General features: G+C 42.7%; 40 protein-coding genes and 2 pseudogenes (2 of these 42 cut by a window edge). 23 read left to right on the top strand and 19 right to left on the bottom strand.

All coding sequences use genetic code 11. The features are described from left to right. The 12 genes and pseudogenes from N477_RS03630 to N477_RS03575 all read left to right on the top strand — a co-directional run. Positions 1-3,757, top strand: partial view of a type I polyketide synthase gene (locus tag N477_RS03630; protein WP_063364354.1) — the 3' portion only. The gene continues 2,615 nt to the left of window position 1, outside the view; 3,757 of the gene's 6,372 nt are visible here — the last part of the coding sequence; the start codon falls outside the window, past its left edge; its stop codon occupies positions 3,755-3,757. Next, positions 3,754-8,013: a non-ribosomal peptide synthetase gene (locus N477_RS03625; RefSeq protein WP_063364353.1), complete on the top strand. Its 4,260-nt coding sequence runs from the start codon at positions 3,754-3,756 to the stop codon at positions 8,011-8,013. Before N477_RS03630 ends, N477_RS03625 begins: the two co-directional genes overlap by 4 nt. Before the next feature lie 182 nt (positions 8,014-8,195). Continuing rightward, the gene (locus N477_RS03620) at positions 8,196-8,963 is read left to right on the top strand and encodes a thioesterase II family protein (protein ID WP_063364352.1); all 768 of its coding nucleotides are present in this window, start codon (positions 8,196-8,198) and stop codon (positions 8,961-8,963) included. Between the two features lie 182 nt (positions 8,964-9,145). Then, positions 9,146-9,463, top strand: a complete 318-nt coding sequence (locus tag N477_RS03615; RefSeq protein WP_063364351.1) for an isochorismate lyase — start codon at positions 9,146-9,148, stop codon at positions 9,461-9,463. Positions 9,464-9,566: 103 nt separating this feature from the next. Next, on the top strand, positions 9,567-11,156 hold the full coding sequence (locus N477_RS03610; protein ID WP_063364350.1) for a vanadium-dependent haloperoxidase: 1,590 nt from the start codon (positions 9,567-9,569) through the stop codon (positions 11,154-11,156). A 314-nt stretch (positions 11,157-11,470) separates the two neighbouring features. After that, positions 11,471-12,001, top strand: coding sequence for an RNA polymerase sigma factor (locus N477_RS03605; RefSeq protein ID WP_063364349.1), 531 nt, complete (start codon positions 11,471-11,473; stop codon positions 11,999-12,001). 98 nt (positions 12,002-12,099) lie between these two features. Continuing rightward, positions 12,100-13,143 carry a FecR family protein gene (locus tag N477_RS03600; protein ID WP_155731787.1) on the top strand — a complete coding sequence of 348 codons (1,044 nt, stop codon included), beginning with the start codon at positions 12,100-12,102 and terminating at the stop codon, positions 13,141-13,143. A 126-nt stretch (positions 13,144-13,269) separates the two neighbouring features. After that, complete coding sequence (locus N477_RS03595) at positions 13,270-15,657, top strand: TonB-dependent receptor (RefSeq protein WP_063364347.1); 2,388 nt, start codon at positions 13,270-13,272, stop codon at positions 15,655-15,657. Positions 15,658-15,761: 104 nt separating this feature from the next. After that, complete coding sequence (locus N477_RS03590; RefSeq protein ID WP_063364346.1) at positions 15,762-16,652, top strand: ABC transporter ATP-binding protein; 891 nt, start codon at positions 15,762-15,764, stop codon at positions 16,650-16,652. Then, a complete protein-coding gene (locus tag N477_RS03585; RefSeq protein ID WP_063364345.1) occupies positions 16,652-20,095 on the top strand; it encodes an ABC transporter permease in 3,444 nt (1,147 codons plus the stop codon). Before N477_RS03590 ends, N477_RS03585 begins: the two co-directional genes overlap by 1 nt. After that, positions 20,073-21,269 carry an MFS transporter gene (locus N477_RS03580; RefSeq protein ID WP_063364344.1) on the top strand — a complete coding sequence of 399 codons (1,197 nt, stop codon included), beginning with the start codon at positions 20,073-20,075 and terminating at the stop codon, positions 21,267-21,269. Before N477_RS03585 ends, N477_RS03580 begins: the two co-directional genes overlap by 23 nt. Positions 21,270-21,401: 132 nt before the next feature. Further along, a pseudogene (locus N477_RS03575) lies at positions 21,402-22,350 on the top strand (IS30 family transposase). Between the two features lie 162 nt (positions 22,351-22,512). Here N477_RS03575 and N477_RS03570 read toward each other — a convergent pair. Next, entirely contained in the window at positions 22,513-23,187 is a 675-nt protein-coding gene (locus N477_RS03570) for a hypothetical protein (RefSeq protein WP_063364343.1), read from the bottom strand. Positions 23,188-23,572: 385 nt separating this feature from the next. Here N477_RS03570 and N477_RS25560 point away from each other — a divergent pair. Continuing rightward, a pseudogene (locus tag N477_RS25560) lies at positions 23,573-24,669 on the top strand (ISAs1 family transposase). Positions 24,670-24,878: 209 nt separating this feature from the next. Here N477_RS25560 and N477_RS03550 read toward each other — a convergent pair. The 4 genes from N477_RS03550 to N477_RS03535 all read right to left on the bottom strand — a co-directional run bounded on the left by N477_RS03550 (position 24,879) and on the right by N477_RS03535 (position 29,595). After that, entirely contained in the window at positions 24,879-25,385 is a 507-nt protein-coding gene (locus tag N477_RS03550) for a hypothetical protein (protein WP_063364339.1), read from the bottom strand. Between the two features lie 171 nt (positions 25,386-25,556). Next, positions 25,557-26,423 carry a hypothetical protein gene (locus N477_RS03545; RefSeq protein WP_063364338.1) on the bottom strand — a complete coding sequence of 289 codons (867 nt, stop codon included), beginning with the start codon at positions 26,421-26,423 and terminating at the stop codon, positions 25,557-25,559. Next, the gene (locus N477_RS03540; RefSeq protein ID WP_063364456.1) at positions 26,423-28,789 is read right to left on the bottom strand and encodes a fimbria/pilus outer membrane usher protein; all 2,367 of its coding nucleotides are present in this window, start codon (positions 28,787-28,789) and stop codon (positions 26,423-26,425) included. Before N477_RS03540 ends, N477_RS03545 begins: the two co-directional genes overlap by 1 nt. Before the next feature lie 110 nt (positions 28,790-28,899). Further along, positions 28,900-29,595, bottom strand: coding sequence for a molecular chaperone (locus N477_RS03535; protein ID WP_063364337.1), 696 nt, complete (start codon positions 29,593-29,595; stop codon positions 28,900-28,902). Positions 29,596-30,034: 439 nt separating this feature from the next. Here N477_RS03535 and N477_RS03530 point away from each other — a divergent pair, with 439 nt between their 5' ends. Further along, the gene (locus tag N477_RS03530; RefSeq protein ID WP_063364336.1) at positions 30,035-31,819 is read left to right on the top strand and encodes a S41 family peptidase; all 1,785 of its coding nucleotides are present in this window, start codon (positions 30,035-30,037) and stop codon (positions 31,817-31,819) included. Positions 31,820-31,884: 65 nt separating this feature from the next. Here the strand turns inward: N477_RS03530 and N477_RS03525 are convergent, their stop codons facing one another. From N477_RS03525 to N477_RS03480, 11 genes are all read right to left on the bottom strand, one after another. Then, on the bottom strand, positions 31,885-33,402 hold the full coding sequence (locus N477_RS03525) for an NAD(P)-binding domain-containing protein (RefSeq protein WP_063364335.1): 1,518 nt from the start codon (positions 33,400-33,402) through the stop codon (positions 31,885-31,887). A gap of 2 nt (positions 33,403-33,404) precedes the next feature. Then, entirely contained in the window at positions 33,405-35,144 is a 1,740-nt protein-coding gene (locus tag N477_RS03520; RefSeq protein WP_063364334.1) for an ABC transporter ATP-binding protein, read from the bottom strand. A 4-nt stretch (positions 35,145-35,148) separates the two neighbouring features. Next, entirely contained in the window at positions 35,149-36,435 is a 1,287-nt protein-coding gene (gene darE, locus N477_RS03515) for a darobactin maturation radical SAM/SPASM protein DarE (RefSeq protein ID WP_063364333.1), read from the bottom strand. A gap of 12 nt (positions 36,436-36,447) precedes the next feature. Then, positions 36,448-37,113 carry an ABC transporter ATP-binding protein gene (locus tag N477_RS03510; RefSeq protein WP_063364332.1) on the bottom strand — a complete coding sequence of 222 codons (666 nt, stop codon included), beginning with the start codon at positions 37,111-37,113 and terminating at the stop codon, positions 36,448-36,450. A 1-nt stretch (position 37,114) separates the two neighbouring features. Continuing rightward, entirely contained in the window at positions 37,115-38,353 is a 1,239-nt protein-coding gene (locus N477_RS03505) for an efflux RND transporter periplasmic adaptor subunit (RefSeq protein ID WP_063364331.1), read from the bottom strand. 11 nt (positions 38,354-38,364) lie between these two features. Beyond that, a complete protein-coding gene (darB, locus tag N477_RS03500) occupies positions 38,365-40,665 on the bottom strand; it encodes a darobactin export ABC transporter permease subunit (protein WP_063364330.1) in 2,301 nt (766 codons plus the stop codon). Positions 40,666-40,678: 13 nt separating this feature from the next. Next, entirely contained in the window at positions 40,679-41,743 is a 1,065-nt protein-coding gene (locus tag N477_RS03495) for a hypothetical protein (protein ID WP_063364329.1), read from the bottom strand. A 62-nt stretch (positions 41,744-41,805) separates the two neighbouring features. Further along, positions 41,806-41,982 (bottom strand): darobactin family peptide antibiotic, encoded by a 177-nt coding sequence (gene darA, locus N477_RS25885; protein WP_155731785.1) that lies wholly within the window; start codon positions 41,980-41,982, stop codon positions 41,806-41,808. 1,118 nt (positions 41,983-43,100) lie between these two features. Further along, positions 43,101-44,354 carry an extracellular solute-binding protein gene (locus N477_RS03490; protein ID WP_196760571.1) on the bottom strand — a complete coding sequence of 418 codons (1,254 nt, stop codon included), beginning with the start codon at positions 44,352-44,354 and terminating at the stop codon, positions 43,101-43,103. An 8-nt stretch (positions 44,355-44,362) separates the two neighbouring features. Beyond that, on the bottom strand, positions 44,363-46,375 hold the full coding sequence (locus tag N477_RS03485) for a HAMP domain-containing methyl-accepting chemotaxis protein (RefSeq protein WP_081216646.1): 2,013 nt from the start codon (positions 46,373-46,375) through the stop codon (positions 44,363-44,365). 281 nt (positions 46,376-46,656) lie between these two features. Further along, positions 46,657-48,396, bottom strand: coding sequence for an amidohydrolase (locus tag N477_RS03480; protein ID WP_063364326.1), 1,740 nt, complete (start codon positions 48,394-48,396; stop codon positions 46,657-46,659). A 71-nt stretch (positions 48,397-48,467) separates the two neighbouring features. On the opposite strand from N477_RS03480, the gene N477_RS03475 reads away from it, so the two are divergent. Both N477_RS03475 and N477_RS03470 read left to right on the top strand, forming a co-directional pair. After that, on the top strand, positions 48,468-49,151 hold the full coding sequence (locus N477_RS03475) for a response regulator transcription factor (RefSeq protein ID WP_063364325.1): 684 nt from the start codon (positions 48,468-48,470) through the stop codon (positions 49,149-49,151). Continuing rightward, entirely contained in the window at positions 49,141-50,322 is a 1,182-nt protein-coding gene (locus N477_RS03470; protein ID WP_155731784.1) for a sensor histidine kinase, read from the top strand. Before N477_RS03475 ends, N477_RS03470 begins: the two co-directional genes overlap by 11 nt. A 62-nt stretch (positions 50,323-50,384) precedes the next feature. On the opposite strand, the gene N477_RS03465 is transcribed toward N477_RS03470, so the two are convergent. Continuing rightward, positions 50,385-50,843 carry an OsmC family protein gene (locus N477_RS03465; RefSeq protein ID WP_063364323.1) on the bottom strand — a complete coding sequence of 153 codons (459 nt, stop codon included), beginning with the start codon at positions 50,841-50,843 and terminating at the stop codon, positions 50,385-50,387. 132 nt (positions 50,844-50,975) lie between these two features. On the opposite strand from N477_RS03465, the gene N477_RS03460 reads away from it, so the two are divergent. The 4 genes from N477_RS03460 to N477_RS03445 all read left to right on the top strand — a co-directional run bounded on the left by N477_RS03460 (position 50,976) and on the right by N477_RS03445 (position 53,835). Continuing rightward, on the top strand, positions 50,976-51,881 hold the full coding sequence (locus tag N477_RS03460; RefSeq protein WP_063364322.1) for a LysR substrate-binding domain-containing protein: 906 nt from the start codon (positions 50,976-50,978) through the stop codon (positions 51,879-51,881). 316 nt (positions 51,882-52,197) lie between these two features. Beyond that, positions 52,198-53,124, top strand: coding sequence for a hypothetical protein (locus N477_RS03455; RefSeq protein ID WP_063364321.1), 927 nt, complete (start codon positions 52,198-52,200; stop codon positions 53,122-53,124). 94 nt (positions 53,125-53,218) lie between these two features. Continuing rightward, positions 53,219-53,473 carry a hypothetical protein gene (locus N477_RS03450; RefSeq protein ID WP_063364320.1) on the top strand — a complete coding sequence of 85 codons (255 nt, stop codon included), beginning with the start codon at positions 53,219-53,221 and terminating at the stop codon, positions 53,471-53,473. 29 nt (positions 53,474-53,502) lie between these two features. Beyond that, positions 53,503-53,835, top strand: a complete 333-nt coding sequence (locus N477_RS03445) for a hypothetical protein (RefSeq protein ID WP_063364319.1) — start codon at positions 53,503-53,505, stop codon at positions 53,833-53,835. Positions 53,836-53,886: 51 nt separating this feature from the next. On the opposite strand, the gene N477_RS03440 is transcribed toward N477_RS03445, so the two are convergent. Then, positions 53,887-54,171 carry a SelT/SelW/SelH family protein gene (locus N477_RS03440; protein WP_063364318.1) on the bottom strand — a complete coding sequence of 95 codons (285 nt, stop codon included), beginning with the start codon at positions 54,169-54,171 and terminating at the stop codon, positions 53,887-53,889. Between the two features lie 51 nt (positions 54,172-54,222). Further along, complete coding sequence (nhaR, locus tag N477_RS03435) at positions 54,223-55,116, bottom strand: transcriptional activator NhaR (RefSeq protein ID WP_063364317.1); 894 nt, start codon at positions 55,114-55,116, stop codon at positions 54,223-54,225. Between the two features lie 143 nt (positions 55,117-55,259). On the opposite strand from nhaR, the gene N477_RS03430 reads away from it, so the two are divergent. The 3 genes from N477_RS03430 to N477_RS03420 form a co-directional block, all read left to right on the top strand. Next, on the top strand, positions 55,260-55,553 hold the full coding sequence (locus tag N477_RS03430; protein ID WP_063364455.1) for a hypothetical protein: 294 nt from the start codon (positions 55,260-55,262) through the stop codon (positions 55,551-55,553). A gap of 371 nt (positions 55,554-55,924) precedes the next feature. Further along, positions 55,925-57,193, top strand: coding sequence for an efflux RND transporter periplasmic adaptor subunit (locus N477_RS03425; protein WP_063364316.1), 1,269 nt, complete (start codon positions 55,925-55,927; stop codon positions 57,191-57,193). A gap of 8 nt (positions 57,194-57,201) precedes the next feature. Next, a protein-coding gene (locus tag N477_RS03420) for an ABC transporter ATP-binding protein (protein ID WP_063364315.1) crosses the window boundary here: on the top strand, positions 57,202-57,671 show its 5' portion. It continues 220 nt past the right edge of the window; only the first 470 of its 690 coding nucleotides appear in the window; its start codon is at positions 57,202-57,204; its stop codon lies off the right edge, out of view.

The raw sequence follows: 57,671 nt of genomic DNA, 5'->3' as shown, positions 1-57,671 counted from the left end.
GGTTGAAAAAAAGACCTCAAAGCCACGCACTTACCAAGATCCTAAACTGCACCCTTTACTGGGCAAAAAGCTGCGTTTGGCTGACTCAGATAAGATTTACTTTGAGTCTGAAGTGGATGTGTCGGTAACGACTTGGCTGAGTGAGCATCGCTTTTTTGATGCCATGGTATTTCCTGCGACGGGTTACCTTGAGATGGCCATGGCTGCGGGTAAAGCGGTGACTGCTGCACAGGACACACTGCATATACAAGACATTAGGTTTGAGCAAGCTCTGATCTTGGAGCAGACAGGTTCTCAGATCATGCAAGTGGTTTTAAGCCCGAGTGAGCATGGCTATGAGTTTAAAATATTGAGCCAACAAGATGGATCAGTATGGCAGGTACATGCATCAGGGAAACTCGCCGCGAGCGTGCCAACCTCTTCGCCACGTGTAGTGACGTCAGCGGAATTACAAGCTCAATGCCCTGTTGAGTTAAGTGTTGATGAACATTACAGTATGGCCGGTGAGCGCGGTGTTTATTATGGACCAAGTTTTCGTGGCATCACGCAGTTGCAAAAAGGCAACTCAATGTCCTTGGCACACGTTCAATTGCCCGAATGTATCACCACCAATGAACTCTCTCACTATCATCTTCATCCAGCCCTGTTTGATGCTTGTATTCAAATCTTAGGTGCTGCCGTTGCCAAGCCTTCTGAAGGGACTTTTATGCCGATCGGCTTGGATGCATTGACGGTTCATCAGCAAGGCGTGCAACAGCTATGGAGCTTTGTGCGTTTGATTGAGCAAAGTGATGATCAAGTGATCACGGATATCGCCTTATTTGATAGCCAAGGTAAATTGGTTGCTGAAGTCACCGGATTTAAAATTGGCCGTGTGGCTGACGCGACAGTGATGCACCACTTTAAAAACCAGTCGAACGACTTTTATCAGATAGAGTGGCAACAACAACAGCTCATTTCTAAAGTTCACCTTAATAATATTGGCCAAGGTACTTGGTTGATATTGGCGGATAAACAGGGCACAGGGAAAAAACTAGCAGACAAACTAGAACAAGAGGGTAAATCTTGTGTGTTGGTTTATGCCAGCACGGGTAGCCGAGCTGATAGTGCCCAAAGTGAGAGTATTCAAAGTGATGCTAAATTATCAGTGAACCCATCCGATCCAACTGAATTTAAACAGCTTTTAAATCACTATTACACCGAGCAATCTAGCGCGCCTGTGGCGGTGATTAACTTGTGGAGCTTAGGCGCCCCTGATTCTGACGAGTTATGCCAACAATCATTGCTGCAAGCACAAGATCTTGTCTGTGCAGGTACCTTACACTTGGTACAGGCAATGGCTGAACTGGGCTGGTCGAGCAAGCTGTGGCTGGTGACTCACAATGCGGTCAGTACTGGTGCCAATATCTCAGAGATAGCCGTAGCGCAAGCGCCTCTGTGGGGCTTAGGCAAGGTGATCGCGATGGAGCATCCAGAGTTGGCCTGTACATGTGTTGACCTGAGCCAAATTGATGACATTGGGCCTTTATATGCTGAACTTGGCGCGGATAATAGTGAAGATCAAATTGCTTTACATGGTCATGATCGCTTTGTCGCGAGGTTGGTACAGCATGATCCAAAGGGAGTAAAAGATGAGCTAGATTTGCCTCAAGGCGCATTTAATATGCAGATGGCTGAAAAAGGTGCGCTCGATGCGCTGGCGCTTGTGAATGTCTCTCGCCCAGCACCAAAACAAGGCCAAGTTGAGATCCAAGTGCGTGCTGCGGGCCTAAATTTTAGAGATGTGCTCAATGCATTAGGCATGTATCCGGGCAGTCCCCCGTTTGGTGGAGAGTGCGCGGGCGAAATCGTGGCTGTTGGCGAAGGTGTCACAGAGTTTAATGTCGGGGATGCCGTCATTGCAGCAGCACCGGATAGCTTCAGCAGGTACGTGCTGGTTGACGCAAGTGAAGTGGTGGCCAAACCTGAGCAGCTTAGCTTTGAAGCCGCAGCGACTATCCCTGTGGTGTTCTTAACTGCTTGGTATGCACTGAACGAACTTGCCAAATTGTCTAAAGGGGAGCGAGTGCTGATCCATGCGGGTTCCGGTGGCGTTGGTATGGCGGCGATACAAATTGCGCAGCTTGTAGGTGCAGAGGTATTTGCCACCGCAAGTCCCAGTAAATGGCCGCAACTTGAAGCGATGGGCGTTCAATACATCATGCATTCTCGTACCACAGAATTTGCCGAGCAGATCATGGCAGTGACCCATGGGGAAGGGGTAGATGTAGTTTTAAATTCATTGACTTCAGATGACTTTATTCCAAAAAGCTTATCAGTATTGCGAACGGGTGGACGCTTTTTAGAGATCTCAGTGGTCAATACATGGCTGCCTGAGCAGGTTCAGGCATTTAACCCTGAATTGGCATACCATCGGATAAACCTAGCGCAATTGGGTCAAGACCAGCCAGATTTAGTTCAAGGCATGATGAAAAAGCTCATGTGGCTATTTAAGCAAGGTGAGCTTAAGCCTCTGCCATTCAGAGCTTTTCCAATTAGCCATGCAATTAATGCGTTCCGCTACATGCAGCAGGCAAGACACAGTGGAAAAGTCATTTTGACTGTGCCTTCAAGTGAGGAAAATCAGACACCTGTGTGCCAAGATGCGACTTATCTTATCACTGGTGGACTGGGTGATTTAGGATTAGAAGTCGCCACACTGCTAGCGAAGCAAGGCGCTCGCCATCTTGTTTTAACTGCAAGACGCGCACCGACGGAACAAGCCGCAAATGTGATTGCGCAGTTGCAAGCGACTGGCGTGCAGGTTCGTGTTATCAGGGCAGACGTTGCCAATGAAGCCCAAGTAACCGATATATTTAACCAGATAGACGCAGACATGCCGGCATTAAAAGGCGTTATTCATGCGGCTGGGCTGTTGGATGATGGCGTGCTAGTGCAACAAGATAAGGCGCGTTTTGAGCGCGTGATGGCACCTAAAGTTTTAGGCAGCTGGCACCTTCATACATTGACAAAAAATAGCGCGTTGGACTTTTTTGTGTGCTTTTCTTCAACGGTTTCTCTGTTGGGATCAGCTGGACAGGCAAACTATGCAAGTGCCAATGCCTTTATGGATAGCTTGGCTCACTACCGCAGACAAATGGGCTTACCTGCATTGTCAATAAACTGGGGCCCTTGGGCCAGTATCGGGATGGCAGCCAGAATGCCCGGTCACGAACGAGAGCAAAGTCGCTTGCATGCCATGGGGGTGACCCCAATTGCACCTGAGCAAGGCATGGCTCAGTTAACAAGCTTGTTGCACCAAGCCCATCATGCACAAGTTGGCGTTTTGCCAGTAAATTGGACCCGTTTCTTCAGTCAGTTACCTAAAGTACCTCATTTTCTATCTGTATTGGCTTCGGATGACGTGCCTGTGGCTAATACGCTTGGGATTAAACAGCAATTAGCGCAAGCCAGTGATGACGAGTACGCCCCCATATTGACTGAGTTTATTCGTAATAAATTGAGTGCAGTGCTTGGCATGACCGCAAGGCAAATTGATGTTCAACAGCCGCTAAATAGTATGGCGCTTGATTCTTTGATGACGATTGAGCTGCGAAATCGGATCCGCTCAGAACTGGGAGCTGAGCTATCCATGGCGCAAATCATGAAAGCAGGCACCACTGTATTAGACTTGGCATCAGAGCTAGATCCTCGGCAAGGGGTTAATGTTAAACCCACAGAGGCGTTGCAAGTGGGTGAAGAGGAGTTTGAGCTATGAGTGCGGCGGAAACGGTTCGTTCACTACTTGCTGATCTCAAGGAAATTGGCTGTCGGATTTGGGTTGAAGATGGCAAGTTAAAAGTGCGTACCTCAACGGCGGGGATCTCACCCGCTTTGAAGGCGCAGTTAAAGGCCAATAAGGGGGATATTCTCACTTATTTGATGCGGCCACCAAGTGCAGCGATTAGCCAACCAGAGCCAGATCACGCAGGCGGCTATTTGCAATTGCCTGCATTGCAACGGTGTGATCGGACGTCGATTTTTGAGCTGTCTTATGGGCAACAGGCATTTTGGTTTTTATACCAAAATGCGCCAAAAAGCCCGGCATATAATGTGGCCATGCCGTGGCGCATTTTGTCTAAATTGGACACTGGAGTACTTCAGTCAGCACTGCAAGCATTGTCAGATAGGCATCCATCGCTGCGAACCACATTTTTTGAGCAAGATGGGCAAGCAATGCAAAAGGTTCATGCTCATCAAGGGGTCGAATTAACGTTACAAGTTGCTGACAAAGACAGTGAAGAGGGCGTGTTTAAAAAAGTCAGGGAGGCTTATTTGCGTCCGTTTGACTTAGAAGAAGGTCCATTATTTCGAGCGCATTTAATCACTCAAGCAGAGGACAAGCATGTCTTATTAATGACCATCCACCATATTGTGTTTGATGGTTGGTCGTTATGGAATTTAATGTCTGAGTTTTTATCTTTATATGAGTCTATAAAGGGACATCGTCCTTCAGACCTATCGCCTTTACCTTGGTGTTATCAAGATTATGTCAGTTGGCAAAATGCGCTGTTCTCCAGTAATGCAGGAGAACGTCTTTGGTCTTATTGGCAAAAGCAGTTGTCCGATCCGCCAGCGCCCCTTGATTTACCGGCGGACAGAGCTCGTTCAGCGCAGCAGCTAAATATAGGTGCTTCCGTTAATTTTACTCTGTCAAAAGCCTTGACGGAACAGCTGAAAACGTATGTGAATGGTACTGGCAGCACCTTATACGTGGTGCTGTTGGCTTGTTTTCAAGTACTCTTGCATCGCTATACTGGGCAACAAGATATTTGGGTTGGATCAGCGGCGGCGGGTCGCAGCCTTGATGAATTTAAAGATATTTGCGGCTGCTTTTTTAATTTTATTGTACTGCGTGGAAAACTAGAACCACAGCAAAGTTTTGCCTCATTTTTGACACACATGCAGCATACGACGTTAGAGGCGTTGGCGCATCAAGATTACCCGTCGCTGTTATTAATTGAGCGTTTAGCGCTGCAAAGAGAGAGCGATAGGTTTCCACTTTTTCAGGTGGAATTTAACCTTCAACAACCGCAGCAAGGCCATGTGTTATCGCCCGCTTATTCGGCGACGAGTAGCAGTAAAAGTCAAACTATTCACAGTGCTGGGCTGACACTTGAGCCCTTTAAAATGCCTCAGCAAGAAGGCCAGTTTGACTTGAGCCTTGATGTATTGGATGTGGCTGGGCAGTCTTTATCAGGCATGTTTAGATATAATGTGGCACTGTTTGATGAGGACAGGATCCAGCGCATGCTGGGTCATTTTGAAGTGATTTTACAGGCGGTGGTACATGAGCCACACACATCGATTGCACAGCTCCCTTTGCTGACGGAGTCTGAGCAACAAATGTGGGTGAAAAAGCCATCTGTCAGCAGTGAGCATGTGCCAAGGACAACATGTGCCCACACCTTGTTTGAACAACATGCAGCAAGCAACCCAGATGCAACGGCGGTGATCTTTGAAACGCAGCAGCTGAGTTATGGTGAACTCAATGTGCGGGCTAATCGCTTGGCACATCATTTACGCCGCAAGGGCGTCGGCCCAGATGTGTTGGTTGGCTTGTTTGTTGAGCGCTCAATCGACATTGTGGTTGGTATTTTGGCAATCCTCAAAGCGGGTGGTGCTTATGTTCCCCTTGATCCTGAATATCCGGCAGACCGCCTGAGTTTTATGGTCGAGGATGCCGATCTTCAAGTATTACTGTGCCATGAGGCGACACAAGCGCGTTTGCCAAAGTGTGAGGTGCAGACGTTAGATATGTCCTCAGCAGCGATAGCAAAAGAGTGCACCGAAAATCCAGAGCCGCTCTGTGGTTCAAATAACCTTGCTTATATCATTTATACCTCGGGGAGTACGGGTAAGCCAAAAGGCGTGTGTGTTGAGCATCGCAACATTGTTCGGCTTTTTGACTCTACCCAATCAACCTATCAATTTGGTCGTGATGACGTTTGGACATTGTTTCACTCACATGCTTTTGACTTCTCAGTGTGGGAGATCTGGGGGGCGCTTATCTATGGTGGTTCGCTGGTTATTGTGCCCTATACGGCGACTCGAACACCGGCATTGTTTTATCAGCTATTGAAAGAAAAGCGAGTAAGAGTTTTAAACCAAACGCCGTCTGCTTTTTATCAGTTGATAGAGTATGAGCAAACGTTAAGTGCACCGCAACGAGCATCGCTGGCACTGCGTTGGGTCATTTTTGGCGGTGAGGCGCTCGCGCCAGCACGCTTAAAACCTTGGTATACACATCGCGGTGAGCGGGGACCAACGCTGGTAAACATGTATGGGATTACGGAAACGACGGTGCATGTGACTTTGCATGTGTTACAGCCACAAGATGCAGAGAATACCTCAAGCAACATTGGCATGCCTATCTCAGATTTACACGTCTATATCTTAGATCAATGGGGACAGCCTGTGCCTGTTGGTATCCCTGGAGAGCTGTATGTTGGTGGAGCTGGGGTTACTCGAGGTTATCTGAATAGGCCTGAACTTAACGCGCAACGATTTATTACCGATCCGCTGAACAGCGAGAGTGAAACACCTTGTTATCGCACTGGCGATCTTTGTCGACAGTTATCCGATGGCACACTCGAATATCTGGGCCGAGTAGATACACAGGTTAAAGTACGCGGTTTTCGAATTGAGTGTGGCGAAGTTGAAAGTGCATTGCTATCACATGCTTTGGTTAAAGCTGTGGTGGTTGATGCCTGGGGAGAAGGTGAGAGTAAGCAGCTAGTTGCTTGGGTTAGGTTAGATGATATGGCCGGTGATCCGCCGCAACTATATGATTTTAAATCACATTTACGCGCGTTGTTACCTGGTTGGATGATCCCAACGCGCTTTGTCTTTGTGGATACTTTACCACTGACGCCCAGTGGCAAAATTGACCGACGCGCATTAACCGTACCCGACGCGCAGCTGTGCGACACAAGCCCATCGTACAGTGCGCCGCGCAACAGTTTGGAAGCGGATTTATGTGAGACATTTGCTGAGTTACTTGGTACATCACGGGTTGGTATTCACGATAACTTTTTTGACCTAGGCGGCCACTCAATCTTATCAATGCGACTGCTATCTATACTACGAACAAGGCTTGGTATTGACGTGCCGCTCAGTGTGCTATTTCAACACCCGACTCCAAGTACCTTGGCGCTGGCAATCCAAGAGAATAAGCATTGGCAAGAGAGCCTGCTGGTGCCGCTGCAAAGTGGTGGCTCAGAGGCGCCACTGTTTTGTATTCATCCGGTGGGCGGCAGTGTATTTTGCTACCAAGCTTTGGCTGAATCACTTGGGACATCGCGCAGTATTTATGGTGTACAGGCTTTAGGCTTGGAGGGCGAAGCTGAGCCGCTCGATGATATTAAAATGATGGCTGCACAGTATGTGAAGGAGATTATTACACGTTACCCAGCAGGTCCTTATCACTTGTATGGTTGGTCGATGGGCGGCGTTATTGCATTTGAAATAGCGCACCAGCTACTTGCTGATGGGCGCGAAGTCGGCATGATTGCGATAGCTGATTCAACTTTGCCAAGCCTGAGTACAAACCATCAAGCCCCTAAAGATGATGAGGTCTTATTGCACCTGCTGGCTGAAACTGGTGAGCTCAGAGAGGCTGTATTTGCCGAGCTTCAAGATATTGAACCTGAGCGCCGCTGCGCTGTGTTGCGAGCACGTCTTGCACAGGCCAAAAATCCACTCGGTCCTGATGAAATAGCGCAATTGTTGCCTATCTATCGTGCCAACCTCAGTGCGCTATCAGCGTATCAAGCAAATGCCTTGAATAAGGAAATCCTTTACTTCAGCGCTGCAGAGCGTCTTGCAGGACAGGGCGACAGCTTGCGATCCGGTTGGCAAGAGGTTTCAACAAAAGTAGTGTCTTTTGAGATAGTGGGTAGTCACTTCACAATGCATGATACTGCGGGCACTGAGCAAATTTCAGAGCATATCACTGCGTATCTAACTAACTAAACAAAGCCATGATTGGCACCTAAGGCCCCGCACTCGGGGCCGAATTTAGTTTAAAAGCACATTGAGGTGATGTGAGAAGTGATGCCTAAGCTAAGTTCATTTTCACTGTTTGCTAGTTCACCATTGGGTGAAGTTGGCAATTTATAAATGTTTTAAAAATTAACGCTTACAAGGAGCGCAACATGAGCCACGAAGCATCATTATGGGTTGGTGGAACAGAGAACCCGCAAGCAAAAATGAGGTTATTCTGCTTTCCCGCCGCAGGTGGCGGCACATTGGCCTTTCGAGGTTGGGCGCAGCAATTACCTTCGGATATTGAGGTACGCCCGATAAGGTTACCGGGAAGAGAAATGCGAATTGGTGAAGCATGTTTTGATGATGCCTATCAAGCTGCCGACGCGCTGGCTGATGGTCTGAGTGACTATTTGGATAAACCATTTGCTTTTTTTGGCCACAGTATGGGGTCGTTATTGGCATTTGAATTGACGCGGGCCTTACGTCGACGCGGTGGACCAATGCCACAAATACTGATGGTGTCCGGGCGCCGCGCACCGAGTTTGCCGCTATCTCGGCCTTTTTATCATACCTTGCCAGATACGCAATTTGTTGATGTGTTACGCACACATTATGCAGGTGGCACCTCTGAAACCGTGTTGCAAGAAGCCCAATTGATGGCACTGTTTATGCCAGTCATTCGTGCCGACTTTGCCATCACAGATGTTTACAGCTATGTATCCGAAGCGCCTCTTGATTGCCCTATTCATGCTTTTGGTGGTGAGGATGAGCCCGAGTTTGGTGTGGCTGAGCTTGACGTTTGGCGCAATGAAACGAGTGGCTATTTTAATCGAACATTATTTGCAGGCGATCACTTTTATCTAAATGAGACTAGTCGCGCTGCGCTACTTAGTTACATTTCTGAAGTGCTTCAAGCACAGCTTAGGGCGCAGTGATGAGATTTTTAGGAAAATTTTTGGGCAAATTTTACGGGTCGCGTCGTTGCAGGTGTTTTCATTAATGAAACTGGTGAATTTGGTCAAAAGAGGCAAGCAAAAAATGGGCATACGGATCTGCGTATGCATGGGGCACCGAGAAACAACAATGATTAGAAAAGAAGGATAATTTTGTGAAATCTATGAAGCGTCCATCAGACTGTGAAAACCTGACGGACATCCGTCACGGCATTGATTCCATTGATCAAGAGATCATCAAACTGTTGGGAGAACGCATGGAATATGTGTTGTCCGCTGCGCGTTTTAAACCAAACCAAGCCAGTATTCCTGCACCAGAGCGGGTTGCCGCCATGTTGTTGGAAAGGCGTCAATGGGCTGAGCAACACCAGTTGCCAGCTGATTATATTGAGTCGTTGTACCACGGAATTATTCAGTGGTTTATCAGCCAGCAAACTCAGCATTGGCGAGCTAAGCATGGGTTACCTGTTGATGAGGATTAACCGCTCAATTTTTTGCATATGCCAGTGATAGCAGTACTGAGCTTAATGTGTAGCTCAGTGCTGTATTTTTCTGGTTCCTACTTGTACAAGGAAATTTAAGAAAATGAAAATGTATCTTTCGATTAGACACATGATTTATCAAATACGAAAAAACATCTGCCAAGTCGGATTATTAGTGTCTGTTCTATTTTGCTCAATGCACAGTGTGGCGCAAGTAAAGCAAGACTTTGATTTTGATGTCGACAATGCGGCATTGGATGTTGTTGGTTTTGGTAGTCTGCCAGCTCTGCGCGAGCACGTATCGGCAAATTATGGTGATGCATCACTGGTATTTCGTTATGCAATTTTGCTAACAAACGCGTGGTACGATGCCACCGCTGCTTATCACCCAACTGCGGTTGGTGTCTATTCGCACTTAGGCCGCAGACCGCAAAGTGAGGCAACAAACAGAAATATCAATATTGCCGTGTTTTATGCGTCATATCATGTACTCAATAGCTACATGCCAACGTACAAGCCAACTTGGCGTAAGCTATTGCTTGATGTTGGCCTTGACCCAGACAACAACAGTACAGATATCACCACACCGATTGGTTTAGGTAATGTGGCTGGTAAAGCGGTTGTCGCAGGCCGCCTTAACGATGGTATGAATCAATATGGTGATGTCGGCAGAACATTTAACCCAACGCCTTATGCGGATTATACAAACTACAAGCCAGTCAATACGGCGTATAAATTGAAAAACCCGTCACGTTGGCAGCCAGATATGCAGCGCAAAGGGTTGGGCTTGTACAAGATCCAACAGTTTGTAACTCCACAATTTGCATTGGCAGAACCTTACTCATATGAAGATCCGCGTGATTTTGAAATGCCGCCTCCGCACAATAGTAACCACCGTAATCGCAAAGCATATCGTCAGCAAGCGAAAGAAGTACTAGAAGTATCGGCAAACTTAACTGATGAGCTTAAGCTTAAAGCTGAGTTATTCGACGATAAATTCAGTTCATTATCTTACTCTGTTGCATCAAATACGACCGCGAGAAACTTACCGCTTCTCGACTTCATGCAATTTGAATTTGTGGTCAATATGGCAACATTTGATGCGGGTATTTTTGTTTGGCAAGAGAAATACAGATATGACGCTGTAAGACCTTTCAGTGCAATTCAAAAGCTATTTAAAGATAATGTTGTAGAGGCATGGGGCGGTCCAGGTAAGGGCACGGTTACCATGAAAGGCAGAGACTGGAAGAGCTACCTTGAAGAGGCCGACCATCCAGAATATCCGTCTGCATCGACTTGCTTTTGTTATGCGCATGCACAAGCAGCAAGGCTGTATTTTGGCGATGATAACATGACGTTTAACTTGACTTACCCTGCAGGTAAATCACGTATTGAGCCGGGTGTGACACCAGCGAAAGACACACTAATCACCTACAATACATGGTCTAAATTTGCAGAAGAATGCGGGCAAAGCCGTGTATGGGGTGGCGTACACTTCCAAGCAGCTGTTGATGAAAGTGCTGAGTTTTGTCCTATGTTTGGAAACCTAGCACACGACTATATGACAAAGTTAGTAAACGGTACTGCTGAGCTGAGAGCGCCGAGTAAAGGTCGAGACCTAGACACCTTGCCAGAGCGCTTTAAGTTTACAAAGCCGTCAGATAAAGATGATGATGACGAAGATGAAAGCTAATTTAATCGCTGGTGGTTAAACTCCACGGCGATTAATGATAGAAAATCAATGAGCGCTGATCTAACGTTGTGAGCACCTCACATGTTTGATTGGCGCTTATTTAATTGTGTTTACTACTTTTAATTCGTAACTTATGTGGTTTGTAAGTGGTTGCAAACTAAAGGGGGTGATTTTAGTTCCTGATATTGGTCTGGTTTTTATTGAGAATGATTTTTATTCGTGATAGTGTCATGGGTACTGAATAACATAGTTTGTTCAGTTGTCGTTTTCAGTCAGTAGTATTTTGTTCAACAACCTTTTATCAAGAACTTATAATGTATTTGTCTGTAAAGAGTAAAAAATCCTTGAAGTCCCATGTTGAGTCGCTCACAGGGTCAATCGAACGATATCGACTGGAAGTTAATCGCTTCCTGACCAGACGTGTGGGCTGTGCCGATACGGCTGCTGACATTTTCCAATCCGTCGCAGAAAACCTGCTAAAGCGTGATCCAAATCCTCCCATTGAAGATGTTCGAGCGTTTTTATATCGAGCCGCTAAAAATGCAGCGTTTAACCTGCAGCGCTCTGAGCGCACGAGAGCTGAATTAAATGTTTTGATCGCACCAATGATGGATGAGCGGGATGAGCGCACCCCAGAGACCATCGCAGAATCTGGGGAGAATGTTATAAAAGTTAATCAAGCTATTCAGGACTTACCGATACTAACGCGTCAAATCTTTACCATGTATAGACTTCATGGGATCAGCCAAAAAGACATCGCCCAGCAGCTAGGAGTCAGCCTTTCCACTGTGGAGAAACACGTAAAAAAAGCACTTTCTCATTGTTTCACATGCCTTTATGACTAAATATTACGGTTTTTTACGCGTGACGTGTATTCTATAATAGGAAGACATTGAAGCCTTTGGGCTTCATAGGACACGATACGTTAATTGAGGAACAAGCTGTGAATAACCAACAGCCTGACAAGCGCCTATTAAGAGAAGCGTTTGACTTAGTGGTCGCAGTTTACGATGACCCAAAAAGTAGATCACAGTTGGATGCTTGGCGAAAGCAGTCACCCATGCATGAACAAGCAGCAGCAAAGGCGGAGGCTGATTGGGCGATCTTGGGTCTGGTAGAGCATGTGTCTTTATCTCTTTTTGATAAAATTAAGCTCGCCATTCAATTGAGATTGGAGCGTTTTGCAGAAGCACCTCTTAAACTTATTCCTCCTCTAGGTATCGCTATGGCTTTATCGACGCTCTTGTATGTCAGTGTCGATGAGCAAGCCCCTACTCCCATTCAGCCTTCAGTCGTTAAGGTGGTTACTCCGACTAGTAAGCCCAAAGTGTCGACTAAACACTATCAAACTGCATGGGGACAACAGCAAACTGTTGAGCTAGAAGATGGCACTGAGGTTTGGTTAGATTGGAGTACTGATCTTAAAGTCTCAATGACGGACTCAAGTCGACATGTCTCTTTGCTCAGTGGTAAAGCGCTGTTTAGTGTGCAGCCCGATCCGAACCGGCCTTTTACAGTGACCAGTGACAGTGCAGTTGCAACGGTACTCGGTACGCAGTTTGTGGTGAGCAAACTGGACCATCAAGCGGTAGAAATTGAAGTATTAAGTGGTGCGGTTGGTGTGAGTGACACAAATCACAATGTGACCAAACAACTAGGTGAGTCTGATGTTGTAAGGGTCACAGATGGCAAGCTCAGTGAGGTCAAAACCAGACCTTTGGCCGAGATAGGCGCATGGCGAGACGGCATCATTGTGTTTGAGCAGAGGCCGTTGATTGAAGCACTTGAAGTCCTGCAACCTTATACTTCTTATCTATTGGACACCCGCTATATTTATGATGGGGAACGCCCAGTTTCAGGTACATTCATTCTGAATAAAGGGGATGATGCCCTGCGAGCTATTATGCAAAGTTACCGCTTAAGTGGTGATGTAGAAGGTCGCAATACATTGGTACTGCGTTCTGAAACGCCTCAAAGACCTCTCTAGAAAGTTTATTTTATTTTTTTGATTAATTTTTTACGGGTACAGCCAGCTTAATTGTCTACCTAGCTAAGAACCGGTGAGTTTGTCACCGGAGTCTAACACTGAATGGAGACATCAAGCATGGTATGCATGGAATACCGAAAGAAAAATAATCGCATTAATTTATTGTGTTCATTGGCGTTTGTGCCTGCTTTAATCACCGCGCCAGTTGCAATGGGCCAAGGCGCAGTTGATGGCAGCGCGACTTATCGATTTGAGATTCAGGCTCAGCCATTGATGAAGGCGCTGCGAGATTTTACGGTAATAACCGGGCAACAGGTTGTAGTGCAAGTTGACGACATTAGCCAATATAAAAGCGCAATTGTTTCAGGGAATTTCACAGCACAACAAGCGTTAGTACAATTAGCTGCGAGTAATGATTTACGCATTGCTCAAACCGCTTCGGGTGATTTTATACTAGAGGCGGACGTGCCGAGCAGCAAGCCTGAGGCGAGTAAGATTGAGCAAATCGTCGTCGTGGGCAGTAAAACAGGTGAAACACGACAGGAGATCGCATCTAGCGTTGGGTATTTTGGTGAAGACCAAATTAAAGACCAAGTCATTTATAATGTTGAAGATGCCTTTGATCGTACCGCAAATGTTTCAATAGGCAGCTCGATTTCTGGTGCATATAGCATTCGAGGTGTAAATACGGATGGCATTGCAGGCTCCTTGAATAGATCAAATGCGCTGGCATCCATTCTGATAAACCAAGTTGCCATGGGCGTGTCTGCTGGTAACTATGTCAAACCATCGCTGTTTGATGCAACTTCTGCTGAGGTGCTACGTGGGCCGCAGTCTTCATTACAAGGGCCAAATGCACTGATTGGCTCTGTTTATATTAATTACAATCGTCCTGATTTTTATGGCTATGAAGGTGCGGTGCGAGCAGAAGCCGGGCAGTTTGATACCATGCGCCTAGCACTGATGCAAAATTTTGTATTATCCGAAGACACACTAGCTGCAAGAGTCGTGGTCGAAACACGTCAATCTGATGGTGATGTGATCAATACAACCACTGGCCGTGAGGATATTCAGAACGAAGATGAGGAAACAATTCGTTTGGCAGTTCGTTGGCAGCCTCGTGGTGATGAGGATTTGGTGTTTGATTTCACGTATATGCATAATAAATCAGACACCAATGCAACGCCTTTTGTGGCGGCTTTACCTGACGGCGATATTTTTCATGGTGAACAAGTCTACAATATTGAAGGTGACTTCCCTTCTGACTTTGATTTATTTTCTTTAGAGGCCAGTTGGCAAATAAGCGATAAGCTTCGTTTTACCTCGGTTACAGGATTCAATGATTTTGGTGTTGAGCAGCGTTTTGAGGGAGATCACACTGCTTTTGACCTGTTAGGTGTTGACGGCTTTATGAATGAAGAGCTGTTCAGCCAAGAGTTTCGCTTTAATTATGAAGGAGAGCAGTTTTCTGCCTTAGTCGGTTTATTTTACTCTGATGGAGATTATAACAATGGCTTCACCGGAGCTGGTGTTTTTCCTGACGGGCAAGGCGGAGTTGTGCCATTTAACAACACTGTTGAAAGTACAGAAATCATTGAACAGCAAGCCTTGTTCGGCCAACTAAATTGGCAACCTATCGAAGATTGGGAATTTAAATTTGGCGCGCGTTTTAACAAAGAAGAGCGCACAACAAAAGATTTTAAGGACAATGGCTTTGTCAGTGATCAGACCGCTTCTGAGTCTTTCAGCCAATTTATCCCATCTTTTACAGTCGCTCACGATGTCAGTGACATTACTCGAGTCGGTGCCAGTTACAGTCGAGGGTTTCAAGCCGGTGGTATTTCTTTTGCGATGTTCCTTGGAGAAGCGACGCCATACGGAGAAGAGTACATTGATAACTATGAACTCTTTATGCGCAACCAGCTCCTTGACGGCAAATTGTTATTGAATGCTAATTTGTTCTATTTTGATTGGTCAGATCAACAAGTCACTATTACCTTACCAGGTGGCTTACCGGGTTTTGATGACGCGGTGGTTAATGCTGGTAAATCAAAAGTCAGTGGTGCCGAATTTGAAATTGAGTATCAGGCAACCGCTGATTTAAATCTATTCGCAAACTTTGGTTTTATTGATACTGAATTCAAAGAGTTCGTTACGAAAGGTATTGATCTGGCGGGGATGTCCTTTTCTCAAGCCCCTGAGTTTACCGCAAATTTAGGTGGTTTATATCAAAACGATAATGGCTTTTTTGTCTCTATGACTTACAGCTATACCGATAAAACATATTCTCGCATTGATGCCCCTGAAATCACCAAAATCCGCGATCGTAGCCTTTTGAGTGGCCGGATCGGCTACCAGCAAGATGATTGGAGAGCCTATGTTTGGGGTAATAACCTGCTTGATGATGATTATGAAATCTTTGTCCAAGACGGTAGAGACTTTGGCCTGCCCGGCGCTTATGGCAGCATCGGTGAGCCGCGCACGATAGGTGTTGGCTTCCAATTAGATTGGTAAAGCAGCCGACGTGATGGTGTAAAAATCGATGCAGTAAGGAACGCGTTGCTCATTGGGTCATGCGTTCTTTTTAGACAATATTAGAAAGGAATGAGTGACAAGACATGACTGAACAACAAGTGAGCAAACGTGGTCTGGTAGTGAAAGGGCTAAGGAAGACTTATAAAGGCGGTGTCAGTGCGCTAAATGGCGTTAACCTTGAAGTGATGCCTGGATTGTATGGGTTACTCGGGCCTAATGGCGCTGGGAAAAGTACCTTGATGCGTACACTGGCTTCTTTGCAGCAGCCAGACTCAGGTTCAATTACTCTTGACGGTATCGATGCATTAGCAGATCCAGATAGTTTGCGTTTTAAACTCGGCTATTTGCCTCAGCAAATTGGTGCATATCCAAATGTATCTGGACGCGATTTACTTGAGCGTTTTGCTTGGTTAAAGGGTCGCACGGATAAAAAGGTGCGTAAGCAAGAAGTCGAATACTTGCTTGAGCGTGTTAATTTGGAGCGTGATGCACACAGGGCTGTTGCTACCTATTCAGGTGGTATGTTGCGTCGTTTTGGCATTGCCGTTGCGCTTATCGGTGAACCTCGTTTACTCATTGTTGATGAACCAACTGCGGGTTTAGATCCGGCAGAAAGAAGTCGTTTTCATCGTATTCTTGCTGATATTGGCTCTGATGCAGTCGTACTTTTATCGACGCATATCGTTGAAGACATTGAAAACTTATGTACACGACTGTCTATCATGGCCAAAGGCCGCATCGTTGCCGCTGGGACGCCTGATAGCTTAAAGGCGAGCCTCAAAGGACTGATTTGGGAGAAGGAAATTTCACGCGAGCAAGCTGTGCCAGATGATGCACTCCATGCGACAGCGACACCTTATGGTACGCGAGTTGTTATGGCTGGTGAAGCTTTGGCTGGGTATAGCGAGCGTACGGTGCGCCTTGAAGATGTTTATTATCATGCCTTGCGCAATGCGCAAGTCGAGGAGGTCTGATGGGACATTCTCGCACCAGCTTCTTTTTCCAAGAAGCCGCCAATGAGGCCAAGCTGGGCTTGAAGAGCTTGATCACGCCCATTGTCTTTTTCGGCCTGACAGCTTACATGCTTATTTTTTTACTCAACGCAGATTATATGCGCAGTATGGGCGCTGTGGACATTTATCGAAACAGTCCGCACGTGATTTATTTGATGGTATCAGGGCAAAGCTTGTGGCTATTTTTTGCATGGGCATGGATTTTTGCGCAAATTGTTGTTCGAGATCGTTCAGCCGAGCTCCATGAGGTTGTTCTAGCAAGTCCCATCTCGCTGCGATTACTACTTGCTGCGCGGTTTAGTGGTGCACTCGTCGTGGCTGTGATCCTAGGTTCTTCAATTTGTGTCGGCTTACTGATGGCGCCAATCCTCGTGACATTTGGTGCACTTCCGCCTGATGCTGTCGGCCCTGTACCTTGGGCGGCAGCTGCGGCTTCCTTGCTGGTATTTACCATTCCCAGTGCATTTGCCACTGGTGTGCTGTTTTTAGCTGGTGCATCATTAACCCGTTCAAATACTGGTGCGTTTGCCACTGCAGCAATACTAAGCCTGATTTGGATGATTGGTTTAGTTGTATTGCACGAGGGCGGAGTGAGCCCGATGCTTGCCTCCATTATCGATCCCTCTGCTTATGTGGAAGCTGAGCGACAAGCTTTGATATGGACACCTGCTGAGAAAAAAGTCGCGATGATTGGTCTGACAGATATGTTATTGATAAACCGTGGATTGTGGTTGTCTGTTGGGTTAATCGTGGGGGGCATACTTTTAGTTCGATTACGCCGTGAGCATCTTGCAATGGAACGCGCTCCTCGTGCACAGGCTCGCAAAGGCGCGTCAGTCTCAAAGTATTTAGCAGCGCCCGCAGGATTAATTGTCAACCCTAATTGGTGGCGTACTTTGGTGGTGGAGTGTACCTGGCATTTAAAGATCTCATTGCAGAGTTTTGGGTTACGACTCGCGCTACTACTACTCACTGCAATTGGTGTTGCCGCAGCATGGGTAAATTCGATTGGTCACATTGACGGTCCTTTGGTGCCCACACCTCAGGCATTAATTTACTTTATGGTCGGGTTCTTCTTTGTTTTTATTGTTTTTGTTGTGGTGGGCTTTGTCGGGGCATTAATGCGCCGAGATGATTGCGATGGCTTCATTGAATGGTTAGATACGTCACCGGTGCCACTTGGCACGAGATTGTTCGCACGTTTTATTGCCGCACTGGGACTCACAGCGTTACTATGCTTGGTACCCGCTGTCGCATCGGTATTAATGACGGCAATCGCTGCGCCTCACGCTCTTGATATCATTTATCCTTTTGCCTATGTATTGCTCACAGTGTTTCCAGCATTGGCTGAGTTATGTGCTATTGCAGTGCTGGCCCATGCTATTTTCCAACGCGCTGGGACGGCCTATGTTGTATCGATACTCGCTGCGTTTATCGCGATTGTGAATCATGAAGTGGAGCTGGTGCAATATACACCCGCTGCGATTGGTACGCCTATTCATGCTTACCCATCTGAACTGGCTGGTTGGTCTCCGTGGATAGCGATGATTGTTGCCCTTGCCAGCTTAAAGTTGTCCCTTGCCTTCTTGTTATTTTCTGGTAGTTGGCTTGCTTGGCGACGGGGGACCGCATTGACTCTGCGCGATCGTATTAATGAGGCAAAAAGGCGTGTGCTCGGCACTGCAGGCATAACTGCCACGGCCGCTCTGTCCTTGGTATTTGTGTGTATTGCTGTGCTGAATACTCGGTTTGTTGATGAGGGTGGATATGCTTCTTCAATGGATGCATTGGCACATGATGGAAATTGGGAGAAAAAGTGGTGGAAGCAAGCATCCCCTTATTCAATCAGTGGCGGAGAAGTGCTAATACGCCTCAACCCATCAAATGGGACTGGTGATGTCAGCTGGCGTTTAGAAGGTGTGCGCGCACAAAGATTGCATGGCACGTTACCTCATGGCGTTGAACTTGTTGGCGCGACACGAAAAGACGTGTCACTTGATTTTGCAGTGGATAGTGAGCATTTTGTTGTTGAGGCTGGCTGCTTGGTAAATTGTGAACTGGCACTTGAGCTGAACATTGGCGCTCAAGGTTGGCAGACAGAGGCGGCACCTTGGCTAGATAAAGCCAGTGTTTGGCTGCGTGCACACGATGTATTACCGGTATTAGGTCATGACCCACAGCGTTTGGTTCGCTCTATTGGCGATCGGCCCCTGCTCGGTTTATCGACACAATTGCCAGCAATCCCGCAAGCTGCTGCACTAGCCTCATTAGAGGGTGTTGCGCCTATGGGTGATTGGACTTGGTCGGTTGCTATCGATAGTGGCTCTGGTGAGTATCAGGTATTTGATAAAGGTGATATAGACGGGGTACTGGCTTTTGCATCGGTATGGCAGCGTGACGGATCATCAACGCATCAGCAATCTGGTGTTGAGTTTTTAGTGGGGGATGCTCGCCAACCGCTAGTCGATGGGTTTACGCAAGAATTGGTGTCATTGCAACAGTGTGTAGAGTCTGAATTAGGGGGGGCTTCCCCTATCAATACGGTGGTTCAAGCGCCACGTAAATCTGGTGAAATTGCGCTTTATAACGGTGTATTGTGGGCACCAGAAGACATTGCGTGGCAAAGTGACGGGACCGGCAGAGGTGCTTGGCAAAGGCAATATAACTTGGCGGCTGCATTGGCGCGTGACGCGATCAGCAGGCGAGGCGAGTTGCGAGACGAAGCTGGTGCACGTTGGTTTGTCGAGGGAGTCGCGGGTTGGACGGCACTGCGCTGTGTCGAAATTCAAAGTGGGTTTGATGCTGCAATTGCGGTGCGCAAGCGTGCCTCAGAACAACTTGCTGAAGAGTTTGCGACAACGGATAAACCCATTACCAAGGCAATGGATGGAGATATCAGTTGGCTTGGGCTTTATGCCGCTTTATCTTTGGATAGTTGGGGCGCATCTGAGTATCGTACACCCAGCTCTATGATGACGGTGTTTGAGGGCATTGACTCAGGTGATTTATTGTCTCGTTTGTCTAAAACTGTCGGGAATGACTCCCTTGAGTTGCTCATTGGTGCACCAAGAAGCAGTGATGTGGCGATAAAAAACAGCGATACAGGTGTTGAAGTGTCTGTGTTAAGTTGGGTTTGGAAAGAAGGTGGCTGGCATGCACAACCAGCGCTGCAAAGGCTTTTACTCCGTGGCTCTGACATGCATATGCAGGAATATATGCCACAATCATTGGCTCAGCGCGGTGTTGAACTTGACGGTAGCTACTTGTTTTATGCAGGGATAGGGTATGAACGCTCAATCGATGACAATCGCTTTCAAAATAAATGCGCTGACACAAAAGAAAACAGCAAATGTGGCTCAGTTTCAATAACAAGGAATGCAAATGACCAATTTAGCAAGCAGTGAATTAGCGTCGAAAGAAAACGCACCATTTAGTATAAAACCACTGATGTTTGAAACCTTTGTATGCACGATGGCCGTGATGGCATTTGCTGCATTGGCAGGGCCGATAGCCCGAGTGATTGGGTTAGAAGCATGGCAAGTTGGTACTGCCATGACCGCTGCGGGTTTAGCTTGGGTATTGATGGCTCGTTTTTGGGGGCGCTTGAGTGATAAACGCGGGCGACGTCCAGTTATATTATTTGGCCTTAGCGGGTTTGTGATCAGTTATGCATGCCTTGCATTATTTATTGATTTCTCTATGAAAACAGCTGTTGCCCCGATATTGGCATTCATTGGACTGGTGATTGGACGAGGAGTTGCTGGAGTTTTTTATGCGGCGGTACCAGCCACCAGTGCAGCATTGGTAGCAGATCATGTAACGCCTAAACAGCGTACTGCGGCCATGGCTGGTATAGGTGCGGCAAGTGCGGCAGGCATGGTGATTGGCCCAGGCTTTGTGGGCCTGATTGGTGCGTATAGCTTAAGCATTCCTTTATACGTTACGGCCATTTTACCGGCCATTGCGCTGTTGGTACTTTGGCGCGTACTGCCTAAGGTGGAGCAACATGCAAAGCCTGATGGACACTCAGTAAGTTTGACAGATGCGCGAATTCGCAGGCCTGTGGCTGTGGCTTTTGTTGCTGCGTTTAGTGTTGCGATTGCACAAATTACCGTGGGCTTTTTTATTCTTGATCGCCTTCAACTCGATACGTCAGCAGCTGCGCGCGCTGCTGGTATTGCGCTTGCGATAGTGGGTGTGGCTTTAATTGTTGCGCAAGTCGCAGTGCAAAAACTGACGTGGCAACCACAGAGATTCATTATGTTCGGCGCGCTCATTGCTGCGGCGGGCTTTATAGTTGCCTACCTTTCTTTATCTTCGGTCATGTTATGGATAGGGTATGGCTTGGCAGGTTTTGGGATGGGATGGGTATATCCATCACTCTCTGCATTGGCTGCTAATTCGGTTGAAGCACATGAGCAAGGTGCTGCTGCAGGTACGGTTTCAGCTGCACAAGGGCTAGGAATTGTGACCGGCCCAATTGTGGGCACTGCCATTTACGGGTTAGATTATGGATTGCCTTTTGCGCTGATCGCAGTGATGTTAATACTGGCAGCGATATGGCGCTCACCTAAATAGCTTGCTAGCGTTTTATTAACCAAGGTGCGCTTTAGGTTTGAACTAAGTGCACCACTTATGGTTAAAAGGTGAGAAGAGATCAACTGCGTGTTGGTGGTACTTTGTAATTGCCAAAAAACAAGAGTAGATACCATGAGTTACAAGCAGTTAATCGAAGGTCAAAGATACCAGATAGAAGCCTATTTACGCGGGGGATTTAGTTATCGAAAAATGGCCTAGCGCTTAAAAGTAAGCCACACTACCATCAGTCGGGAGATAAACCGTAACCAAATTAGAGGTTCGCACTATTTGCCAGAAGTGGCTCAAGCTCAAGCACTCAAATGGAGGCATCAAGCGTCTAAGAAAAAGTTGAGTGATTTGACAGTTATTTTTGTTGAGTATGCTTTATCACTTAAATGGAGCCCTGAGCAAATAGCTGGGGTCAGTAAAATAATAGAGCTACCTGTAAGTCATGAGTGGATTTATTTTCACATCCAAAAAGATAAGCTTAATGGTGGCCAATTATACAAACAGTTACGTCATGGGCACCGGAAATATAGGAAAGGATTAAAGCTAAACGAGCAATTATTCCCAATCGAGTAGGTATTGAGCACAGGCCAGCTATAGTGGACTTGAGAACACGCCTTGGTGATTGGGAAGTAGATACGGTGCTAGGAAAGCAAGGTACAGGTGTAATCGTTAGCTTGGTTGAGCGTAAAAGTAGGTTGTACTTAATAAGAAAAGCGCCAAGTAAGTGAGCTGAAGATGTTAGCAAAGCACTTATAAGCATGCTATGGCGTTACCGTAAACACGTCAAAATAATCACAGCAGTCACGGTAGCGAATTCTACGAACATGAGTTAGTAGCGGAAAAATTAAAGACAGAGATTTACTTTGCCAACCCATATTCCTCTTGGGAGCGAGTGCTAAACGAAAACTTCAATGGACTATTACGCCAGTACATTCGCAAAGGAACAGACTTAAGGACTGTAACGGATAAAGATATTAAAGAAATAGCAAGGGCTTTAATTTTAAGACCGAGGAAGTGCCATGAGTTTAAGCAGCCGCAAGTCGTGTTTGATGAGCTATGTCATGTGGCTTAATTTATAGAGTGGTACACTTCGGACTTGAATTTAAGTGTAATTGATTTTTAATAATTGTAAAAGAATCTAATAAAGTGGCTTTATTAGATTCTGGTGTATATAAATAGCAGTCAATTTTTTAGTTAATTAAACTTTAAGTTGACTGGTTTATTATTTTTTATTTTATTTAGTATTAACGCTAACGTCTACAACCTTGCCGTTGTATAAGTTTATGCTTTCAATCTTTTCAAATGAAGGGACTGAATCTTGTGCGTAAGATAAATTAAGTACCCCGTCCTCATCGGCCATATAAATATATATTTTCTTACTATACTTATCTACGATGGTGATGTCGTTAAATGAATTTGAATCTAAATCTGCGACTTCAACATCAAAATAGCCATGTTCCAAGTTGAGCTCATTGAAATCAACATTATACTCGTTGATTAAATCATTAATAGAAACTGGTGCGATATTTTCTAATGCTTCAATACCGTTTGACGCTTGGGCACGTCCCATGTGGTTGGTCCAGTTTATACGTCTTGCCTGATCTCCATAAGCTCCATAGCATGTTAGTGTCCACATCTGTCTGCCAAAAGCCACATTAAAACGCTGTGTACCTGACTTAGGTAGCCTCGTGTTATAGCTCCCTCCTTGAATGGTACAGTATGAGCCATTAGAGCCCCAACGATGGTAAGTGGTATGTTGAAATGGATGAACAGGGCTAGTTAAAAAATAATATATTTTAGTTTGCCCATTTTGTAGTTCAATATTAGAACTTTCTGTTACACCAACATCAGCTTGTGAGAAAAAAGAAAGGCATGAAAGTGCAGCAAATAAAGTTTTTTTGTTAAACATAATTAATTTCCTTATAGTTATATAAATGCTCGCTAAAGTTATAGCGGCATTTTTATGCTATATGTATATTCTTTTAGTGTCAATTATAATTTTTATGTTTTTGGTGTTAATGTGTTGGTGAGGTTATTTGATTAATTAATTAATTTGATTATTTATTTTAATGTTTATTTTAATGTTTTTATGGCTCTTTGTTTACATAATAAAAAACAATTAAGTTAATTCTCCGATCTTACGTTTTTATTAACTTTCCATCCGAAAAATATATCTGACATAAATAGAGTGTCTATATATGTGTTCTCGGTGTCAGCACTGGGCGGGATCACACTTTGTAAAGAAGGTGAATCTATGATCTAATAGCACTAACTTTTTCACTTTTCTTATCGCAATGTCCTTATTTTCACATCTCGAATTAGTCAAAGAAAGCCGCTCTACAATTAACCAGCACCAAAATTTGGTAGATATTATGTTTCTGATAATAAGCGCCATAACCTCAGGCTGTGAAGGTTGGCAAGATATTGAAATATATGGCAATAAAAACTGCCATGGTTAGGGTGTTTTCGCCCTTTTGTACATGGTATTCCCACACGGCACAGCATCGCTCGTATTTTTCGAGGCCTTAATCGCGATTCATTATTGCTAGCACTGTACAGTTGGGTGAACCATCAACGAGACAAACCAGGAATACCCGTTATCGCTTTTGATGGTAAGACTATTCGGGGAGCGAGCAAGCGAGCTACCGATACACTTCATTTAGTTTCAGCTTACGACTGTGATTCAGGCCTCACTTTGCTTCACAATTGTGTCGATAGCAAAAGTAATGAAATTCCAGCGGTGCGTGAGCTACTTCAAATGCTTGATATTACAGGCGCGATGGTTAAAGTGGATGCAATGCATTACCAAAAGGATACACTAAATCAACTTATTAGCCGACAAGCCGATTATGTAGTGCAGGCTAAAGGCAATCAAAAGAACCTGTACTGTGCTATTGCAAATGCATTCCAACAAAAATTTGATGCTGGCGAAGGGGGGGATGGAGGTGAAAGTGGCTTCAGATAAGTGGCATTTCCGGGAGGAAATCCGTACTGTTTACACGCTCGACGCTACGTTGCTAGATAAAGGTGTTAGGCAAGATTGGGCTGCTATTAAAGCCATTATTGCCGTTGAGCGCGTACGGACTAAAGGAAAAAAACCAGTATTGATATACATTATGACTTATGCTCATCAACAGATAACTCTCTTATATCAAGCGCAATTCGACAGCATTGGCTGATAGAAAATCAACAGCACTGGATTCTGGATGTCGTGTTCAAAGAAGGCAACGGTGCAACCCATGACCCATTAAGTGCTCAGCATATGGCGCTATTTAGGCGGGTTGTTCGTAATATGGTTAAGCAGCACACAAAAAGTAAAGGCTCAATTCGCAGCAAACTCGTTGCAGCAAGTTTCGACGATGATTTTAGAGCTGAGCTATTGTTTGGTTAATAGGAGTTAACAAAGTGTGCTCGTACCCTGATATTTGAAAAATATTTTACAGGAAAGTATGAGGTCGGTTTTGCGAATACAATATTTAATTGGAATAATGAGTGGTTTAGTGTTTTTTATAGCTTGATGGGCTAATTAAAAAATTAACCCATCATCTTATATTAGGCAGTGAAGATTAAGCCATAAAAACTTTGCCGCCTAATATTGAATTAGTTCGGGCTTACAGTAACGGTAATAGTATCAGAGTAAGTACCTGCGTCATTTAAACCGTTTGACTGAGGTGTGATTTTAAGTGAAGTTGCTTGTGTTTCACCAGAAACACCTGTACCAGCTGCTGTTGCTTTTGAATGCTTGTAAGTACCTGTTTGTAAATCAATGCCAGATGTATCACCGATGTTCAGTGTATAAGCAATTTTACTGCCCTGTGCATTGTTTGCTACTAAGAAACCACCATTTGCAGAGGTATATTCTGTTGTTGCGTTTTCACCAGTGTTACACCAAACATCAAGAGTACCGATTTCTTGAGTTTGCTGAGTAGAATCAAGTTTCAGACCTGTGATGCTGTTGTTACTACCACTGCTAGTTTTACACATTGGTTCAATCGTACCTTCAAAAGTAAACTTCGCCTCAGTGCCAGTTGTACTTGATACAGCCGCCGCAGCTGTAATTGATGTGAATGCAGTTGCAACGAATAGTGATTTTAATAGTGTTTTCATGGCTTTTCCCCTTTAAAAAACAGAAGTAGTTTTTATATCTAATTTTAATTTCTAGGTGTGTTCACCTAGTTGGCTAATTAAAAGCAAAGGGTGTGCCAATAATAAAAATTTATTCCAAAAAAATTGTGTGTTTCGTCATAAAAGTTTGTTAATTCTTTTTAAATCATAAGGTTATCTTGGGTAAACGGTTAATGATAAATTATCTCTATAGTAACCGGCTGGCATTAATTCGACATTGCCCAAAATGAACTCAAAGCCATACCACTTATTTTTGACGCCTGGATTGAAGTTGTAACTACGATAAATCTGATCAGCTGACGACATTTTGACGTTATCAAAGCTGACTGAGTAATTAATAAGCGCATTGGTGTTGGTTTCATGACGCAAACCATTGAATTCTGAGTCCAAAACGATATCGTATGAGCTATTACTGAGGATTTTTATACCCCAATAAAAGCGCATATTACTTTTTAGCTCTCCGAGGTTAATTTGATATTGGCCGTGACTGCCGGCGATTTTGCCTTGGCTGTTGTTGTCTAGAGAAATCGAAACTTGCGGTTCAGAGTAATAAGTCATGTCAAAATATTGTTCTTCAACGATTTGATTGTTTTTGACAATAGAGACTCTAATCGCACCGTTGTAAGCACCTGCAGGGAATAAGCTGTAATGACGCAGTCGAACCCACATTTGTGTGGTGCGTTCATTCAATGGTGATTTCCAAATGCCATTTCTGACTTTAATTTTTTTAAATTGGGCATCAAACAATTTGGCATACTTGTCTTGGGTTGGCCCTTCAAATACCATGGAGTAGTAATAGACGTCTTCGACCCAAATTTCATCAGCGCAGTTCAGTAGCTGCTCAGAAACTTGAACTTTTAGTGGTAAAAAAACGGTAACTCTATTTGTATGTTCAGTGATGATGTCGGTTGAATTAGAAGTGACCCATAAGTTGCCGTAACAGCTATACCAATCTGCGCGTGCCTTGGCACTGAGCATTAAAAAACTCAAAATCATTAAGGTCAAGACTTTGATTTTCATTATTGTGTGCCTCCTTTAGGCTGCGCAATGTGTGTGGAGATAGTACCTAGCCTAACAAACCTTTGTGCTGTATCTGCAATACTGAACTGCCCGCTCAGTTCATCCAGTTCAATACGATAGTGGCCAGTGCTAATACCTTCGACCACAAAGCGTCCTGTTCTATTGGTAAAGAATGCCCAGCTTTGCGCCTGTGTATCGGTCGTATTTTTATTATCCGAGTCGCCAGCGTACTGTTTGATGATACGTCCTCGTTTCATTGCAATTGGTGTGCCTGAGTGATCAACCAATGTGCCTATCACGGTATAAGATAAGTCAGAACCAATTTGAATATGATGTCCTGTCGCTGCGCCCCCGACCTTAACATACATACCAGGCCCCCAGTCATAGCCAAGTGGCGCATTGGGTACATCAATATTGAGTTGCGCTTTACTGTAACCACTGCCTAAGTCTATAAGTGAACCAATTTGATTGCTTGGCTTTGATTGAGCTCGTCCCGCTCTGTCGATATTGACCAGTACATCTGCGTCTTGCAACGTTTTATGTTTGGTAATAACCGCAAAGGGTGCTGTTGTGGTTGCACTCATACCGACGTGTCCGTCAGCAATACCGAGGCTGGTCGACAGATTTACACTGCTGGTACTATCGGAACCAATACCATAGCGAGAATAGTTGCTGGTACTGACATCCGCTCTCATCAATGAGCCGGTATAGCTGGCCTCTAATTGTTCTTGTCTAAAGCCTTCGCCTTGCTCTGCCAAGACTTGATAGCCGTAGTCATTGACAAAGTTGTAATTGGTTTTGCCATAACTGGCGCTGGTGACCTTTGTCCGGCTATTATATTGCGCTCGGGCTCTGTGGTTTGAACGACGGCTATCATAGTTCCAGGTAAAGGTGAGGAAAAGTCTGTTATCTGAGACAAACCGTTCATCTTCACTGTCGCTAAAGTTGTAACCTAGCCTAAAGCGGATATCCTCATAGCGTACATTGAATTCAGCAGTGATGATATCTGTTGTTTCATTGTCGTCATTGTCTGCACGAGCAGCATTGAGGTTAATATCCATATGTTGATTGATAAAATAACTGTAATCAACAAATGCACGATTTCGATTATTAATAGTATCAAACTCAAGCCAAGGAGTGTTGGTAAAGTTATGGCTGATCTCGTAGCCAAGGCGTAAGTTGGGTGAGCCAAAGTTACCATGACCCCAAACGCTATGTTCGGTTTCTACTGAATAAATATTACCGGTAGTGCCATCTTTCTCGCTCTGCGAGTAGCGCAATGAAAGATTACCGAGAGGTGTGTTTATGGTTGCCAAAGAGCCAATTACATGGCCAATGGGATGCACTGCACCGTTAAATCCAAAGGTAAAATTGTCACTTAAACCGTATTCGTAAGTACCAGATATGAGTAGATCGTCATCGTATTCGAAACGTCTTTCTTCAAATGTAGACAAATACCCAATGGCAAAAGAGTAGTCGCTTAAACCTTTGGCAAGTAACCTTGCATTATAATGTGTAGTAAAATTAAACTCTTCTGTTTCGCCATTAGGGTAGGTGGCAATAACGCGAATGTCGTTTTCGCCTGAAGTAAGGGGAAGGTCACTAAGGTCATAACGACCGGCATTTAGACGCAATCGAGAGATTAAAAAGTCGTTAATGTAGACTTCTAATATGGCCATGCGTGGGAGAACAAATTGTTGGCTATTACCGGGGGTTATCCTACGTTGTGGCTGCAGCTTAGAATAGGCTTTGCTGAAACTGAATCCAGCTAGCTGTGCGCCAGATAAATGTCCTGTGCTCGTTATACTGGTATCACCCAAGGTCAAGCGCAGTGGCTTGTTAGGTTGGTCGTAGTAAAGTGCAGTTTCTCCTCGGTAGACTTTGCTGTCTCTGCGACTGCCATCTTCCCAAAATAATGAACTGCGCATGTTGATACCATCCCCGCCACCAATATTTGAATTCATCAGCCACTCAAACTGTGATCTATGGTCATTATGATTGTTGAAACGTTCATGATTTAAATTGAGGTTGTTCAGCATGGCCCAATAAGCTTCCCCTTTGGGTTGCTCAAAATGGGTTTGTCGACCATATGATAAGTTGTCAGTTGCCATAGCTGTTTCTGACAGTGTCATATCAATGATGAGATCTTGAGGCTGTAATTTCAATTCAATACCTTGCGCCGCAAACTCTTCGGGTGTGATGGCTTTTTCACCTTGAGTGGTAAGCCACATAATGACATCTTGGCTTAGTTGGGGGCTTAGTTGCTGTTTAAACTCAGCAGCAGAGACAGATTTTAGTTCAAAGCCGTCTGTGGTGGCAGAAATTTGCCCCACCTCGGCAAGATATAGCCGTACTGGAAAGTCCATCTCGAATGAGGCTGAAAAAACACGAGTAGCCGAAAACAACAGAAGTGTGATTAACACACTTCGCAAATGAGTAGGCCAGAAATAAGCGCCTATTTTAAACATGGGCTAAATTACTTTTGATTAAATAGGCTGATAAGTTTTGCGCTCTTACTAGGCTTTTCATTCAGGATCGATTGCAAGTCAACTTCCATTTTATGTCCCGGCATGATAAACCGGCCAGAGGTGATAGATTGAAGCTGTGCCCACTCTATATTGGTTTCGCCATTATGGAACTGATAGTCAAAGGTCGACAAATCTAAAACGCGTTTCCCAGAATTGGCAATGGTAAAAGTGCAATCTTCAATTTTTTCACACTGGATAGAGGTTTGTGCTTGCGCATTGATCCCCTCTGGACTGACAAATACCAGAGTGGCGAAATTAAAGACCATTTTTACCCCAGATTTGTCATCTTCTTCAGGTAAAGGAAGCTGCTTAAAAACGATGCGGTATGAGTGCGTTTCTTTGAGCTCTGGTGAGCCCAAGTATTTGGCGCGAAATACTTGATAGCTGTTTGCGGCAACTTCGACCTGTGGAGGAAGTACGATGAAGTCATCTTCTGCAGGCACCAGTACTTCTTGCTGGTTTTCATCAAATGTACGTTTATATACTTCTATTTCGATTGGTAATGTGTTCTCACTGGGGTTTTGTAGTCGGTAAGTAACCAACGACTTTTTACCATGCGCTGCAAGGTCAACAATCATAGGTTGAACTTGGTAGGCCAAGGTTGGGAGTGATAACCAAAAAAGTAACAACATAAATAAACGCATTTGACTTCCAACAAACAAGCTTGAATATAAAATTTGCTATACGATACCTTTCCTATTTTCTAACACAAGCATAATTTGTGTACTTATGAGAAATAAGTCTTAGTTATTTCATCGATTTTGAGTATGAGACCGGTGTTTAATCAGCTTGTTTACTGATCAGAAAGCCGTGTTGCTAAATTCCTCTTTGTTTCATTGAGCAAGTTTAGGTACTGGTCAGGCCCTTAACCCCCAATTAATATACTTTTTTGAGTTTAATTATTTGATCGCGAGTACGAATTCTGGCTACCGAAATTTGATTGAGCTTGATGCTGAGCACGTATTTAGTTGGTTAAGCCAGATATTTACTTTATTAAATATTTCATCATGTTTGTTAATAAGTTGACATTAAAGTTGGTTTTTATTGACTATATGGTGTGCAAAATAATAACAAGGAAATGACATGGCAATAAAATGTATTAATAGCCGGGTGTGTGTACTCGCGTTATTTACTATCAGTAGTACGTCATATGCAAGCAGTCAATTCGCCCAAGTATCATTAGATCTAACTCACGATAAAGCTCAGTATCAAGCAGCATTGTCAGATATTCTTGAGTTCAGTGAACTGGTACATAGGGTGCGTTACTACTATCCAAGCCATGCAGTATCAAATACACAATGGGAGAATTTTTTAGAACATAGTATTAGTAAAATGGTGGAAGCACCTACTACAGAAAGATTAGACACGGGCTTGTCTTTGTTAAAGCAGGTCGCACCGCATATTTATCGCAGTGTAGATCAGCTACCTATATTTAGTGATACCGACGTTGTAAATACGTGGATAAATATCGGCGCAAGGACAATGAATGGTAATTTTCGCGCCTTACAAACCTTTGAGTATGGTAATATTTCTAATTGGGAAGTGACATCGAAACGTCAAGTATACGACGATGTGTATGCAGGGCAGCCCATCTTTTGGCCACTTTACTTAGAATATCAACAAGGCCTAAAAGGACAAGCTTATACAGCTTCCAATTTAAGTACTTCTTTGGCTTCCCCCCCAAAGTGTATGGCTGCACTGAGCATGATATGGGGAGAAACCAATCACTTTTGGCCGTATTTTGAACAAGTGCCGCTTAACTGGAAAAATAGCCATGAAAACTTACTTGCAGCTTGTACTGGGGACGCAAAAAATATAGAGCGAGAAGTACAAAGAGAGTTTACCAAGCTCCAAGATAATCATTTGTTTATTTTGTTGCCTGCGCAGTTTTCAAAATTTGGTGATTATCGACTTCCGCTTGATTTAGAGTACATTGAAGGCAAAGCCATCTTAAGTAAGAAAACGCATTATTTGACTTTGCAAGCTGATATTGGAGATGAATTGATTGCGATTGATGATGTATCAGTCGAAGATCTTATCAATGCTGAGCTAGGCAAAACATTTAGAAGCCCGCATGTTGAAAAAAGAACTGCCGTTTCTAGGTTTCATCGCAGTTATAAAACGCCGGAGCTTGTGAAGCTGACCTTTAAAAAGTTATCCGGAGAAATCTTCACCACTACAACGGGGACAGTGCATAAAGATGTCATGGGGCCACTGCATGATCATCGACCAGATCAGCCTTTACTAGAAGAACTCGGTGATGGCGTCGTTTTATTTAGACTGTTTAAAATGACTGATGAAGCAGCGTTAGAGCAAGCGGTAGAGGTGTTAAAAAGCGCCAAAGGGATAGTGCTGGACATGCGCAATTATCCTAGTAACTTCTCTTTGACGTTAAGGTTTTTAAGTTACTTTACAGATAAACTCACAACGGTTGGGCCTTTTATTGTTGCAGCTCAGAGATTACCAGAACAAGCGGACTCCTTTGTATTATCAGAACCACCAAGATTACCTAATACCGAAAAGCTGTTTAACGTGCCTACGGTTGTTATGAGTGAGCGGAAAAATCAAAGCGCCGGTGAGCACATGTTGATGTTTGTCCAAAGTATGGGTTTCCCAATTATCGGAGAAGTGACAACTGGTATTAATGGAGACATCATGGTTGGTGAAGTGTTTAAAGGTGATAACGACAGTGCGATTACATACGTGTATACCAGTAAACGCTCCGATCAAGTGGATGGCAGCAAGCTGATTGGCGTAGGTATTCAGCCGGATCACTTGGTACCAGTTACGCAAGTATCATTTGCTACAAACAGTGATATTCAATTAGAAAAAGCCCGGCAAGTACTTGATGATATGATGGGAAATTAGATATTAGCAGGGTATATGGCGCCAAATGGCGCCATATTGCTTTCAATGTAGATAAGGGAATAAGGTTAGATTTCAAATTGACTTGTTAAAATAAACTCTTTAATACCATTATCAAGCTTATCTAAATCTTCCCATTCGCTATAAATGTCTTCCAGCATGTGTATTTCGTCAATGCATTCGCCACCTTGATATTTCATGATAATTGGATGCAAAAAGCCATGTGTTGAAAACTTGGGTTTTTCGTTCTCATCTTTTGGCAGTTTGTAACTGAATTCAAGCGTATAGCCACTGAAATTTTTAAATAACTCTTCTTGTTCAAAGACTAATTTAGGGATACTTTCGTAGAACTGAAAATTATTTTGCGCATCAAGTGCGTAAACATCATATACGTTACCAAATAAAAACCAAATGGTGGTTGCACGTCGAATTTGCTCGCTGATGGCATCATATAAATCTGTTTCTGCTGTGATTGTTTGCTTAGCTTGCCATGTGCGATTTTGGAGCTTGTTCACTAGTATCTCGGCCAGCGTTTGTGCATTGTGTCGAATGCCATGTACAAAGGGGGTAGAGGAGTCTTTGTAATCATTGCACTGCATATTCGCGCCACAGAAAAACAGATTATCAATATTGGTACTTTGCCATTGATGGTTGAGCTTGGGGAATTTGTCCATCAAGCATAAGTCAGGCTTTAAATCAGCACTATAGTGATCAAAATTGCATTTAAAGCCACTGCAATTGACGATATGATCGTATGTGTTGGACTCTCGTTCTCCATCCTCTGAGAAAATCATATCCACTAAGTATTGGCCTTGCTCGGTCGGTTTAATTGACGCTATGGTGCCGTTTAGGATGGCATTTTGTTGCTTGAGGAAAAAGGTATCTAAAAAACCTTGATTGACTGAGCGCAAGTGCCCTGGGTAGTGGCTAACCCATGCAAAATTAAAGTCTTTAGGGCTTATTACATGCGTATTCGCTGATACTTCCATCAGGCTGTCAGCCGTTTCAAAAGCAGAGTTTCCTTTACCAAGGATCAAGATGCGTTTATTTTTAAATTGAGAGACATCATTGCTCATTTCTGTGTAGGGGATCACATGCTCGACACCATCAATATTTGGTACATTTAATTCCCCAATACCAGTTGCATCGACCAAGATATTAGCGTTGTAAGTTTTGTTGTTTCGACAGCTAATTACAAATTGCGAGTTGGTTTTTGTTATTGAATCGACATGGGTATTAAATTGGATCGGTAATTCATAGCGTGTGGCAAATTGAGCCATATACTCGACCAGCTTATCACTACTCGGGTAGTAACTTTGGTCAAAGTCCTTAAATGAAAAGTCATCATCATCATTGAGCAATGAATTCCAATCCCAACGCAGGTTTTTGGTTTTATCGTCGAATCCGGTATGCACTTTATTTATTGAAATAAGTTTGCGATGTACAGGGTATGTAGCGAAGAAGCTACCTGGAATATCGGCGCGTTCAAGCACAACATGAGACACGCTTGCTTTGTTTAAAAAGTAGCTGAGCTGCATGCCGGCAGGGCCTGCGCCAATGATAACAACTTGGTGGTTTGACTCCATTATTAACACTCCTTTTGTAATGACTTAGTCTGTTCACTGATTTTTATAAAGTGTTCGTTGGTAATGATTTGGTTGGGTGGCTGAGCAGCTGCAATTTTACCTTTTTCGATAACTAGCACCTGATCAGACAAATTGATACTGTTTAAGTTGTGTGTGATGACAAGGACGATTTTATTCCTCGCGATTTCTCTCAGGTGCTGATGCAGTATTGATTCTGTGGCCTTGTCCAAAGAGTTAGTGGCTTCGTCGAGTATGAGTATGCCGCAGTCACTGTATAGTGCTCTTGCAATGGCAAGGCGTTGTTTTTCGCCACCGGACAAATTGTTGGCATTAGTACTGATATTACTGTCGATTGTGATCTGATTGTTTTTTATAACGCGGTCAAACTGTGAGAGTGCAAGTGCGCGGTTAAGCCTCAGCTCATCAATCTTTTTATCGTTATCGACAAGCGTAATATTTTGCCAAATTGTGCCATTGAAAAAAAATGGGTCTTGCTCAATCAGCGCCACATGTTTGTGTGGACTGCCTTGTTGTGATTTTGCTTCAGCATCAGACAATAAGATTTTGCCTTGGTAGTTATAATACAGCCCGGAAATGAGTTTGATCAGGGTACTTTTTCCAGAGCCAGAGCGACCGACAATGGAATAAATATGATTGCGCTGAAAAGTGTAGTTGATCCCATTGAGAGCTTTTTCTTTATTATTCTGATAGCTAAACGACAAATCACACAGTGATATATGCTTGATATCTTCGGCAGATTTTGTGTTGATGGCGTGCAATTCGTAGTCACATTGCAATAACGTTTCTAAGTTGTTGATTGCACTTTTGGCTTTGGCAGTAACTGTATTAATATCGCTGATCGAGGCAAATGAATATGACATTAACAGCAATACCATCACAAAAGCGACCAGTTCACCTGATGCCATTGTCCCCGATATGACGTTATGCCCGCCAATCCAAAGCACCAAGATAACACTTGAAAATCCACCAAATATAATCAAGCCTGAGACAATAGACTCTAGCGAGTGTAGCCTTTTTGTCGCGCGGTAGACGTCACTTGCTTTTGACTCTATTTGCGTGGAGAGTAACCCTTCCATTTTGTGCACTTTGATAGATTGGATACCACTGAGAGATTCAATTATGGCGGCGTTGAGCATAGAGACCATATCCCGTTTATGGCTATTGGCTTGTGAGACTTTTTGGCTGATACGAAAGATCATTAAGATCACCACAGGCACGGCAACGATGGAAACTAAGGTCATATAGACATTGGTAACAAGCAAATAGATAAATCCACACAGCAAGGTGGCAGATGCTTGTATTAAAATACTCAAAACAAAGTGGACATAAACATTAATGGCTTTGATGTCGTAATCGACATTAGAATACAATTTAGACGGCGCTGTTTGGTCAAAGAGTTGCTGTTGCTTATACATTAAACGGCCAATGGCAAAGCTCATCAACTTGGTGCTCATCATTTCTTTGACATCAAATACGAGTTTTTGTCTCAGGGCATTGCTTGCTACAAAGGTCAGTAACAGAAGCAAAATGATGGCAACAAATTGGTTTAGTGTGGTTGCAGTGACCTCTTGCTTAAACAGCAGCTCAACGGTATAAGCAATCCCAAATGAGCTGCAAACGACAAGGACGTTTAGCATAACAATACACGTTATTGCCCAGTAGCGTTTGGCACATAACGACTTCAGTGTTTGATAAACGACCCCTTCTACATTGAATAGCATATGTTTAAATCGACTCTTCAATGACTTTTAATAATTTACCTGTGCCACAACATTTATCGTCGTAGTCTTCTACATGTCGGGCATTGATTACACGATCATGAGGGCAACCGCCATTACAAATTGAAAACCACTTACATTCATGCATGCGAGAGTGTGACTCAACCTCTTCCAGTACTGAGGTTTGGTTATGTTTCGAGTCGGCTAGCAGCGTGGCTAAATCTGAATCCAGCAATGATCCATAAATACTGCCAATGTCACCAACATATTTATCACAAGGCGACACGTCCCCGTTTGGCTCGATAGTAATGATCTCTTGTGAGCAGTTGCCAGCCCAATAACAGGCAGAGAGTTGTTTGCTCCTGTCTGCTAATACGTCCATAAAGTTTTCGAACATGCGGATCTGAATAATGCCGCGATATTGAGCATGCCAAACGGTATAAACTCGACTTAGAAACTCGATATACTCTTTGTAGCTAATATAAGCATCGCCAATATCATCACCGGGCTGTGCGCGGTTATCAGGAACAATGTTTAAAAACTCAATGTCATTGAGCTCAATCGATGCGAGGTAACTGAGCAACCGCTCCGGGCTTACATTGTACACATCTCTATCAACGACTATCAGCGCGCCATAGGGGATCCCATATTCTTGCAAACGCTTGATCCCTTCGGCAACTTTTAGGCTTGTCGGGCGTCCACGGACATCAAGCCGACGAGTATCATTAATCTCAGGCACCCCATCAAAGCTAATCCCAACGGCCATGCCAATACCTTGTAAAAAGGTGAGCCATTCTTTTGAGATATTCACCGCATTTGATTGCATGGTGTTGGTGATAAAGTGATCTTTGCGTTTGAACTGCTCTTGAAGCCAGATTAATTTTTTGAAAAACGCAGGACGCAACAGGGTGACTTCGCCGCCATGCCATACGAATTCGACTCGTGAGACATTGGGAATAGCCAAGATGCGCTTTACAATGGAAATGAGGTTTTCAAATTTGACCGTTTGGTTAGGTCCCTCAGCCCATGAGTGGCAATAAGTACACCTGAGATTGCAAAGTCGTGTGGCTTTTAGTACCACCACCACCTTGCTTGCGTTGAGTGGCTTGGCTTCGAAATAGGCGTCTTTCTCACGTCTAAATAGCGCAAGCTCTTCCTCGTCAAGCATATCACTATCTGGGATTTCACCTATCAATTGTGACGCTAAACGAGAGTATTGGTAATCCGTTAATTCTAGCTGATTGACGGGATTAACGGGTTCTTCTATTACTTTGACGGAAATATCTCCGAGCATGATGCATTCTCCCTAACTAATCAGTTCACCTTGAACCATTTTTACTTGCCGATTGGCCATGCTAGCCGCTTTATCGCTGTGCGTTACCATGACGATGGTGGCATCGCAGGCGGTATTTGCATGGTGTAGAATATCGAGTACTGTTTGTCCTGTTTTTTCATCCAAGTTACCTGTTGGCTCATCGGCCAAAATGATACTGGGCTGACATGCCATGGTTCTGGCGATGGCAACGCGTTGTTGCTGTCCGCCTGAGAGTTGGCTTGGATAGTGGTCGCGCCGTGATGACAGAGACAGCTTGTCTAATTCTTGCTCCGCTACAGCTGTGCGCTCTTTTAGTCCCACCCCTCTAAATTTAAGGGGCAGCATCACGTTTTCGATCACGCTTAAATCAGGGATCAAATTGAATGACTGGAATACATACCCTAAGTGCTCACGACGGTATTTGAGCTTCTTTTTTTGGGATATGCCGGTAACGCTTGTGCCGTTTAGCTCTATGAGACCCTGATCAATATTTGAAAAAAGACCTATCGCATTGAGTAGCGTTGATTTACCAGAGCCCGACTTGCCTGTAATAGCCAAAAATTCGCCTTTTTTGACCTGTAATGACACGTTGTTCAGTGCAGTCGTTTTTAACTTTTTGGTGTAAAAATGCTTATATACATTTTCTAGTTTGATCATGTTACTCAATGTACAGCTCCTCTTTATAATTCTTATTCCAATCCAAAATAATGAGCTCTTGGCCAAGGATGTTGGGGTTATCCACGAGCACTTTATCGCCAATCTGCTCCTTGATTTTCAACAGTGTTTTAACTGCTTTGGATTGGTTGCTTTTCAATAAATAAATAAACATGTCGTTATTTTCTTTAAATGTGGCATTCAAAGGTACGCTTGGTAGCTTTGTGTCTGCTGTGCCTGTGAGGGATACTTCGATAGATTGGCCAACTTTGACTTGCGTATTCATGCTCTGCTGGAAAGGCACTTCAAGGTGCATACGAAATTTACCTTGTTTTACCAGAGGGAAAATTTTGATAATGTTCAACGCAACATCGCGATTCTTGATGCTTCCCTCGGCTTGCATGGCGTCATGAACACGGCTCAAATAATACTCACTGAGCTCTACTTCAATTAAAAAGTCATCAATAAGATCTAAAGAACCAAACTCTTGCTTAGGTAATATCTGCTGACCAAACTCAATATCAAAGCCGGATAAATTGCCTGAAATAGGTGCTCTTATCACCAGCTGTTGTTCGCTTTCTTGCAGTTTGAGCAGGAGGGTATTGAGTATATCAACCGTATCGTTGATTTCGCTAAGTTGATGCTTAATATGGTCTTTCTGTGATTGGTAATAACTTGCCAATACTTGTTGTTTTGCTTGCCAACGGGTGAGGTTACTTTGTACGTCCTGTACTTCCGACTCTTGCGTTAAGTTGTTTCGTAACAGCTGCTGTTTTTGAGCGAGCTCCCTTTCCAATACACTGACTTGAAAAATGGCATCCTCTAATGATAGCTTTGAGGTTTTTAATTCCCGACGCAGATTTAAGCGCATATTTTTAAGGTTACTTATTTGTTCTGATATTTGCGCAATCTTTTCTGTGAGCTTGAGAATGTAATCGTAATTCTCTAACTCAAGGAGCACCTCGCCTTTTTCTACGAATGAATTTTTCTTGTTGAGATAATACTTAACGCGACCGCCAATATCTGAAGATAGCTTAATTGACTTTCTGGGTTTGATGGTACCCACAGCAGTGATGTTTGGATTTACGCTGGCAATTTTAACGCGACTAATGTCTTTAATCGGTATGCTGGAGATTGATTGATTGCTGTATAAAAGCCCTAGTGCAATTGACAGTATAATAACGACAATGGCAAAGATGATTTTAGCTTTGTTATATTTTGGCTGCTCTATGACTGTATCCATCTCATGGCTCCTTATTCTGACAAGTACTTTTTACTTATCACGCCAAAATTCAATGAAATGATAAAGGCGATAAGTGTCGCGACAACAAAGAGCGATAATGCATAGTGGTAGAAGCTAAACTGCATATGATCTAGAGGGATTAATTGCTGGTAAAGGATGATATAACCCAGCAGCACCCCAATGAGTGATGAAGCCAAGTATAAATAGACATTCTTTTTAAATATAAAGCTAAAGATGGCGGTTAAGTCTGCGCCAAGTTGTTTCATAATATGCAGCGAGTCGCTATGTCTTTCAGCATCTACCAGTGAGTTAGCAATGGTGTTCATCGCAATCAAGACGATGTTTAAAATAACGACAAAAAGCAGGTAGAACACGATTTTACTTAAGTCTGAAAATTCTGCGTCTAGGGCTTGTTCACTAGAGTTTAGGGATAATTGAGACACTAAGTTTGCTGGACTGTCATGCTTAACCAGTAAGGTATTTGCCTTCGTGTCATCAAGCACTATCATGATGGGATCAAAGTCAGCTTTCACTTTACCTAGATAGAAGTTACTCACGACTTGTACAATTTCAATGTTAGTCAAACCTTCGCCAAAATCGGCATAAAATTGATGGTTGATGAGCTGATCTACCTGAATATTGTCGAACAGTTTGGAAAAGGCTTGGGTGACAATGACGCGAGTTTTGCCATCGTCATTATTTACCTTGTCTAGCGCTAAGGTTGTTTGGTTGCTGCTTATTACTTCAAGCGCCAGCACTTGTGAAATAGTAGGGCCTGCAAAAAAGTAGTGGACAGGTGTGAGCTGCTCATCCAACTTTTGCTGAGCTGTTGATACCGAAATGTAATTCGCTGATTTATCGAAAGGGCGCCAACTACTCACTTCTGACACCCTACCGTGGTTGGTATTTATGTTATCTCGAATATGCGTGGGAAAACGGTCATTGTGTCCGTCTAATTTTGCGTAATGTGTACGGCTAATATCATATCCATAGTCCGCTTGTTTAGCGGAGAACAATTCGTAGGTCACACTGACAGCGACAAACATAACCAGAGCAGTGATGAGCGTTTGCATGACAATGGTCAATTGCGTCATCCAGATGGTGCTCACGCCTGCTGATCTTGAAATTGTTTGATCTTCTTGTGACGCCACAATTTTACGTATGACAAGGCAGATTATTGAAATATACATAGAGGCAAGCAACAACAACATACAGATTGAAATTATCCACATATGTGCGGTGCTTAGTATGGTTAAAAGCGGAAATTCAGCGCTGAGAAATTGCATGCCGAAATAAAAAACAGATAACGACAATACACTGGCAATAAGCAGAGATAACTTGTTGTCGAGTAATGCGCTCAGTGTAATTTGGCCATAGCTGCCGCCGATACTTAATAAGGTTTTTATGCGCTCTAAGTGTGAGATTTGGACAGAAGACACTGCACTAAAAAATCCGATGCAGCCGAGCAAAAATGAAAAACCACACACACCGTAAATCAGATATAAGCTTGACTTAGCAAATGTAGTCCCCAGTTCATCAGGTAGCGCTAAATCATAATGCAATTGGGAAATAGGGCGTTTAGATAAGTGGATAAATGAAGAGGGTGTGAAAGGGGCACCGGGTATTTGAGGGGCATTTTCTAACACAACCTGATCTAGATTTAGCGATGTATTATTGTTTAATTCAACGAACAGATGAACATGTGTGTCATACCAATTACCGTAGTGTGATTGAATCACAGGCTCAAAGGTGGAGGCAAAAGCAATCATGAGGTCTGGTTTAATTGATAAGCTCTCATCTAACTCGATTACTTGTGTAATTTGAAACCTGCCCAATTTACCTAGCTTTAGAGTTTGTCCGATGAGACTAGCTGGGTTATTAGTGAGTTGTCTGGCGAATGTGCTTGATAAATAAACCTGATTATTTTCAACAGCAGCGATACCATTTGAACTGAATGACAGCATATTAAATGCTGCTTCATCAAGTGCATAGACCTGCGCTTCTTTTATTTCAGTGGTATTGTGTAATACGTTTATTATTTCTCTATGTGTTATACCGACGCGCTTGATTTCATTAAGTGAAGATAGAGCAGGTATTAGTGCAGCTGGAGCTTGGGAGCTATTTACTTGCTCTCCATTGGGTAAATTAAATTGGGTTTCAATTTTATAAATATTACCAGTAATGCCATTATTTATTCTATTATCTGCAAATACGAATGCAATGATAACTCCGAGTAAAATAGTGCCTAATGATAGTGAAAAAATTCCTGTTATAGAGGAAAGTCCCTTTGGGCTGCTTAAAAACGTCAACATCTTCAATTCCTATTTATTTTAAGCGCTCTAATGTTGTTATTAGTTTTGTGTTTATGATTTCGTCTGAGTTTTTCGCGATACGCACGAACTCAGCCTGCTCAAAGCCTTTTGATGCTTGTTGCAGGTATTTGTGTGCATTTTCGGTGTTAAAATGTTTATAGGCTTTTTGCCAAAAGTTTCTTAATCCATACCAGGTGTAACACGCTTGAATATAGGTGTTAGGGTCAAGCATTCTGCCTGTCCAAGGTGATTTGATCGTCTGAGGGTGAAACTTGGTGGGCAAACAAGGTTCATAAAGCTCTGCAATATCAAATAGGTTATGTGTCATTTCATGCACAATGGCATCTGCAAGTGTTTCAACACTTACCTCATTGAGGTGTGGATTTATTAGCACCACAAGTCCGTTGCATATATTGGTAGATGCGCAGTTGAATATATTTTTAGTGGTGTCAAATCGAACAACGATGGAATAGATACTGGCTTTTAAAACATTAAAGCACGCTGGTGATACGGACTGGATATAATCTATTGCAGAGGTAACTTTTGGCGCTGTGTTGTCAATGAGGCATTGCGATATTCCGGTGTCACCCCAAGGAATATCTCTTTGCTCGCCGCGAGCAAGGTCGCTAAAGTAATCAATGATAATGCCTGTTTCTTTGTGCTGGTAGTTATTTTTATATGCTTTTTGTGTCAATGGGTTATAGGCTATATCAGAGCGTAAGTTCCAGATTAGTTGTGGTTGCTCGATTAAAGCACTATTTGATATTGCATGATTATCTAGTTCAGCTACTTTTAATTCGTTGAGAAAGAGTGCCTTTATATTGTCAATATAGTTATCTTTACCACGGCTAGTAAAAATGACTTTCCATAGTTTTGGGAGCTTGAAAAAATGGTATAACTCTTCAGAAGAGAAAGTATTAGAAAGCTTATCAAACAATTCTGAGAGTTCTTTGTGTGATAAAATTTCTCGTTTAAAAATATCTACCAAAAGGTCAATTTTACATTGACTGAATATATCAGCGAAATTATCGCTGTTAAATTCTAAACACTTGGGTAATTCGTTGGTGAGCGTATTCATGCATTTGTCCTTAAAAAGCTGCTAAATACAAGTATTTAACAGCATCGTTATCACGTCTTAGGTTACTTTTCGAATGACTTCGACCAGTTCCAAGCTGTGATAGGAGGCGCTACAGAAATGCTATCAACACGTGCTTGATCAACATTAGCAATGTTTAGCGTTTGATTTGAAAAGCTGCTTTTTAGCGCATCAAGTTTTTCAGAGATAGATACTTTCTCTTTTGGTGCTTCAACGATCATTTTTAATTCCTTCTTAAATTTAATTTATTTCATTGAGGAAAGTCCTCCATTTCCTTGTACATGATGTTACTTATTTGTGTCAAATCTGTATCTAATTAACAGTTTTAGTGTTTATTGTGCATGGCTTAATGAGTTTTTATGCTTATTGTTGTGGTTTTTAGCTTTTTAAATTATGGGCTACCGGTAGCATGTATACGTTTGTTTTTGTTTCAATTTCAATTTATTTAGCATGTTATAGATGTCTAGATGTGCATATTTAAAAATAACTTAAAAATTTTAGGATGTTTTTTATATTTAATTTTATGAATATTATAGTTTTAATTTTTTATTTTTTCGTATTGATTGTGATTATCATTACGGAGTTGCTGATGCGATTTAATTTATATTATTGTATTTGGTTGTGAATTTTATTTTGTTACTAGCAATAAATTTTTTAATGATACACGAGCGAAACTATAAAAATAGGAAATAAAAAATGAGTAAAATAATTTGTTATATTTGCTTTTTCTTGATCTAAATCAATGTTTCTTGTCGGTAACTTATACTTTATTCTGTGAGGGGAAATTAAAAGTAGTTATTTGATTTGTCTGTAGCTCAGTTTAGCGGATTAAATTTAACGTCAAGTTTGATAGGGTTAGCGGCTTTAAATTTGGCTATAAATCAGTTTTCATTTATATCTAGCTTGTTTTTCAAGCGCATATGTGTGAAAGGTTTTAACGCTACTTGATTCAGTTGAAAGTAAAGCAGCCAGCTTGGTTGCGGACAATAACAACTTTGCCTAATCAACTAAGGATGTTGAGTTTTTAAGGATAAAGTAATCGCTCGTTTTCTTTTGTGACTGTTTTTTCATGATTTTTTTTAATTTTCCAAGACTTTTAGCTGCCTTTGACTATGCTTGTCATAGCTGACTTTAGCTGTACTTATATTGTTTAGCTAATCTATCGAGGTGTGTTTAGGTTATGTGTTTATGAGAGTAGAATCTTCATTTTATCTTTGCACGCCTATCTCTTTTCTAATTCATGCTGCGGTATAACCGCTCAAGTTCAAATGATATGTTCACCGATTTTTTTCGGGTCATGCAGGCGCCACTATGGTGACTGCCTGCATTAATGACGTAGTTAGTTTTGTAGCGTCAAATCAACACAGTTCTGAGTGCCAATATACTGCCAGCTATTTAGGCCTTGCTGAATATGTTGTGCAGCTTGCTGCGCTGATACACCAGAAAACACTTGCTTTATGGCCTCTGCAACAAGTTGCTGGTAACTTGGAGATCCTTGGTTTAATGATGAAGCAGTAAATAGGCTCGCATCATAGCTTTGCTCATTTAATAGCTGAGCTTGTGCTTTAAGGTTTGCACTGCTGATTTGAACTTGCCCATCATAAGCTGGGATTTCATTCAGGGTATTCGCAAATAAGTTAGCGAAAGTTTTGGTTGTTGTAAAATCAAGCACTTTTTGTGCAAGAGCTGCATGCTCACTGGTGGTATTGATTTGGTATGTACCGTCAGCAAATCCATAGAACTTGCCACTTTGTCCGGGGATAGCCCAAAAGCCCACTTGGTAGCTTTTATCTATCTGATAAAACACTGAGTTTGGCCCTGCACGCCAGCCGCCATCCAATGCTAAAGCTGAGTTACCAAGCGCTTTACTGGTGCCCATGCCATGATAGTCTTGCGTTAATACGTCTTGATTAATAAAACCTTGCGCATGCCAGCTTTTCAAGGTGCTTAAAATATTTACATAGTCAGGATCTGTAAAACAAGCTTGGCCCGCAATCAGCGCTTGTGCACGTGATGCTTTCAGTAATCCCGCAGCCATGACTTCTGCAACTACTTGCGATAGATACCATTGGTCACTGGCCATTTGTAGTGGTGTAATATTTTGACGCTTCAATTGCGCAAACACACTTTCCAATTGAGCAACAGAGCGTGGTTGTGAATTTAAACCATGCTTTTCCAGTAATTTTTTATTGACTAATACCCCTTCTAGCTGCATAGCAAATGGGACACCATATATATTGCCATCGGCACCTGTCGCCGCCGGAAGTGCGTTGGAGTTAATAGAAGTTAACTCATTGCTTTGCGCAGAGATCAGGTTGTGCTCAATCAGTGGTGCCAGTGCCGCAGGACCCGGCATCCATTGAAAAAGATCAACACGCTGATTTTGCATTGCCAGCTGCACATGGGACTGATATGTATCAAAGTCAATGACTTTTACATTTACTTGGATATCGCTAAGTAAGTTTTGATTATTGATCTTTTCCCATAACAACTGCTCTTGTTGACGCCAAGTGTAAAGATCGAGTTTTTGCTTGGCACTGGCAAAGGTTGGCCAAAGCAATAGTATGATTACTAGGTATAAAAGTTTCGTCATGTTCATCTCTATTGCACCTTAAACTGCTCGTTCATTGTCACTAACGCATCAGATGCTTTATCTAGCTCATTCGCAGCTGCATTGTTATGCTGAATTTGGTCGAGCGTTTGTAGCGAAAGCTCGTCAATGTTTTCAATGCTCGTGCTTATCTCCTGAGCGGCGATATGTTGCTGTTTTGCGGCTTCCGCAATTACTTCATTGAGTTGGTGGGCGTCGCTCACGCCTTGGGCAAACTCTTTAATTTGTACGTCAATCTCCTTAGCCATCTGGGTACAGGACTGCGTATTTTGCACTGAGCTTCTAAGTGCTTGCACGGCAAGATCTGACGATTTAAGTAACTGATCAATCTTAGTTTGAATTTGCTCTGTTGAAGCTTGCGTTCGCATAGCCAGCGTACGCACTTCGTCTGCAACAACTGCAAAGCCTCGACCATGCTCTGCGGCTCGCGCTGCTTCGATAGCGGCATTCAGTGCCAGTAGGTTGGTTTGATCTGCAATGGTATCAATAACATTAACCACTTCTTCGATCTGGCGGCATTCTTTATCCAAAGAGGCCACCACATCAGCAGCAGATGTCATATCACAGCGTAGCTGCTCACTTAGGGTTTGGTTTTGCTGCACTAAGCCTTGCGACTGAGTGGCAAGGGTATCAGCTTGTGCCATAAGCTGTGTTGCCTGTACTGCAGTATCAGAAATTTCGCTCGATGTGGCGGTCATTTCAAGGACTGCACTGGCCACTTGTGTGGTCTGATCTTTTTGCTGATTTGCAATCGTGGTTGTGTGCTGTGCGCTGCTTGATAGGGTATCTACAGAATGATTGATCTGTTCTGATTGTGTCTTTATATCGGTAATGATATTAGCAAAGGCAACTCTTAAACTTTGCAGTGATTGACGTAATTGCGCAAATTCATCTTTACCCGTTACATCGATTTGCTCACCTAGGTTACCGGTTGCCAGTTTCTCAATATCTGCAACGGTTTGCTTAAGTGGGCGGCTGATACTGCGTGTAATATACAGCGCTGTCATAATACCGAAAATGAGAGTTGCGAGTGTTGCTACAGAGATCCAAGTAAAGCTTGATTCAACTGATGCGGTTGTTTGCGACTCTACCGCAGCACTAAAGTCTTGGCTTAGTTGGCTGATGCGAGCCATATCTGATTTCAGCTGTTGTAAGCCTGACTCTACTTGAGCAAGGTTACTGATCAGGACATTTTTACTAGAAAGATAACTACTTTGCAGAGATTTAATACCATCTTGTTTACCAATGATCCAAGCAAGATCTGTTGCTACAGCGCCAAGGGGAGTAAGAATATTTCGCTCGAGTGCTGCGCTCGATGAAATAGACTGAAGCTGATAGCCACTTTTAACATAATCAGATAGCCATAATTTGTACTCTTGCGATAAGGCTTGAAGTTCTTGAAGGTTATTGATCAATAAAAACTGCTTCGCGATAGAAATACCATATCTGAGCTGACTTAAAGAAGCGGTCACTAGTTGGTTTTGTCTATATTTTTTGTAGCGTTCAGTAATATTCGCAAGCTGCTCATCAAGCTGACTGATCTGTGCTTGATACTGTTTGAGTGTGGCTTTGTTTTTTAACGCCGTGCTTGCGACGCTCATTGATTTTTGTTGAGCGTTAAATACCTGTGCTTTACTGGCTTCAAATTGCTCAACAACTTGTATTTTCTCACCGTTGTTAGGTAAATTCGTGAACAGCTCTACCATTGCATCGAGCTGTTGTTGGATCTTTTTCTGATAAGCATTGATGGAACCTTCCAATCTTAACTGTTCAGAAATATCATCTGTATAGTAGTGTTGATAGACAGACAAATTAAGCTGATCAAGCTTACTTTCTACAGAGTTTACTTTTATATCAATAGGCTGAGCGACTTGGGTCACTTTTTTCAAGTTGCTATCAATCTCAGACATTCTAAAGAGAGAGAAAACGCTGATGGCAACCATTGCCAGGAGAACTACCGTGTATCCGACTGATATTCTTGATATTACGGATGCTTTGAACATGGTATGGGTAACTTACTAAATTAAATAGGTTTAAAATTTGCGCAATGGTAGCATTGTCCTTTTTAAAATAATCTAGTATTTATTCAGTATATTTAAACAAATAAATGTAATGGAACGTGCTGGTTATGTTGAGTAAGTGTTTAGTGTGTATTTGATGCGTAAAAAAGTAACGATACTAACAATACGCTGATAATAGAAAATCATTAAAAGCTAAAGATAGTCTTAAGTTGTTGCAATTCAGTGATGCTCGGTGGGGCCGTAAGGCCCCTTTCTTGCTCAATTTAGCGCTGGTAGACGATTTCTCCATCCAACAATGTCATCGTGACCTGCGTATTGGCAATTTCTTTGACTGTGCTTTCGAATAGGTTGTTATCTAGCACGACTAAATCAGCCAGCTTGCCTACTTCTATACTGCCAACCAAGTGTTCTTGTCGCATCGCATAGGCACTGTTTAGTGTATAGGCTTCGAGTGCTTGTGCGAGCGTGATAGCTTGCGGTGCTCTAGATATCGCATTACTGATCCCGATAAATGGGTTGAATGGGCTGACATTCCAGTCACTGGACAGTGTTAAGGTTGCATTGCTTTCAACTAAACTTTTAATTGGAACCAAGTCTTGGCTGCGCTCTACACCCAAAAGAGGAATGTTTTCAGACCAGTGACCAGGGTCTGTAAAGTCGCCTGCGACTTGGGCATCTGCTATCACGCCGAGTTTAGCAAAGCGGGCATAGTCAGCTGGGTCAACCACTTCTAAGTGCGTCAATCTGTGACGAGACTTACCCGATGAGGCATTTTCAATGGCATTAAGCGCTTCGTGGATCCCTCTATCACCAATAGCATGAATATTAAAATCAAACCCTGTTGGTTCCAGCGCTTTTATGTATTTTTCAAGACGTGCTTGAGTAAAGTAGTTCAGACCATTGTTACCATCGAGTTCAAGCCAGTTTTGGTGGTACGGTTCATGCATCGCAGCGGTCGTGTTGACTAATATGCCATCTACATAAAACTTGACTTGATTTACTTTCAACAAGCTATTTGGATCTGCTTGGTAAAGAGATTTTAGTTTACTTAGCTGGGCGGCATCGTTCATTTGCGGGTAAGCCCACAGACCTAAATGCGCTCTAAGTGTTAGCTTATCTTCGTTGGCAATTTTCAGCCATGTTTCCAAGTGTCCACGCTGCCAGTAGGTCCTCGCATCACTGATTGAAGTGATCCCAGCTTTGTTTAGCGCAGGCATGGTATATTCTATCAACCCAAGGTAATCGCTTTGTTGCGTATTAGTCAGCGAACGCATAGCCAATTCCATAACTTGGTTGCCGGCATTGTCGTATAGGATCCCATCTAGATTACCTTGCTCGTCTTTGCCAATAACTCCGCCAATGGGGTCTAAGCTATTTCTATGGATCCCTGCTAATTCCATTGCTTTGCTATTGAGCCACATTGAATGAGACGTTTGCTCCATAATGATAACTGGGCGGTCGGGCACGGCCTCATCTAGTACGTCAATAGGACTGTCTTGCATTTCGAGCAAAGTGCCAATTGAGTGCCCATAACCAATCAACCACTGGGCATTTGGGTTTTGAAATGCGGCGTCTGCAACAAGGTCTATATAGGTATCGGTAGACTCTGCTTCAGGAATGGTAAATTGAGTCGCATCAGATCCAGACTCCAATGGATGCATGTGTATATCATGAAAGCCTGGCATCATCATCTTGCCCTTGAGGTCAATAACTTGGGTATTTTCTCCAATATGTTGTTGTACTTGCTCTGTGGTACCGACAAAAATAATTTTATTGTCTTTGATTGCAACGGCTTGCGCCCAAGGCTTGTCTTCATTCACTGTATATATGTCACCATTTACAAACACCATGGTTGATTTATCTTGTTGCGTTTGGCTAGGTGTTGTCTCTGGCGTATTGCTTTTTATGGAATTATTGGGCGTTGGGGTTGAATCTGAGTTACAGCCAGACATACAAAGGGCAGCTACAATTAAAGGAATTAAAGACATATTTGTGACTCTCATGGTTGACTCCTGTTAGTTGGCGCTACAATATCAATGGCATGGTAACCATAAGGTAACAGTGTAGAGGTTTTATGCTTGTTTTGCTGGTTGAAGATGATAGGTCTTTAGCTGCACAATTAATCGACTTTTTGCAATGCGAAGGCATTGAAGTGGACTATGCCGCTTCGGTCTCAAGTGCAAAAGAAATTGCGGCACAAACACAAAAATATACTCGCTATGATGCGGTGATATTAGATATGGATCTGCCAGATGGGAGCGGGCTGAATTTATTGTCTGAGCATATTCTTGGTCAAGGTGTACCTGTGTTGTTTTGCACTGCGGCGACATCACTTGAAGACAAGCTGGCAGCTTTTTCAGCTGGTGCACTTGATTACATTACCAAACCATTTGCACTACCAGAGTTGGCAATTAGGCTTAAAATATTAGCTCAAAAGCAGGCCACGCTAACAACCTCGATATTTGAACTAGATAGTTTGTTTATTGATTTTTCATTGAAAATAGCAAAGCGAGGAGAGCGAGCTTTGGTGCTTTCTCCTCAGCAATGGCAACTGGTATCTTTGCTGGCTCAGCAAAGTCCAAAACCTGTGAGCAAAGATCAGATCTTAGCTCATATATGGCCAGATCAAGACGTCAACAATAATATGTATAAATCATTGGTTACCCGGTTGCGCCGTAATATATCTAAAGCAACTGAATTAGAGCTTGTTCATACTATTAAAAGTCAAGGTGTAGTCTTGAGGTGCAATGATGAATAAGCCCCAAAGCCTAGGACGTTATTTTATCCTTAGGGTAGGTGTATTCTTTCTGGTTTTTATAACTATTTGGATCCAAGTGGCGACCTGGGTCTATCATTTTGCTTGGGATGACACAACAGAGCATTACCTCTATCAAGATTTAGCATTGGTACATAGTGGACAGCTTACACTGCCTTTGATGACACAAGAGAAGTTCATCGGCTTTTTAGATGATATGCCCCTTAATTACCAAGCTGTTTTGAATATAGACGATATTGAATTTGAACATACGTTTTTATTGTCATCTGCTAATGGTGATATGTATGTCCTCAAAAGTGAAGATGATGAGGGTCGCTCATTATTTGTTATTCACTTTTTTTCTCACCAAGACTCGCCAAGTCTAGTGCCGATCTTTATCGTCTTGAGTAGTTTTATGTTAATTCCTTTAGGGTTATTAGTCTGGCGGGTTTGGCGAGCTATGAGTCGTGATCTAAACAGAGTTACGCGCAGCTTAGAGACAGATGAAGTGCCGAATGCGCGTTTTATTGAAATGTCCGAACTACAGTCGACGGTAAAAATGGCACGTTTTGCACAGCAACATGCGCAAAAACAAGAGCGTTTGTTTTCTGCATTTTTGAGCCATGAAGTGAGAACACCATTGACTCATATTCATCACAGTATGAGCCGGTTACAGCAAATTGACGAAATCCCTTTGGCAGCGTTAGACGTGCTTGATGAGCTTGAAAGAGGACAGCAGGCACTGACTGACATTGCTGATGCAGTCTTACTATTGAGTCACCCTAATAAAGCAAGGCTTGGACGCCACGCTTTGCTGCCTTTGTTAATGAGGTGGCAAACAAAATGGCGTGAACATGGCCTGAGTATAGAGCTTGTGAATGAGCACAAAGTGGGAAAGCAGGCTATTGAACCTAAACTGTTTGAGCTGCTGTTAATACAAGTGGCGAAAAACGCATTGCAACATGGTGATGGCGCGCTGCGATTAAGATGTGATGAAGATGGACTGGTGTTTGATAACACCATAAAAGCAAAGCCGATGCTCTCAGGGCACGGCCTTGGTAGTCAAATGATGTCGCAGGTCTGTGATTGTTTTGGATGGAAACTCAACGTGCACATTGATAATAATTACACGCTCAGCATTAACTGGAAACTAACTAACACCGAGCTTGGTTGATACCCTCAGATCGCCTCTACGAGTAAGCGCGTTTCAATGGTAAGTGCATTGTCATCGGTTGTTTATTCCACCCTAATACGTGTATTGACTGAGTTTGCAATGAAACACGAATTATGGGCTTGATGATGAAGCTCAGAGATAATTTGTTCATCAATTTGGCTTGCGTGATGCCAAGTGATCTGTGGCTTGAGTATCACGTCTGTGATTGCTGTTTTACCATGTGTATTTTTACCCATTACCCCTGAGGCATTATCAATATAGGATTCAATGATTAACCCTGATTGTGCTGCGAAATGAAGGAAAAATAGCATATGGCAACTGGATAGTGATGCAACATATGCTTCTTCTGGGTCCACATTATTTGGTTCTGAGTACGGCAAAGGCACAACTGAGGGGGAAGATGATGCAGCGACTTCAAGGCCACCATCGAAACGCCAAGTATGTGCTCGATTATACTTCGCGTCGGTAAAGGCTTCATTTGGTTGACGATGCCAAGAAATAATCGCTGTATGAATAGACATAGATATCCTCTGAATTTAAATTACACGCAGGCTTTGCAGTGCGATTACAAAATACTTGCTGATTATTATGAAATTGACAGTTGACATATAGAAGCGATAATAACTCAAAGTGACTTGAGGTATTTTCACATCATGAGTAATTTAAACCTCTCATTGACCGCACTGTATACTTTTTCAGTGGTTGCTAAAGAGCTTAATTTTACGGTAGCAGCAGGTATTTTACATATTTCTCCCAGTGCAGTTAGCCATCAAATGAAGTTGCTCGAATCTCAATTAGGTATGAGCTTATTTCATCGCAAGTCAAAAGGTGTGATCTTAACGCCTGAAGCTGTGCGCCTTTATGAGCATGTAAGTAAAGGGTTCAATGTCCTAGAGCATGGGGTCGTTGCAGCTCGTCGTTCGACTCAAGTTAAGAGAATCGTACTGGCAGTGATCCCGTCGTTACTTGAGCATTGGTTAATTCCAAAGTTGGGAGAATTCTACCAATGCTACCCCCATATCGAACTAAACCTAATTGCACAAGATCAGCTCATTGACTTTAATTGTCACCATGTAGATGCGCATTTGCACTTTGGTCATGGGCAATATCAAGGGCTTAATTGTACTCGCCTTGCATCTGAATGGGCTTACCCTGTTTGTTCGCCAAATTATTTAAAAGCGCTGGACGAAGATGCTCCTTTGCTAAGTTATCAAGGTGGAATGGAAGACGCACCTGGTTGTATTAATTGGCAAACTTGGCTTGAACAGCATTATGTTGACGGTATACCTAATCAAAACATTAGAACATTTAGCCATCTTGGTCATACATTAACTGCGGCTAAATATAGTCAAGGTATTGCACTGGGCTGGCACCACATTGCCATTGAAATGTTGGCTCAAGGTGCGCTCGTCAAATTACCTTATGAACCTATGTTAATGCCATTTTCATACTTTTTTGTCACGGACCAAAACACCTGCAATAGTGAGGCACTAACGTGTTTACTTACCTGGCTTAAGCTTAAATTCATTGAATCATCACTGAAAATTGAGCCAAATTGATCGAAAATTAGCAAATCGCATTAAGATTAATCGTGTGCTTTTTAAGCCACCATAAAGGGGGGAGAATTATTTATATTTAATAATATCAATAGCTTGTGGTTTTAAAATTTGCTAAAAATTCAATTAAATTATTATTAAATAATTCATTGTTGCTTTTATATCGTCCAAAGATTGCAATTTGCCCTCAATGTATGGCTAAATTTAGTGTACAACTTTTAACAGTTTATGGTGTCTAATTAATTTAGATTACAGCGTTAACTGTTGGATCAAGGAAGCGCAATTTATTTAAGGCCTGAATTAGAGGTGTAGGTATAAGATGTCTCAAACAAAAAACAATATAGCATTAGGCGTTGCATCAGCGGCACTAGCGCTGGCGTTGTATTCTCATTTCTCAAGTGACCCTAGTAACCAACCCTTGCTTGCTGAACAGCCACAATCTCAACAGCAATTTGTCCGCACTCAAGTTGACAGTGCTCAACTTGAGGTGAATGACAATCAAAGCTACGAAGATATGGATAACAGTGCTTTAATCGCTCGTATCGAATATCTAGAAGAGCGTCTACTAGACATTGAAAATCAAGCTTTCGGCACTGGTGCATCGAATGGTGCGATGGAAGAAACTATTCTTGCAGTGCTTGAAGAGAAAGAACGTAAAGATAGGCAAAAAAGAAGCGAAGATAATCCTGTTTATGGGTTTTACGAAGATTTGCCGAAAGACTATGACTTGAAATTAAAGACTGATCCAGAGTATGCGTCTCAGGTAAGCCAAGATTTAAGAGGCAAGGTACTTGACCAAACTTTAACACCGCAAGAGCGTCTCTCTGCGATGGGACAATTACAAATGAATATGTACATTCTTAATCGAACACAAGGCGAAATGTTTGATTATGAGACTGTGGATGCCGTCCTTGAAATTAGTAGAAATAGTGCTGATGATAAACTTAAGGTACAAGCTTTGGAAGTGGTTGCGCACTCACCTGTTGTGGATAGCCGTATCGCGAAATCTTTACAAGATATTATTGAAAAAGAGCCTAATAAATATATGAAAACCATGGCTGCGGAAGGTCTGATGGGTCAGTATTATCAAGCCGGTGAAAGCGATCCAGAAGTGAAGCAGCAGTTGGCGAACGATATTTTAACAATGTACGACAACGCAAGTAGCTCTGAAGTTCAGGCGGTCATGCAGCGATTGATCAGAGACGACGAGTTACTACAACAAATACGCAGAGATGCTGGCAGGTAATTGGTCATTGTTACTTGTTTAAATATGAATAAGATAGGGCGCTACTTCACGGCATGTGTCGATGTTGTGAAGTAGTCACGATAAGGAAATAAACATGAGCTATGTTTTGCTGTTTTTATGCGTGATTGTATGCTTATTTTTTCTCTCGCCTTTTTATAAAAAAATGCTCTCAGTTGTAAAAGACATGGATGCAGAGTTCTCGGCCGGCGTTAAAAAAGAAAGCGGCTTTAAAAATGGTGCAGAGGGTAACTTCTTTATTGCGAAGTTTTACGTTATGTTGTTGCCACTAGCATGCCATGGCATCGCGTCATTTTTACTTTATCTTGTCGCATCTAAGTTATTTTTATAGTCTGAAATATGTTCAATTTGAAGGTGAAATTGAACAACTTTAAATCTTGTTTGCTCAAGCAGGGTCTAAATAAAAAGCAGCAAAGGTTTTTAATCGTTTTATTGGTGATCAGTGCGTTAATACCGATTTATACCCTCTTTGTTGCATTCGAAAATCGTTTTTTAGAGTTTGCATGGCAGTTACGGCATTGGCTTGTTATTGGGCTTTTGCAATTAGCTTGTTACATGGTACTTGCATTACATGTGATAAAGGGCAGACAGGCGTATTATGTGACTGTCTGCTTTAGCATCATTTTATGCTTGTCTCAGTTTATATTTGCTAGCTTGATGATAATACTTAGTGTTTCTGAATTAAGTATATAAACAATGGCTGGTTACTGTGACTTGAACTTTTGGGTAGTGTAACTGTTTGAATTAATCTTGGTGTTTATCGATATGGCCGAGATCGCGACTGGGATCTAACTTGTCTCTCACACGCCTTTTAAGTTCTTTGGCTTCTGGAAAGCCGTTATCTTCTGTTCTGCACCAAATCAGTTCATCATTATAATAAACCTTGAATACGCCTTTACTTGCAGGTGAAAGTGACACTTCTTTAAGATCATCGCTAAAAGTTGATAATAGCTCTTGGGCTAGCCAACCACTTCGGAGCAACCATTGGCATAATACACAATAGTGTATGGTAATTTTGGGTTTGTGCATGTGAGTATCACCGCTTATTTAGTGTAAAATTATGTAAGAGCATATGAGGCTTTACTCTCCTTCGCGCTGAGCATTTTGTACGAATTCAGAATAAATTGTGTCTTTGATGAGTCTATCTGGAGTGAAGGCATAATAGTGCTGATAGACGTTTTCAATGCTACCAATAAATGTTACGTCATAGTGGCGTTCTATCTCTTCTCTGATTGATAAAGGGGCTGGGAATATACCAAACCCTTGCTGACCAAGTGATTTCATTAGTGCACTATCGTCAACATGGCCTGCAACAGACATATTGATCCCGAGATCTTCAAGCCAGTATTGAATCGCATTTGTTACTGGGCTAGCTTTAGCGGGCAGGATGATCGGCATATCTTTTAAGGTACTTGGGAAGTTTTTACTTAATTTTGCGTAGTAGGCCGAATTTCCGTACAGTCCAAGTTGGCTTTTACCTATTTCATGACAAAATGCTTTAAAAGGTGTCGAGCTATCTAACGGTTTATCTGCGAGGACTAAATCAATCTTATGTGTCGCCATTTGGGCTAATAATTCTGATTGCTGTCCATCAATGCAGTGTAAATTTGTAATACGTTCATGTTTGATCAGTGGAGACAACCACTTTGAAACGAGAGATTTAGGTAAAGCATCAGAGATCCCCACCTTTAACGTGCGATTTATGTTATCAAGGTCGCCGCGTGTCGTCTCTAGCCACTCTTCCGCAACATTGAACATATCATTGGCATATTGCTGGGTAAGTTGGCCATATTCAGTTAGCCTTAGTCCTCTGCCTTCTCGAAAAAATAGCGGTTTTCCTAACCTTTGCTCTAAACTCGTTATTTGCGCGCTGATAGTTTGCGGTGTTAGATGCAATACCTTACTGGCGGCAGCAATGCTACCCAGTTTGCTCACTTGCCAAAAGTAGTAGAGGTGGTTGTAGTTAATATTCATCATACTTCGTAAAATTCGATGTCTAAATAAGATTTAATCAGCTTTTATCTTTGATTCCACCTTAGTAGATTTAACTTAACGGCGCAATCATTTATTTTACCAAAGTGGGTAATTAGCGCATATTTATGAGCGAGGTCAAAGATATGAAACTTAACTTAAGAATGACAGGTAAAGCGATAGGCAGTTCGGCGAAGGCTAAAGTAGCCAAGATGGTCAGTGAGCAATTAATTAAATACGTGACCAATATTCGTAAGGTTAAAGTTCATATTGATGATGTTCCTACAAAATTACATGGCACGCTGACTCAGTGTAGTATCGAGGTGCTTTTACCTGGTTTGCCTAGTATTCTCGTTAAAGCAAAAGGCAAAAGTTTAGCGCAGGCAATCAGCCGTGCAGTGAGCAATAGCGAAACGGTGTTAACTCAGAAGCTTTGTTAACATTTAGAGTAAGGCTCCTGAACTTTTAGTTTACCCCCCTTGACTTTACTTGAATGGAATAGATTCCCAAGCACTTGCTGCAGCATGGAAGCTGCACATTTTCTTCCCATCCTCACTTCATAGATTGTTAAAATAACCTATAAAAAATTTAATGTTGATTAAAGTATGTTTGTGTTCATGTTAATATGGTCGCAACTATTACGCCTTTTAAATTAACACTGTGAAATGACTGTGTATTAGGTGCAATGGTTTTTTTAAAACAATCTCACATTATTATTACTTTAATAAAATGTTTATTTTAAGTGACATTTTGTGGTTGGTTGTGTATTTTAATCAATGATAAGCAGTTACATAATGCTCAAGGAAGTAACATGACATATATATCTGATACCAGTGCGCAAGACACGCAAATTGAAAAAAAAAGGAACTATAAACTCTACGTTGCAATCGTTATTGGTATCGTTATTTTTCTTACTTTAATTGTCCCACAAATATCTATTTGGCTAAGTGGTACTAGTGCTGTTCGTTTGGAAAAAATTCGTATTGCTGAAGTACAAAAAGGGCAATTCGTTCGTGATATTTCGGTTCAAGGTCGTGTAATAGCTGCGAAGCGGCCCACGGTTTACAGTCCAGCACAAGGTACGGTGACATATTTGGTTACTCCTGGTGATACAGTTGCGTTAGGTGAGGCGCTTGCTGTTATAGATAGTCCAGAACTAACTAGTTTGCTAGCACAAGAAAAGTCAGAATTGACAAGGCTAAAAACGCAGTTAGAACGAGAAAAAATACAAGTCAAAAAGCAGGACTTAGAGCAAGAGAATTATATTGGTAAAGCGCAAGTCGCACTTAATGCCGCAAAACGTGAAATGCGTCGAAATGAAGAAGGCCAAAAGAATCAGGTGGTCAGTGACATTGATTTTCAAAAGGCTAAAGATGACCTGCAAAATGCTGAACGAGAGTATCGATTAGCGGTGAAAGAGGTCGCGTTATTGAAAGAAAGTCAAAAGTTTGAAATCAAAACACGTGCGCTTGAGTTGGAAGCACAACAGGTGGTTGTCAACGAGTTACAAAGACAAGTTTCATCTCTTTCAATTGTTTCGCCTGTTGCGGGCATCGTTGGTAATTTAACTGTCGAGCAAAAAAATACAGTTACCAAAAACCAGCCACTTCTAAACGTTGTTGATTTGTCGCAGTATGAAGTCGAAGTAAAGATCCCAGAAAATTATGCGGATGATTTAGCGCTAGGTATGGGGGCAGACTTGATGCTTAATGGCAATAAATACCAAGGTGAACTGACAGCAATCTCACCTGAAATTGTCGGTGGTCAAGTTGAAGGAAAGATCCGCTTTAAAGACAAAAATATTAAAGGGTTAAGGCAAAATCAAAGGTTGACTAGCCGGGTTGTTTTAGAAGAAAAAAGTGATGTTTATTATCTACCGCGAGGACAATTTACAGAGTCAGGTGGTGGGCGTTTTGTATACGTAGTAGAAGACGGCACTGCCGTTAAAAAATCGATTAAATTAGGTTCAAAGAGTTTAGGGCAAGTGGAAGTTATTTCTGGCTTAGCGATGGGCGATAAAGTCGTAATTTCTGACTTGAGTATATTTAAAGATGCAGGAAGTGTAAGAATCGTACAATAGGGGGTAGTATGTTAAGGATGAATAAATTAGCGAAGACTTATCGCACAAATGAAGTTAAAACGAGCGCGCTTCGTCCGTTTGATTTAGAAGTAAAGCAAGGTGAGTTTGTAGCTGTTGTGGGGCCGTCAGGCTCTGGAAAAACAACTTTTCTTAACATTACAGGTTTGCTTGAAACAGCCAGTGAGGGTCAATATTGGCTCGATGGTGTGGAGGTATCGACACTGGGGGACAAAGCCAAGTCTCGCCTTAGGAATGAGAAAATAGGTTTTGTGTTTCAAAGTTTTAACCTGATCCCAGAATTAAATATTTACGATAATGTTGAAATGCCGCTGCGCTACAGAAAGTTATCTGCGTCACAGCGTAAAGAGCGGGTTGAAAAGGCGTTAGAGCAAGTAGGCCTTGCTAAACGTCAAACTCACTACCCTTCACAGCTTTCTGGTGGTCAACAACAGCGTGTTGCGATCGCCAGAGCGCTTGC

The sequence above is a fragment of the Pseudoalteromonas luteoviolacea H33-S genome, assembly GCF_001625695.1.
Lineage (GTDB): Bacteria > Pseudomonadota > Gammaproteobacteria > Enterobacterales > Alteromonadaceae > Pseudoalteromonas > Pseudoalteromonas luteoviolacea_B.
The sequence above is the reverse complement of the archived record's forward strand: the minus strand, read 5'-3'. Positions and strand labels throughout refer to the sequence as shown.

What these genes read in the sequence shown, in the direction of transcription:
- N477_RS03625 (WP_063364353.1), top strand. Translation starts at nt 3,754, where the DNA reads ATGAGTGCGGCGGAAACGGTTCGTTCACTACTTGCTGATCTCAAGGAA.
- N477_RS03620 (WP_063364352.1), top strand. Translation starts at nt 8,196, where the DNA reads ATGAGCCACGAAGCATCATTATGGGTTGGTGGAACAGAGAACCCGCAA.
- N477_RS03615 (WP_063364351.1), top strand. Translation starts at nt 9,146, where the DNA reads ATGAAGCGTCCATCAGACTGTGAAAACCTGACGGACATCCGTCACGGC.
- N477_RS03610 (WP_063364350.1), top strand. Translation starts at nt 9,567, where the DNA reads ATGAAAATGTATCTTTCGATTAGACACATGATTTATCAAATACGAAAA.
- N477_RS03605 (WP_063364349.1), top strand. Translation starts at nt 11,471, where the DNA reads ATGTATTTGTCTGTAAAGAGTAAAAAATCCTTGAAGTCCCATGTTGAG.
- N477_RS03595 (WP_063364347.1), top strand. Translation starts at nt 13,270, where the DNA reads ATGGAATACCGAAAGAAAAATAATCGCATTAATTTATTGTGTTCATTG.
- N477_RS03590 (WP_063364346.1), top strand. Translation starts at nt 15,762, where the DNA reads ATGACTGAACAACAAGTGAGCAAACGTGGTCTGGTAGTGAAAGGGCTA.
- N477_RS03585 (WP_063364345.1), top strand. Translation starts at nt 16,652, where the DNA reads ATGGGACATTCTCGCACCAGCTTCTTTTTCCAAGAAGCCGCCAATGAG.
- N477_RS03580 (WP_063364344.1), top strand. Translation starts at nt 20,073, where the DNA reads ATGACCAATTTAGCAAGCAGTGAATTAGCGTCGAAAGAAAACGCACCA.
- N477_RS03570 (WP_063364343.1), bottom strand. Translation starts at nt 23,187, where the DNA reads ATGTTTAACAAAAAAACTTTATTTGCTGCACTTTCATGCCTTTCTTTT.
- N477_RS03550 (WP_063364339.1), bottom strand. Translation starts at nt 25,385, where the DNA reads ATGAAAACACTATTAAAATCACTATTCGTTGCAACTGCATTCACATCA.
- N477_RS03545 (WP_063364338.1), bottom strand. Translation starts at nt 26,423, where the DNA reads ATGAAAATCAAAGTCTTGACCTTAATGATTTTGAGTTTTTTAATGCTC.
- N477_RS03540 (WP_063364456.1), bottom strand. Translation starts at nt 28,789, where the DNA reads ATGGACTTTCCAGTACGGCTATATCTTGCCGAGGTGGGGCAAATTTCT.
- N477_RS03535 (WP_063364337.1), bottom strand. Translation starts at nt 29,595, where the DNA reads ATGCGTTTATTTATGTTGTTACTTTTTTGGTTATCACTCCCAACCTTG.
- N477_RS03530 (WP_063364336.1), top strand. Translation starts at nt 30,035, where the DNA reads ATGGCAATAAAATGTATTAATAGCCGGGTGTGTGTACTCGCGTTATTT.
- N477_RS03525 (WP_063364335.1), bottom strand. Translation starts at nt 33,402, where the DNA reads ATGGAGTCAAACCACCAAGTTGTTATCATTGGCGCAGGCCCTGCCGGC.
- N477_RS03520 (WP_063364334.1), bottom strand. Translation starts at nt 35,144, where the DNA reads ATGCTATTCAATGTAGAAGGGGTCGTTTATCAAACACTGAAGTCGTTA.
- darE (WP_063364333.1), bottom strand. Translation starts at nt 36,435, where the DNA reads ATGCTCGGAGATATTTCCGTCAAAGTAATAGAAGAACCCGTTAATCCC.
- N477_RS03510 (WP_063364332.1), bottom strand. Translation starts at nt 37,113, where the DNA reads ATGATCAAACTAGAAAATGTATATAAGCATTTTTACACCAAAAAGTTA.
- N477_RS03505 (WP_063364331.1), bottom strand. Translation starts at nt 38,353, where the DNA reads ATGGATACAGTCATAGAGCAGCCAAAATATAACAAAGCTAAAATCATC.
- darB (WP_063364330.1), bottom strand. Translation starts at nt 40,665, where the DNA reads ATGTTGACGTTTTTAAGCAGCCCAAAGGGACTTTCCTCTATAACAGGA.
- N477_RS03495 (WP_063364329.1), bottom strand. Translation starts at nt 41,743, where the DNA reads ATGAATACGCTCACCAACGAATTACCCAAGTGTTTAGAATTTAACAGC.
- darA (WP_155731785.1), bottom strand. Translation starts at nt 41,982, where the DNA reads ATGATCGTTGAAGCACCAAAAGAGAAAGTATCTATCTCTGAAAAACTT.
- N477_RS03490 (WP_196760571.1), bottom strand. Translation starts at nt 44,354, where the DNA reads ATGACGAAACTTTTATACCTAGTAATCATACTATTGCTTTGGCCAACC.
- N477_RS03485 (WP_081216646.1), bottom strand. Translation starts at nt 46,375, where the DNA reads ATGTTCAAAGCATCCGTAATATCAAGAATATCAGTCGGATACACGGTA.
- N477_RS03480 (WP_063364326.1), bottom strand. Translation starts at nt 48,396, where the DNA reads ATGAGAGTCACAAATATGTCTTTAATTCCTTTAATTGTAGCTGCCCTT.
- N477_RS03475 (WP_063364325.1), top strand. Translation starts at nt 48,468, where the DNA reads ATGCTTGTTTTGCTGGTTGAAGATGATAGGTCTTTAGCTGCACAATTA.
- N477_RS03470 (WP_155731784.1), top strand. Translation starts at nt 49,141, where the DNA reads ATGATGAATAAGCCCCAAAGCCTAGGACGTTATTTTATCCTTAGGGTA.
- N477_RS03465 (WP_063364323.1), bottom strand. Translation starts at nt 50,843, where the DNA reads ATGTCTATTCATACAGCGATTATTTCTTGGCATCGTCAACCAAATGAA.
- N477_RS03460 (WP_063364322.1), top strand. Translation starts at nt 50,976, where the DNA reads ATGAGTAATTTAAACCTCTCATTGACCGCACTGTATACTTTTTCAGTG.
- N477_RS03455 (WP_063364321.1), top strand. Translation starts at nt 52,198, where the DNA reads ATGTCTCAAACAAAAAACAATATAGCATTAGGCGTTGCATCAGCGGCA.
- N477_RS03450 (WP_063364320.1), top strand. Translation starts at nt 53,219, where the DNA reads ATGAGCTATGTTTTGCTGTTTTTATGCGTGATTGTATGCTTATTTTTT.
- N477_RS03440 (WP_063364318.1), bottom strand. Translation starts at nt 54,171, where the DNA reads ATGCACAAACCCAAAATTACCATACACTATTGTGTATTATGCCAATGG.
- nhaR (WP_063364317.1), bottom strand. Translation starts at nt 55,116, where the DNA reads ATGAATATTAACTACAACCACCTCTACTACTTTTGGCAAGTGAGCAAA.
- N477_RS03430 (WP_063364455.1), top strand. Translation starts at nt 55,260, where the DNA reads ATGAAACTTAACTTAAGAATGACAGGTAAAGCGATAGGCAGTTCGGCG.
- N477_RS03425 (WP_063364316.1), top strand. Translation starts at nt 55,925, where the DNA reads ATGACATATATATCTGATACCAGTGCGCAAGACACGCAAATTGAAAAA.